The 56,881-nt window shown below is 70.4% G+C and carries 50 protein-coding genes, 1 tRNA gene and 1 pseudogene (2 of these 52 running past the window's edge); 33 read left to right on the top strand and 19 right to left on the bottom strand.

From position 1 onward, the window contains the following. Positions 1-485, top strand: partial view of an undecaprenyl-diphosphate phosphatase gene (locus ACWGJ5_RS30140; protein ID WP_453312793.1) — the 3' portion only. The gene continues 352 nt to the left of window position 1, outside the view; only the last 485 of its 837 coding nucleotides appear in the window; its start codon lies beyond the left edge, outside the window; it ends in the stop codon at positions 483-485. A 76-nt stretch (positions 486-561) separates the two neighbouring features. Here the strand turns inward: ACWGJ5_RS30140 and ACWGJ5_RS30135 are convergent, their stop codons facing one another. The 3 genes from ACWGJ5_RS30135 to ACWGJ5_RS30125 form a co-directional block, all read right to left on the bottom strand. Then, on the bottom strand, positions 562-3,216 hold the full coding sequence (locus ACWGJ5_RS30135) for a glycosyl hydrolase (protein ID WP_453312792.1): 2,655 nt from the start codon (positions 3,214-3,216) through the stop codon (positions 562-564). 253 nt (positions 3,217-3,469) lie between these two features. Next, on the bottom strand, positions 3,470-3,646 hold the full coding sequence (locus ACWGJ5_RS30130) for a hypothetical protein (protein WP_453312791.1): 177 nt from the start codon (positions 3,644-3,646) through the stop codon (positions 3,470-3,472). A 7-nt stretch (positions 3,647-3,653) separates the two neighbouring features. Continuing rightward, positions 3,654-3,911, bottom strand: coding sequence for a hypothetical protein (locus ACWGJ5_RS30125; protein WP_453312790.1), 258 nt, complete (start codon positions 3,909-3,911; stop codon positions 3,654-3,656). 487 nt (positions 3,912-4,398) lie between these two features. On the opposite strand from ACWGJ5_RS30125, the gene ACWGJ5_RS30120 reads away from it, so the two are divergent. The 16 genes and pseudogenes from ACWGJ5_RS30120 (at position 4,399) to ACWGJ5_RS30045 (ending at position 21,956) form a co-directional block, all read left to right on the top strand. Continuing rightward, positions 4,399-4,851, top strand: coding sequence for a hypothetical protein (locus ACWGJ5_RS30120; protein WP_453312789.1), 453 nt, complete (start codon positions 4,399-4,401; stop codon positions 4,849-4,851). Positions 4,852-4,860: 9 nt separating this feature from the next. Continuing rightward, positions 4,861-6,711 carry an alpha/beta hydrolase gene (locus ACWGJ5_RS30115; RefSeq protein ID WP_453312788.1) on the top strand — a complete coding sequence of 617 codons (1,851 nt, stop codon included), beginning with the start codon at positions 4,861-4,863 and terminating at the stop codon, positions 6,709-6,711. A 116-nt stretch (positions 6,712-6,827) separates the two neighbouring features. Next, positions 6,828-7,664, top strand: coding sequence for a hypothetical protein (locus ACWGJ5_RS30110; RefSeq protein ID WP_453312787.1), 837 nt, complete (start codon positions 6,828-6,830; stop codon positions 7,662-7,664). 167 nt (positions 7,665-7,831) lie between these two features. Next, the gene (locus tag ACWGJ5_RS30105; protein ID WP_453312786.1) at positions 7,832-8,122 is read left to right on the top strand and encodes a hypothetical protein; all 291 of its coding nucleotides are present in this window, start codon (positions 7,832-7,834) and stop codon (positions 8,120-8,122) included. 174 nt (positions 8,123-8,296) lie between these two features. After that, positions 8,297-8,458 (top strand): annotated as a pseudogene (locus tag ACWGJ5_RS30100) (LacI family transcriptional regulator); the annotation flags it as partial. A 317-nt stretch (positions 8,459-8,775) separates the two neighbouring features. After that, complete coding sequence (locus ACWGJ5_RS30095; RefSeq protein ID WP_384461769.1) at positions 8,776-9,108, top strand: hypothetical protein; 333 nt, start codon at positions 8,776-8,778, stop codon at positions 9,106-9,108. A gap of 56 nt (positions 9,109-9,164) precedes the next feature. Then, on the top strand, positions 9,165-9,476 hold the full coding sequence (locus ACWGJ5_RS30090; RefSeq protein WP_453312785.1) for a pore-forming ESAT-6 family protein: 312 nt from the start codon (positions 9,165-9,167) through the stop codon (positions 9,474-9,476). A 100-nt stretch (positions 9,477-9,576) separates the two neighbouring features. Further along, entirely contained in the window at positions 9,577-10,032 is a 456-nt protein-coding gene (locus tag ACWGJ5_RS30085; protein ID WP_453312784.1) for a hypothetical protein, read from the top strand. Positions 10,033-10,200: 168 nt separating this feature from the next. Then, positions 10,201-10,494, top strand: a complete 294-nt coding sequence (locus ACWGJ5_RS30080) for a hypothetical protein (RefSeq protein WP_453312783.1) — start codon at positions 10,201-10,203, stop codon at positions 10,492-10,494. A 13-nt stretch (positions 10,495-10,507) separates the two neighbouring features. Further along, a complete protein-coding gene (gene eccD, locus ACWGJ5_RS30075; RefSeq protein WP_453312782.1) occupies positions 10,508-11,863 on the top strand; it encodes a type VII secretion integral membrane protein EccD in 1,356 nt (451 codons plus the stop codon). Positions 11,864-11,873: 10 nt separating this feature from the next. Continuing rightward, complete coding sequence (locus ACWGJ5_RS30070) at positions 11,874-13,187, top strand: type VII secretion protein (RefSeq protein WP_453312781.1); 1,314 nt, start codon at positions 11,874-11,876, stop codon at positions 13,185-13,187. Then, positions 13,184-17,182, top strand: coding sequence for a type VII secretion protein EccCa (eccCa, locus tag ACWGJ5_RS30065; protein WP_453312780.1), 3,999 nt, complete (start codon positions 13,184-13,186; stop codon positions 17,180-17,182). Before ACWGJ5_RS30070 ends, eccCa begins: the two co-directional genes overlap by 4 nt. Before the next feature lie 150 nt (positions 17,183-17,332). Further along, entirely contained in the window at positions 17,333-17,734 is a 402-nt protein-coding gene (locus ACWGJ5_RS30060; protein ID WP_453312779.1) for a DUF6507 family protein, read from the top strand. 5 nt (positions 17,735-17,739) lie between these two features. Beyond that, positions 17,740-19,815, top strand: a complete 2,076-nt coding sequence (locus ACWGJ5_RS30055) for an EndoU domain-containing protein (protein WP_453312778.1) — start codon at positions 17,740-17,742, stop codon at positions 19,813-19,815. Positions 19,816-19,839: 24 nt separating this feature from the next. Further along, the gene (locus tag ACWGJ5_RS30050; RefSeq protein WP_453312777.1) at positions 19,840-20,256 is read left to right on the top strand and encodes a hypothetical protein; all 417 of its coding nucleotides are present in this window, start codon (positions 19,840-19,842) and stop codon (positions 20,254-20,256) included. Positions 20,257-20,519: 263 nt separating this feature from the next. After that, on the top strand, positions 20,520-21,956 hold the full coding sequence (locus ACWGJ5_RS30045) for a DUF6177 family protein (protein ID WP_453312776.1): 1,437 nt from the start codon (positions 20,520-20,522) through the stop codon (positions 21,954-21,956). Between the two features lie 194 nt (positions 21,957-22,150). On the opposite strand, the gene ACWGJ5_RS30040 is transcribed toward ACWGJ5_RS30045, so the two are convergent. From ACWGJ5_RS30040 to ACWGJ5_RS30030, 3 genes are all read right to left on the bottom strand, one after another. Next, positions 22,151-22,224 (bottom strand) — tRNA-Pro (locus ACWGJ5_RS30040). Positions 22,225-22,289: 65 nt separating this feature from the next. Next, complete coding sequence (locus tag ACWGJ5_RS30035; RefSeq protein ID WP_453312775.1) at positions 22,290-23,048, bottom strand: Pr6Pr family membrane protein; 759 nt, start codon at positions 23,046-23,048, stop codon at positions 22,290-22,292. A gap of 235 nt (positions 23,049-23,283) precedes the next feature. Next, positions 23,284-24,207: a metallophosphoesterase gene (locus tag ACWGJ5_RS30030; RefSeq protein WP_453312774.1), complete on the bottom strand. Its 924-nt coding sequence runs from the start codon at positions 24,205-24,207 to the stop codon at positions 23,284-23,286. Between the two features lie 118 nt (positions 24,208-24,325). Between ACWGJ5_RS30030 and ACWGJ5_RS30025 the strand changes: the two genes are divergently transcribed. Further along, a complete protein-coding gene (locus ACWGJ5_RS30025) occupies positions 24,326-24,793 on the top strand; it encodes a GatB/YqeY domain-containing protein (protein ID WP_453312773.1) in 468 nt (155 codons plus the stop codon). A 238-nt stretch (positions 24,794-25,031) separates the two neighbouring features. Here ACWGJ5_RS30025 and ACWGJ5_RS30020 read toward each other — a convergent pair whose 3' ends face one another. Then, on the bottom strand, positions 25,032-27,338 hold the full coding sequence (locus ACWGJ5_RS30020; protein ID WP_453312772.1) for a transglycosylase domain-containing protein: 2,307 nt from the start codon (positions 27,336-27,338) through the stop codon (positions 25,032-25,034). A 492-nt stretch (positions 27,339-27,830) separates the two neighbouring features. Here ACWGJ5_RS30020 and wblA point away from each other — a divergent pair, with 492 nt between their 5' ends. Further along, entirely contained in the window at positions 27,831-28,169 is a 339-nt protein-coding gene (gene wblA / locus ACWGJ5_RS30015) for a transcriptional regulator WblA (protein ID WP_063777071.1), read from the top strand. A 507-nt stretch (positions 28,170-28,676) separates the two neighbouring features. Here the strand turns inward: wblA and ACWGJ5_RS30010 are convergent. Both ACWGJ5_RS30010 and ACWGJ5_RS30005 read right to left on the bottom strand, forming a co-directional pair. Further along, positions 28,677-30,071 (bottom strand): ArsA family ATPase, encoded by a 1,395-nt coding sequence (locus ACWGJ5_RS30010; protein WP_453312771.1) that lies wholly within the window; start codon positions 30,069-30,071, stop codon positions 28,677-28,679. Then, positions 30,068-31,045, bottom strand: coding sequence for an ArsA-related P-loop ATPase (locus ACWGJ5_RS30005; RefSeq protein ID WP_453312770.1), 978 nt, complete (start codon positions 31,043-31,045; stop codon positions 30,068-30,070). Before ACWGJ5_RS30005 ends, ACWGJ5_RS30010 begins: the two co-directional genes overlap by 4 nt. A gap of 141 nt (positions 31,046-31,186) precedes the next feature. On the opposite strand from ACWGJ5_RS30005, the gene ACWGJ5_RS30000 reads away from it, so the two are divergent. The 4 genes from ACWGJ5_RS30000 (at position 31,187) to ACWGJ5_RS29985 (ending at position 33,607) form a co-directional block, all read left to right on the top strand. Continuing rightward, on the top strand, positions 31,187-31,348 hold the full coding sequence (locus ACWGJ5_RS30000; RefSeq protein WP_003975360.1) for a DUF4177 domain-containing protein: 162 nt from the start codon (positions 31,187-31,189) through the stop codon (positions 31,346-31,348). After that, positions 31,345-31,809 (top strand): RidA family protein, encoded by a 465-nt coding sequence (locus ACWGJ5_RS29995; RefSeq protein WP_453312769.1) that lies wholly within the window; start codon positions 31,345-31,347, stop codon positions 31,807-31,809. The genes ACWGJ5_RS30000 and ACWGJ5_RS29995 overlap by 4 nt, the downstream gene beginning before the upstream one ends. Positions 31,810-31,886: 77 nt before the next feature. Then, positions 31,887-32,780, top strand: coding sequence for an NUDIX hydrolase (locus tag ACWGJ5_RS29990; RefSeq protein ID WP_453312768.1), 894 nt, complete (start codon positions 31,887-31,889; stop codon positions 32,778-32,780). Continuing rightward, on the top strand, positions 32,777-33,607 hold the full coding sequence (locus tag ACWGJ5_RS29985) for an MBL fold metallo-hydrolase (RefSeq protein WP_453312767.1): 831 nt from the start codon (positions 32,777-32,779) through the stop codon (positions 33,605-33,607). The genes ACWGJ5_RS29990 and ACWGJ5_RS29985 overlap by 4 nt, the downstream gene beginning before the upstream one ends. Before the next feature lie 239 nt (positions 33,608-33,846). Here the strand turns inward: ACWGJ5_RS29985 and ACWGJ5_RS29980 are convergent, their stop codons facing one another. Together ACWGJ5_RS29980 and ACWGJ5_RS29975 are read right to left on the bottom strand one after the other, a co-directional pair. Continuing rightward, positions 33,847-34,671 carry a nucleotidyltransferase domain-containing protein gene (locus ACWGJ5_RS29980; RefSeq protein ID WP_453312766.1) on the bottom strand — a complete coding sequence of 275 codons (825 nt, stop codon included), beginning with the start codon at positions 34,669-34,671 and terminating at the stop codon, positions 33,847-33,849. Positions 34,672-34,822: 151 nt separating this feature from the next. Next, complete coding sequence (locus tag ACWGJ5_RS29975; protein ID WP_014674022.1) at positions 34,823-35,497, bottom strand: Crp/Fnr family transcriptional regulator; 675 nt, start codon at positions 35,495-35,497, stop codon at positions 34,823-34,825. A gap of 276 nt (positions 35,498-35,773) precedes the next feature. Between ACWGJ5_RS29975 and nth the strand changes: the two genes are divergently transcribed. Genes nth through ACWGJ5_RS29960 form a run of 3 tightly spaced genes read left to right on the top strand, consistent with a single transcriptional unit; the run spans position 35,774 to position 38,800 of the window. Then, positions 35,774-36,838, top strand: coding sequence for an endonuclease III (gene nth / locus ACWGJ5_RS29970; protein ID WP_453312765.1), 1,065 nt, complete (start codon positions 35,774-35,776; stop codon positions 36,836-36,838). Positions 36,839-36,892: 54 nt separating this feature from the next. Continuing rightward, positions 36,893-37,588, top strand: coding sequence for an NUDIX hydrolase (locus ACWGJ5_RS29965; RefSeq protein WP_453312764.1), 696 nt, complete (start codon positions 36,893-36,895; stop codon positions 37,586-37,588). A gap of 12 nt (positions 37,589-37,600) precedes the next feature. Next, the gene (locus ACWGJ5_RS29960) at positions 37,601-38,800 is read left to right on the top strand and encodes a MarP family serine protease (RefSeq protein WP_453312763.1); all 1,200 of its coding nucleotides are present in this window, start codon (positions 37,601-37,603) and stop codon (positions 38,798-38,800) included. 24 nt (positions 38,801-38,824) lie between these two features. Here the strand turns inward: ACWGJ5_RS29960 and ACWGJ5_RS29955 are convergent, their stop codons facing one another. The 6 genes from ACWGJ5_RS29955 to ACWGJ5_RS29930 all read right to left on the bottom strand — a co-directional run bounded on the left by ACWGJ5_RS29955 (position 38,825) and on the right by ACWGJ5_RS29930 (position 47,003). Then, the gene (locus ACWGJ5_RS29955) at positions 38,825-39,004 is read right to left on the bottom strand and encodes a hypothetical protein (protein WP_228624166.1); all 180 of its coding nucleotides are present in this window, start codon (positions 39,002-39,004) and stop codon (positions 38,825-38,827) included. Between the two features lie 170 nt (positions 39,005-39,174). Then, positions 39,175-40,095, bottom strand: coding sequence for an alpha/beta fold hydrolase (locus tag ACWGJ5_RS29950; protein WP_453312762.1), 921 nt, complete (start codon positions 40,093-40,095; stop codon positions 39,175-39,177). Then, positions 40,092-40,580, bottom strand: a complete 489-nt coding sequence (locus tag ACWGJ5_RS29945; protein WP_453312761.1) for a phage holin family protein — start codon at positions 40,578-40,580, stop codon at positions 40,092-40,094. Before ACWGJ5_RS29945 ends, ACWGJ5_RS29950 begins: the two co-directional genes overlap by 4 nt. Before the next feature lie 128 nt (positions 40,581-40,708). Continuing rightward, complete coding sequence (gene nhaA / locus ACWGJ5_RS29940) at positions 40,709-42,151, bottom strand: Na+/H+ antiporter NhaA (RefSeq protein ID WP_453312760.1); 1,443 nt, start codon at positions 42,149-42,151, stop codon at positions 40,709-40,711. A gap of 186 nt (positions 42,152-42,337) precedes the next feature. After that, positions 42,338-44,293 (bottom strand): acetate--CoA ligase, encoded by a 1,956-nt coding sequence (acs, locus tag ACWGJ5_RS29935; protein WP_453312759.1) that lies wholly within the window; start codon positions 44,291-44,293, stop codon positions 42,338-42,340. Between the two features lie 115 nt (positions 44,294-44,408). Beyond that, positions 44,409-47,003: a SulP family inorganic anion transporter gene (locus ACWGJ5_RS29930; RefSeq protein WP_453312758.1), complete on the bottom strand. Its 2,595-nt coding sequence runs from the start codon at positions 47,001-47,003 to the stop codon at positions 44,409-44,411. Between the two features lie 264 nt (positions 47,004-47,267). Here ACWGJ5_RS29930 and ACWGJ5_RS29925 point away from each other — a divergent pair, with 264 nt between their 5' ends. Then, positions 47,268-48,533 carry a hypothetical protein gene (locus ACWGJ5_RS29925; RefSeq protein WP_453312757.1) on the top strand — a complete coding sequence of 422 codons (1,266 nt, stop codon included), beginning with the start codon at positions 47,268-47,270 and terminating at the stop codon, positions 48,531-48,533. A gap of 139 nt (positions 48,534-48,672) precedes the next feature. Here ACWGJ5_RS29925 and ACWGJ5_RS29920 read toward each other — a convergent pair whose 3' ends face one another. Next, positions 48,673-49,671: an ATP-binding protein gene (locus tag ACWGJ5_RS29920; RefSeq protein ID WP_453312756.1), complete on the bottom strand. Its 999-nt coding sequence runs from the start codon at positions 49,669-49,671 to the stop codon at positions 48,673-48,675. 95 nt (positions 49,672-49,766) lie between these two features. On the opposite strand from ACWGJ5_RS29920, the gene ACWGJ5_RS29915 reads away from it, so the two are divergent. Beyond that, on the top strand, positions 49,767-50,591 hold the full coding sequence (locus ACWGJ5_RS29915) for an oxidoreductase (protein WP_453312755.1): 825 nt from the start codon (positions 49,767-49,769) through the stop codon (positions 50,589-50,591). 332 nt (positions 50,592-50,923) lie between these two features. Here ACWGJ5_RS29915 and ACWGJ5_RS29910 read toward each other — a convergent pair whose 3' ends face one another. Continuing rightward, positions 50,924-51,754: an HAD family hydrolase gene (locus ACWGJ5_RS29910; RefSeq protein ID WP_453312754.1), complete on the bottom strand. Its 831-nt coding sequence runs from the start codon at positions 51,752-51,754 to the stop codon at positions 50,924-50,926. Between the two features lie 593 nt (positions 51,755-52,347). Here ACWGJ5_RS29910 and ssd point away from each other — a divergent pair. From ssd to ACWGJ5_RS29885, 5 genes are all read left to right on the top strand, one after another. Further along, the gene (gene ssd, locus ACWGJ5_RS29905) at positions 52,348-53,454 is read left to right on the top strand and encodes a septum site-determining protein Ssd (RefSeq protein WP_453312753.1); all 1,107 of its coding nucleotides are present in this window, start codon (positions 52,348-52,350) and stop codon (positions 53,452-53,454) included. Further along, positions 53,451-54,641, top strand: coding sequence for a TadA family conjugal transfer-associated ATPase (locus ACWGJ5_RS29900; RefSeq protein ID WP_453312752.1), 1,191 nt, complete (start codon positions 53,451-53,453; stop codon positions 54,639-54,641). The genes ssd and ACWGJ5_RS29900 overlap by 4 nt, the downstream gene beginning before the upstream one ends. 114 nt (positions 54,642-54,755) lie before the next feature. After that, positions 54,756-55,631 (top strand): type II secretion system F family protein, encoded by an 876-nt coding sequence (locus tag ACWGJ5_RS29895; protein ID WP_453312802.1) that lies wholly within the window; start codon positions 54,756-54,758, stop codon positions 55,629-55,631. A gap of 293 nt (positions 55,632-55,924) precedes the next feature. After that, entirely contained in the window at positions 55,925-56,704 is a 780-nt protein-coding gene (locus tag ACWGJ5_RS29890; RefSeq protein WP_453312751.1) for a type II secretion system F family protein, read from the top strand. Between the two features lie 114 nt (positions 56,705-56,818). Next, positions 56,819-56,881: the 5' portion of a DUF4244 domain-containing protein gene (locus ACWGJ5_RS29885; protein ID WP_453312750.1), read on the top strand. 138 nt of this gene lie beyond the right edge of the window; the window shows 63 of its 201 coding nt (coding positions 1-63); the start codon lies at positions 56,819-56,821; the stop codon falls past the right edge of the window.

Below are 56,881 nucleotides of genomic sequence, written 5' to 3'. Positions count from 1 at the left end.
CGCTGGGCTCGCTGTGGGTGGTGGCCGGCTCGCTGATCGTCGGCTCGGGTGTGATGTGGGCGGCCGACCAGATGGGCCGGCACAAGCGCGGTGAGGACGACACGTCGTTCAAGGACGCGATGTGGGTCGGCTGCTCGCAGATCCTCGCCCTGCTCTTCCCCGGCTTCTCCCGCTCCGGCGCCACCATGTCCACCGCGCTCATCCTGGACCTGGACCGCGTCGCCGCCACCCGCCTGTCCTTCTTCCTCGGCATCCCGGCCCTGACCGGCGCGGGCCTGTACGAGCTGAAGGACGCCGTGGGTGCGGGAGTCGGCGCCGTCCCGCTCGCCGTGGGCACCGCCGTCTCCTTCGTGGTGGCGTACGGCTCCATCGCCTGGCTGCTGAAGTTCGTCGCCAAGCACTCCTTCAACGCCTTCGTGTTCTACCGCGTCGTCATCGGCGTGGGCCTGCTGGGCCTGCTGGCCACCGGGGTGCTGAACGCCTGACCTGCGGACGGCCGAGGCCCCCGGACCCTGAGCGGTCCGGGGGCCTCGGCGCTGCACCGGCGTTGCCGGTATCGCGCTACGGCGTCGGGGTCTTCCAGATGCCGCGGCCGTGCGTGGCCACGTACACCTGGCTGCCGTCCGGGCTCGGCGAGAGGTAGACCGCCGGCGCGGTGGGCAGGTTCGTGCCCAGGCGCGCCCAGTGGCCCGGCGAGGTGCTGGTGAACACGCCCAGGTCGGTGGCGACCACGAGGGTGCCGTTCTGGGTGATCAGCGCCGAGTTGGCCGGGGCGTCCGGGAAGGAGTCCGAGGCCGCGGGGTCACCGCTGGCGTCCGTCCAGGTCGCGCCGCCGTCGGTGGTCTTCCAGACGTGGCCGTAGCCGGCGCCGGGGCCCTCGTTCCAGTGCCGGGAGAAGCCGTTGATCACCGCGTAGACCGTCTTGCCGGAGGCGTCGGACGGGTCGATGGCCAGACCGGAGACGTAGCGGTTGGGGAAGGCGGCGGGCAGGCTCACCTGGTGCCAGGTACCGCCGTAGTTGGTGGCGATGCCCCGCCCGAAGGTCCCGTCGACCGCCGAGCAGGGTCCGCACCAGGCCGCCCATGTCACGTGGTTGCGGCTGGCGACCGCCGAGGCGGAGTGGCCGGCGCCCAGGTCGTACAGCTTCGTCCAGTCGGCGCCGGAGGTGCTGTGCCAGGTCCTGGTGTTGCCCCAGACGTACTGGCCGCCCGCGACCCACAGGCCGTTCGGGTCGGTCTCGTCCGCGCTGAACGGGGCGATGAAGCGGGCGCCCGGGTCGCCGGGTGCGATGTCGGTGATGACGTCCTCGGAGCCGTCGTCGCTCGCGGTGTAGCCGCAGTTGTTCGTGATCTGCAGCGCGAGGTCGACGTACTCGCCGACCGTCTGGCAGCCGTTGGCGGGGTTGACCAGCTGGTCGCCGCCGTCACCGCCGAACGGGGAGACCATCTCGCCGTCAGGGTTGAGCTGCTGCCCCTGGTAGGTGGCGCCCTTGGGCGCGAGCAGCGAGACGCCGTTGTCCTGCAGGCCGCCCCAGACGGCGTCGCCGCTGCCGTCGGTCATCCTCCCCGCGCGCACCGAGTAGTACTGCAGGTCGCGAAGGGTGCCGGACTCGTTGAGGTTGCGCCAGCCGGCGGTCGTCTGCGCGGTCGGGCGGGCGTAGGCACCGCCGTCGTTGCCGACGAACACCTCCGGCGTGCCGCCCTTCCACTGCGAGAAGGCGAGGGCGTGCTGGTCGGAGTGCATCACGTCGCCGTCGCAGGAGTTCGCGGCCGGGTCGTACGAGAAGCACTTCATGCCGAAGTTCCAGTACCGGCCGATCGCCTTCCAGGTGGCGCCGCCGTCCCGGGACTCGAACATCTCCTCGAGACCCAGGTAGACGTGGTTCGGGTCGTTCGGGTCGACCGCGACGACCTGGTCGTACCAGGCCTGGGAGCCGGGCTGGTAGCCGGAGCCGATCGCGTTGATCTTCATCGCGGAGCCGCTCGCCGACAGCGACGAGGGGGTCGCGATCTGCTGGAACGAGCCGCTGGCGTCGCCGCTCCGGCTGACGTACACGCCGGCGAGCACCGAGTACACGCCGGAACCGGACGTCTTGTCGAGGAGTTTGGGGGACTCCATCGAGACGTACAGCCTGCTGCCGTCGGCCGCGTAGGCGAAGGCGGCGTTGCCGATCTCGGCGGGGTTGATCGCGCCGGTCGGGTTGGACCGCTTCCAGGTGGTGCCGGCGTCGTCGGAGTAGTAGAAGCCGTTGTAGTCGGCGCCGCTGCGCCAGGCCACGTTCGCCAGCAGCTTCCTGCCGTCGCTGCCGGGCTGCACGGCGATGTCGTTGGCGATGTCCGCGTAGTGGCTGTTCACCCCGCAGCCCACGCCGCTGACGCCGATGCCCGCACAGGGGGCGAGGACCTTCGACCAGGGGGTGTCCTGCCCGGCCGACAGCGGGCGCCGGAAGACGCCGTGCGAGGAGGCCGCGAAGACGTAACCGGCGGCCTTGTCGAAGGTCAGGGTGTGGATGGAGCTGGAGTCCAGCTCGGTGCCGCCCACCTTGTCGCTCTCGCCGAAGGTGCCGGTGACCGGGTCCGCGAGGCGGTAGACGCCGCTGCCCAGGTAGTTGTCGGAGGCGGTGGTCGCCTCGCCGGTGGCCAGCCACAGCGCGCCGTCGGGCGCGACCGCGAGGGCGCCCACGGACAGGGCGGGCAGCCGGTCGGCGATCGGTGTCCAGGTCTTCCCGTCGTCGGCGGACCGGAACACACCGCCGCCCGCGGCACCCGCGTACACGACCCCCTGGTGCGTCGGGTCGGTGGCCAGGGCGGCGATACGACCGGCAGAATGCCCGGCGCCGCCACCGGAGTTGGAGGCGGACCGGTCGCGGTAGTGCAGCGCGTCCTCGTTGTACGGCGAGGTCGTGACCTCGCTCCAACTGCCGGACGTGACCGGCATGTTCTTGATGTGTGCCCACGCACCCGCGTACGCGCCCGGCGCGACCTGCCCGCCGGGCGAGAGCCTCGGCTCGTTGAACGAGTCGACGGACTCCATCAGTTCGTGGGACTCCTCGCCCGCCACGTCATGGCGGCCGGATCCCGAGTCGCTGTCCACCCCGTACGCGGCGACGGGCCCCGTCCCCGCTATCAGAAGTGCGGCGGCGACGACGGCGAACGCCGCCCGCCCACCGCCCTCCGCCCCGCGGCGCGGTCTGCGCCGTGCGGAATACACACGCATGGACTGTCTCCGGCTTCTTCGGCGTAAGTGGCAGCCGCCCCTACGGCCGCACTTGATCTCCTACTGCCGAGCGCCGGAACCGTACTCCCGTGCCCTGCCTCAACCCCAGGGGTTTACAGCGACTTTATAGGCTGACAAGCGTAACGATTGCCAAAAACCGCCTCGTTCGCCGCTGCACGCCTCGGAGCGACAGCACGCGCTCACCACTTGCAGCGCAGCGGACCGGTTGTCCGTTACCGACAGGGGCCCGGGCTCAGCTCAGCTCGGTGGTGAGCTGGACCAGGCAGGTGGCGTACTGGGTCAGCATGAACGCGCGGTAGGGCAGCCGGCTGCGGCGGCGGGGGGGGCGTCCGAGGAGGCCTGCGGTGACAGCGTCGGCCGAGCGAGGGCGGCGGCATCCGGCCAGCCCGCCTTGGTCCGGGCTGAACATGAGCCAGTCACACCCGCTGCCTGGCTCGGCGCTCCGGCGGGGCTCGGGCAGACGGATCCTCAACGACACCGGAAAACGTCTCGCCCCGGGGCTCGTTGACCGGGAAGACCGGGAAGACCGGGAAGACCGGGAAGACCGGGAAGACATGGCTGGTGCCGACGAAGGTCACCCCGCCGATCTCGACATCGACGTCCTGGACGATGCCGGTGCCGGCACGGGTGAACCTTCGACGCGACGGCGAGCACGAACCCAATCCCCCGCTCACCGGCCTGTGTTTCCCCGCACTGCCCTCCAGACCCCGTCAGCACTTCAGGCACCGCCGGAACCCCCGGGGCGTGGGCGGTGACGGCAGGGCGGCGACGCGGAGTGCACGATTCGGGGCGCATCTCCCAGTCCGGCGAGTGCGAAGGCAGGAGGAGGGCGCGGAAGCGGAAGTCATGGAATGGCTTGATCGCTTCGAGCCGGACCCGAGGAGGTCTGCCGCTGCCTACGTGGCCTGCGGCGCCGAGTCGTGGTCGTTGGCAGCTGGGGGATCCCGAGCACAATCTCCTCCCGGGTTTCTCCCAAACGACCGCCGGAAGCCCGCAGGGCCCCGAACCACTCTCTGAGTACGCAAACTCAGACGGGCTGGTGACCGAAACGGATGGGTCACTCGACGCAGCGTTACTACTGTGCTCTCGACCACGACAGCGTCGCGGTCGCGCGTTCACAACAACTCGGGGCCGTACAACGAGACACGGGGAGGGCCACGCATGGCGTGGGACGAGTGGGTGCAGCTCAAGACCGCCGCGGCAGAGCGGAGCACCGGTCGGATGCATATCGACCACTTGGCTGACCCGGTAGGTGGGGCAGGCGGTGTGTCCGGCGAACTCAGGTCCGACAAGGCCGCGTGGTCCAAGGCAGGTGGCGACGTCGGCGGTCTGCGGGACAACATCAGCAAGGCGCTGGCGAAACTGCAGGACGGTCAGAAGGGCCTCGGCAAGGATGCCGGGTGCCTGACCGCTGCTGCCCAGCGAGAGGTCCACACGTCCTGGGAGCGCTACGCCGGGAACGTCAGCGCGCGCTGCGAGAAGCTGTCCGGCCTGCTGGACAAGGTGGGTCACGATCAACTCAGGACGGACGAGGCCATCAGTGCCGAGATCGCGAAGCTGAAGACCGAGTACCAGGACACGCCGGCGGTCGGCGGTCAGTCCATGGGCCGGTGATCGGATCTCATGGACTACAAGACGCTGACGGCTTTGAAGCCATCCGAGTACTCGGATGCGGCGAACGGGTTCCGTGCGGTGAGCGACATGGCCGACGAGGCCAAGGAGCGCATCGGCATGCACGTGATCGCTGCCATGAAGCAGGCCAACGAGGGGGAGGCGGCGACTGCCGCTGACGGCCAGTTACAGGAGTTGGCGAGGAACTTCCATTACACGCAGGTCGAATGCGGCCTGATCAGCACGGCGCTCGACGGGTTCGCGTACGACATGGAGGCGGCCAAGAGGAATCTGGACGCTGCGGTCGAGGACGCGCACGCCAGGAACTTCACCGTGAACCCCGATGGCTCGGTCAGCTACCCGTCGGCCGGCGAGAAAGCCGACGGCAAAATCCCGGAAGGCGGCACCATGACCGGCCTGACGGGGGACCCGGCCGCGGATGCGATCGGCCGCCAGGCAGCCAGATTCAACCCCAATCCCAACGCCCGGTACGCCCAGGAGTGCGCCGACCGCATCGCCGACGCCCTCAAGGAGGCCACGCAGGCCGACGAGAAGTGGGCGCCGAAGCTGCGGGCGTTGAAGGCCGACGACGACCTGACCGTCTCCGACCGGGACTGGGTGGACGTCAAGAAGGACACCGCCGGTGTTCTCGAGGGGGCCGAGGACTACCTGCATTCGATCAATGAGCCGCCCAAGCACGGCACCCCCAAGGAAAACGCGCAGTGGTGGAAGAGCCTTACCGACCAGCAGCGGGCTGACTACGTGACCGTCCACCCTGACTCGATCGGGTGGATGGACGGCCTTCCCGCCACCGTGCGTGATGGGGCGAACCGAACCGTGCTTGCCGAGACCCGAGGCACCGCCCAGGTCGACCTGGACGCCTGGATGGCGAAGGAGCCCGACCGCTTCACCACCATTCACCAACTCAACCCCAATACGGGTGAGGAGGTGGACGTCCGGGTAACGACCCCTGAAAGCGAAGCCGCATGGCAGAAATGGGAAGCGAAGCGGAAGGAATTGGAGGGGCGGATCGACGGCATGGATGCGATCCAGAGGCGCTATGACAACTTCACTGGGGACGAGGGGGCTCGGCCTTACCTGCTAGGATTCGACAACAAGAATATCGGCCATGCGGTTGTATCCATCGGAAATCCGGACACTGCCGATAATGTAGTGACGTATGTTCCAGGAACCACAGCGAATCTGAGTGGTGTCGATGGCCTCATTTCAAGGGCCGAAGCGCTCCAGGGAAAGATGGCGCGAACGGACTTTACGCATTCGACCGCATCGATCCTTTGGCTCGGATACGATGCCCCGCAGAGTCTCGTGCCCGATGCGACTTACAACACCAGTTGGGCCGACAGCGCTCGCGAGCCGCTGAGCGACTTTCTGGCTGGTCTTGAAACAGCCCATCACGGGGGGCACGCGAATTCGACTCTCTTGGGTCACAGTTACGGCTCCCTTGTGGCTGGCGAGACCATGCGTGACCACCCGGACCTCCCCGTGGGCAAGGCGATCCTGGTCGGAAGCCCGGGCGCTGGGGTGAATCACGCCAAGGACCTGAATATTCCCGCAGACCACGTCTGGGCGGCAACCGCCAAGAACGACCTGGTGAATATGGCCCCGCCGCAGGCAGGAGCACTGGCCCCCTTGAATCCGAACGCATACAGGCGCCTCTTCGACGACCACTCGGCTATGTATGGGACCGACCCGACATCCGATGAGTTCGGTGGTCGTACCTTCAAAGTGGGCAATGGGCATCTTCCGGGCTGGCATTTGCAAGGTATGCCCGCTCACTCCCAGTACTGGGAGGGTGATTCCCTGGACAATATAGCGGAGGTCGTAACCGGAGGAAGTCCGTGAAGCTACGAAACCTGATGTCGATTGGTGCGCTACTGACCGCACTGGTTGCTGTTACGGCGTGCGAGGCACACGGAGGGGCGAAAGGAGACGGCGTCGCAACGCCGAAGCAGGTCGGGATGAACAAGCAGCAGGCGACCAAGCGCGCAGAGGAAATCATTCACCAGGCGGTGGACGGCATGTCACCGAAACCGAAGCTCGAGCAGATCGGTCCCACGCCGGTGGGAGCCTGTATTGCCCGGGACGACGGCGGCCCCGATGATCGGTTGCAGGTCAGTCTCGCGTACAAGCTGACTGGGGTGCCGGGCAGCAAAGCCAAGTCACTGGTACGGCAGGCCAGGGACGCATGGGTGAAACTGGGCTACAAATTCCAGTCGTCGGACGCGGACTGGTCCAAACCGTTCCCCCACGTGAACATGCGCACTGAACCTGATGACTTCTGGATGGACGCCATCACCGGCGTGGTGAACCGGGCCACAGGCGACGGGCTGGCCTCCATCGGAGTGACTTCACCGTGCTTCCCGCGCAGCGCCAGTGATCAGTCCACGGGCGACTCAACAGCCTTCCACCGCACGCAGGTCGACGAGCACGCCGAGCAACTGGCTCTCGCCCACTCCAGTCGGATCTACGACGCACTCCACGTACGACACGCCCCGGCCCAGGAGGGAGGCGGAATCAGCGCCTACCAGGACGCCGAGGGCGCCTATGTCCATCATGCCTGGTCGACCCAACCGCTCTCGGAGGAGGAGACGGCTCAGGCGCTGGCGCGTGTGCGAACCCACTTCGAGAGTGCTGGCTGGACCGTGCGTCACGTTCTGGCAGAAGCCGGCGTTCCCGCGCTCGTCGCACGCAACGTCGAGGACGAGAGCGTGGCCCAGGTCGCATCATCAGCCACTGGCGCTGTGCGCGTCGCAGTGACGACGCCGGTCGCATCAGGGCGGTCCGCCAGTATCTGAGTCACCGACGGGCGAGAAACGGCTCTTTCGGTACGGGCTCACGCGCACCCGCGCAGTACAGGACGATCCCGCCCGATGAGGCTTTCGGGGCGCATCGGAGGCATGTCAACAGGAGTGAGCACAGCGACTACTGGGACAAGGAGGCGGCGCCTGTTTCCACTGCCGACATGCCGGCGATCTTCGCAACCACGCCAGACGGCTTCGAGGTTGGCCTGGAGTTCGGGTACAAGGGCCAGGCCGGTTTCCACGTGACCTCCCCGTGCGTCGACGAGTCGAAGGTCACCGAAGCGCCCAGGAAGCCCCTGGACCCGAACTCTCCGGAATCCAAGGGACTCGCCTGCGTTCACTCCGATTTCTGGTCGGCGCACACCCCGGTCTCCTCAGCCCGGCCGACGGCATCGGCGGGCGATGGGCGATCCAGGAAAAACGAATTCCGGCGCGGCGTCATGCCACTGTGATCGCTGCCGAGCCCGGCTACATGGGAGGCAGAAGCCGCGATGAGAAGCTGGGCGCGGTCGAGTTCGGCCAGCGTCCGTCCTCTGCGTGACGGCCACAACAGGCGGATTCCAGGCGCGTGTGGGCTCGTCCCGGCGCGGCCCCGTGCCCACAGGAGGATCACCGGCTCCTCGCCGGCTACGCCGGCGGTCTCCGGTTGGTACCCGAAGAAGGCACCGCAGGAGGTCCGACCCGTGCCCATCCTCGGCGCGCCGTGGCCCGGCGTCCCGGCGCGAGGGCGGGGTGCCAGCGAACGGGCCGACGCCTGCTGGCTCCCGATAGCCAAGGGACTCACACCCCCCTGCGTGCTCAACAACCTCCCGCGTGCCCGCGCGGGTCGCCCTCCGGTAGCCCCACGGTTCCCGTAGGGGGTCGGCGATCCAACGCGCATCCAGGTACATCGACCGACTCGGCGACCGAGCTCGTTCCGTATGGCCGGATGGCCCTCAGCCTCGCCTATCGCATGCACCAGATCACGCCACTTCGGTCCCTTTCGCGTTGCGCCTGCAACTTGGGATGCGAGAGGATGTTCGACGGACTGTGGGTTCTGGCGTCGCGAGGTGAAGCAGCGGCGATTGAGCAGTCCCGGCACACAACACGCTTACGGGGTGGGTGGATGAAGTTCGACATGGGGTCGACGACCCTGTCGCAGCTCGGGAAGAGCACCGTCGGCTCAAGCGACGACCTGGGCACGCTGATCAGGCTGCTGATCCAGGCCGCCGAACCGTTGGAGGGGAAGTTCAACGGTGCCGGCAAGGCCGCGTTCGACACGTTCAAGGCGCATGCCGACGAGATCACGGCGGATCTGAACAGCTCGCTGGGCGCGATCCTCGGCGGCCAGTCCGGTATGGACACGGCGTTCGGCAGCGGTGACGTCGAGTTGGGCGACAACGCGCACCAGAACATGGGCGCTGCCAACTTCGACGCCGCCCGATTCGGCGCGCGGTAACCGGCCTCGAAGAGCAACTCATCGCTGCTGTCACCGTTTTCAAGGGGGACTCGAACATGACTCAGAACCAGGATCGCCGCTCGTACGACACCGGCGCCTCCGCCGACGTACAGACCAGTCTGTCAGGAATCATCGGCCAGTTGGAGCGCGTGCTGACCGACCGCGACCGGGCGGTCAAGGCTGCGATGGCCGACTTCCGGGCCGACGGTGTCTCGGACGAGTACCACGGCAAGGAGGTCCGCTGGCACAAGGCCGCAGGTGAGGTTCGCGAGATCATCCGTCTTGTCCGCAACACGCTGGAGCAGAACGACGGCACCGCTCAGGCCACCCTCGCCAAGGCGAAGGCAGCGGTCGACAACATCGGCTGACCGGCGGTTGGCGCTGTCCCTCTTTGCTCCCGTCGGCCGCTCGCCCGAACAGGGCATGCATCTGTAGCCTGCGCGACCATGGCTGACATGGTTCGAGCTGATGCTTACGTTGGACTTGCGTGACGAGTTGTCGGCGGGGGAACTCACGGAGCTGCGATGGCATTTGGGAGCGGGCCCCCAGCCGGAAACATTCCGCATCGTCACCGAATTTCCGGTCGTGGTAGAGGACGAACACGGAGAGTTCGTCATCGAGGATCATCCTGAGCCTCTTCTCAGCCAGTACGGTGATGGCTACAAGGTTGGGGGCGCACTTGTCTCCGTGCTGCTGCGCCGGCAGGACACGGGGCAGGAGGGCTGGGCGCCGACCAGCCGACAGGAAATCCATCCGGACGATTTCGAGCGCACTGGTGAACTTCTCAACTGGCTTGCGGCCAGGGCCGGCGAGCGGCACCGAGGCTCCGACGGCGACGTCCATCTGGGATGGATTCGGTTCCACGAAGAGCACCTGCCCGCGCCGTTGGTAGTGCGTGACGGCGCAGTCGTCTGGCCGTCATAGGTCCGGGACGACGGGGCGAGGTGGTCACGGAGGCAGGGCGCCGTGGCTGGGGCATCGTCGGCCTGCGCTGCTGACCGTTGCCCATCCCCGGCCTCGTTGCGTCCGGAATCCGCGCGGCGAGAAGATGTTCGACGAGCACCCGCGTGTCCAGCGAACCGGATTTGAGTGATGTCAGCCCAGGATTACGACAGCCAGCTTCTTGAGTCGGTCGCGGTGCGGCGTCGGCGGTTGCGTGATGCCGTGTTGTTCGGGGCGCAGCGGCAGCGGCGGACCGTGGACGAGCGGCTCGGGAAGGCGTTCGCGGGGGTGGTCATCGCCGCCGTGGTGTGTGCCGGGTGTGTGGGGTGGTCCTTCGTCGCTCACCGCGTGATCGGGAAGGCTCCGTACGGGACCCCAGTGCCCGTGTCCACGCCCTCCGGTCAGCCCACCGCTCCACCACAGCCTGCGAATTCGGCCCGATGATAGGTTCGAACGCGTGATATCCCGGGGGACTGTGAGCCGTACGGCACTGAGTCGAGTCACATTGGTCGGTGAGCGGCGTCGAGTGGATCTGGTGCTGCCGGCCCGGGAGCCGGTCGGACTGTTGTTGCCCGAGGTGATGCGGCTGCTCGACGACCGGGTGGCCGAGCATCCGCAGGCCCGGCACCTGGTGACGGCCGACGGAAGTGCTCTGGAGCCGGATGCCACGCTGGAGTCGGCGGGAGTGCCCGACGGTGCCGTACTCCGGCTGGTCCGGGTCGAGGACGCGCCGTCCGCTCCGGTGGTCCATGACGTGAGTGACGAGGCTGCCGGCGATCTGGATGTGCGGGCCTGGCGGTGGGATGCGCGGGCGCGGCGGATCACGGCTGCGGGCGCGGGTGCGGTCTGGGCGTCGGCCGTCGGCTTCATGGCGCGCCAGGGGTTCGAGGCCGAGACCGCGGGATGGTCGCTCCTGGTGACCGCGGCGGTGGCCGCGGTGGCCGGTGCGCTGCTGGGGCGGGCCGGACACAAGGGGCTTGCCGCCGCTCTGGTCGTGGTGAGCGCCACTGTGGGTGTGCAGGGCGCGTCGGCGCTTGCCGTGGCCCAGGGCTGGCCGGGAGCCGAGCGGTTGGCCGCCGTGCTCACGGTCCTGGTGATGGTGCTGTTGCTGCTCGGCTGGTTCTCCCCGTTCGGGCGGGGTGCGCTGGTCGGGGCAGGGGCACTGGCCGGGGCCGGGGCGTGCTGGGAGGTCGCGCTCGCGTTCCAGTCCGGCGGAGCCGGTACGGCACGTGCCGCGGCGCTGCTCGTCGTGGTGTGCGTCGTCGCGCTGGGCGTACTGCCCCGATGGGCGCTGGCGGCGTCGGGTCTGTCCGGGCTGGACGATCGGCGTTCCGCGGGCTCGTCCGTCGGTCGCTACCAGGTGGCCACCGCGTTGGCCGCCACGCATCGGGGGCTGGCGCTGGCGACGGTCATCACCGCGGTCTGCGGTGCCGTCGCCGGAGTGCTGGCGGTGCGTACCGTGACGGTGTGGACGGTGCTGCTGGCCGTCGCCGTGGTGTTCGTCCTCGCGCTGCGGGCCCGTGCCTACCCACTGGTGGCGGAGGTGGCCGTACTGCTCGCGGCATCCATGGTGGTGGCGCTGCGGCTGGCCTGGTTGTGGCGGGAGCACTCCGGAGCCCCGGCACCGCTCGCCGTTCTCGGCGTACTGGTCGTGCTGTCCCTGGGTGTGCTGGCCGTGCAGCCCGCCGAGCATGTCCGGGTACGGCTGCGCAAGGCCGGCGACGTGCTGGAGTCGGCCGGTGTGATCGCTCTCTTCCCGCTGGTCCTCGGGGTGTTCGGGGTGTACGGGCGGCTGCTGGGCACCTTCGCGTGAGGTGGCGGTGATGACGACTTCCGGCCATTGGCAGGACGACGCGCTGCGTGAGCTGACCGCGGGCTCCGCCGACGAACCGCGCGAGCAGCCTGCACCGGGAGACGCCCGGCCGCCCATGCCCGTGCGCCACCCGGACGAGGAGCGCCCCAACCCCGGTCGGCCGTCCCGCGAACAGCACACCACGGGTTCGGTCTCGCGCGGGGACGAGGAGTGGTCCGCCCCGCAGACCCCGGCTCAAGCATCCCCGGGCCCTGCGCCCGAGGTTCCGCCGGCGCCGTCGGCCCAGGCCCACCCCGGTACCGGCTCGCCCGCTCCCGGCGTCGAGGCAGTCCCGCAGACCCCGGTGACGCCACCGAACGCATCCCCCGCCGTACGGCCGCCCCGCCAGGCCCGGCTGCCCATGGCGACGCCCGAGTCGGTGCCGACGCTCGACCCGCGCCTCGCCATAGCGCTCGGTTCGCCCCAGCACGGTGACTCGCTGGTCCGGCGCTCGGGCCGGTCGCTGCGCAAGCTGACCTCGTCGGCCGCGCAGGAGGTCGCCGAGGAAAGCCGGCTGGGCAGCATGGTGCAGCAGCCGGTGACCACGGGCCGGGTGATCGCCGTGACCTCGATCCGCGGTGGCGTCGGCAAGACCACGACCGCGGCGCTGCTGTCGCGGACGTTCAGCCACTACCGGCACGACCCGGTGCTCGCCCTGGAGGCGGACGCCGCCCTGGGCACGCTGCCGGTGCGCATGGGTGCTCAGTCCGTACGCTGGTCGTGCGTCGAGCTGTCCCGGATCCTCACTCCCTCGATGCAACTGACCGACGTCACCGGGTACCTGGTGCCGGTCGCGGACGGCGGCTGGCTGCTGCCTGCCAGTCAGGGGCGGGTGGGCGCCCCGCTGGACGTTCCTACCTACCGCACCGTCACGCTCGCGCTGCGCCGCTACTTCGCCGTCACGGTCGTTGACTGCGAGACGCTGCCCGGCGAGGTGGCCCGCACCGCGATGGACACCGCGCACGCGCGGGTGGTCGTCGCCCCGCTCACCGCCGAGGGCGTGGGCGGCACCCGGGTCGTCCTGGACTGGCTCGGCCAATTGCCGCATGCGGCACTCGCATCCACCGTCGTGGTCCTCACCTCGAACACGCCTGACGCGCATCTCGATCTGAAGGCCGCCACGGCCCATCTGCGGGAAACCGGGGTCACCCTCGTGCATCTGCCCTACGACCGGCACCTGGCCGGTGGCGGACCGATCATGCCCGATCGGCTGGGTGAGGCCACGCGCCGCGCGGCCACCCAGCTCGCCGCCGAGGCACTACAGAGGGCGGTGCGGGTGCGTTGACACAGCAACAGGTCCATCGTCCCGCCCGCTCGACGCGTCCCCTGCTCCCGCCGGCGTCCCGCACGATCGAGCCTCCGCCGAACCTGCCCGAAGGCAAGACCGGCAGCCCGGCGACCGCTCTGCTGCCGATGGCCGGCGTCATGAGCTCGGTCGTGATGATGACGGTGATCCGCTCCAGCCAGTTCGCGGGCCTCGGCGCCGTCGTACTGGTCATCGCGCTGCTCGGTGCGGTTGCCCTGTTCCTGTCGCAGCGCGGCAAGGCCCAGCGACAGCGGCGCGTTCAGCGCGAGCGGTACCTGGAGTACCTGGAGGAACTGCGGGCTGAGTTGGGCGCGACCGAGCGCGAGCGCCGCCGCGTGGCCCGGGTTCTCCACCCCGCGCCCCCGGCCCTGTACGACGTCCTGCGTGATCCCGCCCGGCTGTGGGAGCGGCGCCGCACGGATGTGGACTTCCTTCACGTGCGGGTCGGAGTCGGTGACGTACCTGTGCAGGAGCTGACCATCGGCCAGCAGGCGGTCGGCGGCGTGCTCACTCCGCCGGACCCGTTCATGCTGAACGAGGCGCGCGCTCTGCAGGCCCGCTACACCACCGTGTCGGACCATCCGCTGACCGTGCTGCTGGACCGGGCCGGGAACGTCAGCATCGTCGGCGACCGCGCCGGGGTGCTGCGTGTCGCCCGGTCCCTGCTCGTGCAGGCGGCCGTGACCCACGCCCCGGACGATGTGGCTGTCGCGCTCGCCGTGCCCGGGGACCGTATCGAGGAGTGGGAGTGGGCGAAGTGGCTCCCGCACGTCCTCGACCCGCACAGCCATGACGGGGCCCTCGCCGCGCGCCGTATCGCCCCCGGCATGGCTCAGCTGGCTCTTGCGATCGGCACGGATCTGGGGCGGCGCGCCTCGTACGCGGCCGAGGTGCGCCGTGGGCTGTCCGACAGGAAGGCGCTCGCGCTGACCGACCGGCTGCTGGTCCTCAGCGACGCGTACGGGGAGAACGCCGTCGACCTTCCGCGTCCGGACTCCGCCGTCGCCCTGGACGACATGGGCGTCACGGTGTTGCACCTGCTCGCCGAGCAGGTCCACGAACCCGATCACGTCTCCGTACGGATCACCGTCGACGGCGACGAGGTCACGGTGGAGGATCTGCGCGGAGAGCAGGTCGTACGGTCGGACGGGGTCGTCGACCGCACCGGGGTCCCCGAGGCCGAGGGCCTCGCGCGGGCTCTCGCGCCGCTGCGGCTGTCCGCCGAGTCCGCCGCCGAGGGCACCCCCGTCTCCGGTCCGGTCGACTTCCCGCATCTGCTCGGCATCGACGACATGGCCGCCCTCGACCCGGCCCGGCAGTGGGCGCCGCGCGGGGAGCGGGACTTCCTGCGGGTGCCGATCGGCCTGGACGACCGGCACCAGCCGGTGCTGCTCGACCTGAAGGAGTCCTCGGAACTCGGCATGGGCCCGCACGGTCTGTGCGTCGGCGCGACCGGGTCCGGCAAGAGCGAGCTGCTGCGCACCCTCGTGCTCGCGCTGGTGACGACGCACGCGCCGGACGACCTGGCGATGGTCCTCGTCGACTACAAGGGCGGCGCCACCTTCGCCCCGTTCGCCGATTTGCCGCACGTGGCGGGGGTGATCACGAACCTGGAGAACCAGGCCGGACTGGTCGAGCGCGTCCACACCTCCCTCGCCGGTGAGATCAAACGCCGCCAGCAGGTCCTCAAGGACGCGGGCAACGTCGCCGACATCGGGCACTACCGCACCTTGCGCGCTGGGACTCGGCCCGACCTCGAACCGCTGCCCCATCTCTTCGTCGTCATCGACGAGTTCGGTGAACTGCTCACTGCCAAACCGGACTTCATTGATCTGTTCCTGTCCATTGGCCGTATCGGCCGCTCCATCGGCGTCCATCTGCTGCTGTCCAGCCAGCGCATCGAGGGTGGCAAGCTCAGGGGGCTGGAGACGTATCTTTCGTACCGGCTCGGGCTGCGGACCTTCTCGGCGGACGAGTCGCGTACGGTCCTGGAGACCACCGACGCCTTCCACCTTCCGCCCCTGCCCGGCTTCGGCTACCTGAAGGTCGACACCTCCACGTACACCCGCTTCAAGGCGGGCTTCGTCTCCGGTGCGTACCGCGGACCCGTCGTACACGAGAGCACCGCCGACGCCGAACCTCTCGCCTGGACGTACCCGGCGTTCAACGCCCCGGCACAGATGTCCACGCCAGAGGAGGACACCCCGGCGCCGCGTGAGCGCGAGACCGGACCGACGGTCCTGGGCGTCGCGGTCCACCGGCTCACCGACGCCGCCGAACCGGTACGCCGGATCTGGCTGCCACCGCTGCCCGAAGCCCTCACCCTCGACACGGCCGCCGGCCCGGTACAGGCATCCGGTCACGGCCTCCGACTCACCCACGCCGGCGGCCCGTTGCAGGTGCCGCTCGGCGTTCTCGACGATCCGGCCCGGCAGTGGCAGGGCCCATGGGTGCACGACCTGAACATTGCGGGCGGCCACACCGCCGTCATCGGCGGCCCGGCCTCCGGCAAGACGACCCTGCTCCGCACCCTGGCACTCTCTCTCGCCCTCACCCACACCCCGCGTGACGTCGCCGTGTACGGCCTGGACCTGGTCGGCGGCGGACTGAGCGCCTTGGCGGACCTGCCGCACGTCGGCGGCATCGCAACCCGCGCCGACCACGAGCGCGCCTCCCGCACCGTCGCCGAGGTGCGCGCCATGCTCGCCGAGCGCGAGCAGATCTTCCGCGAGCGGGGCATCGATTCGGTCGACCAGCTGCGGGCCTTGCGCGGACGAGGGGAACTTCCCCAGCTCGGCGCCACCGACGTGGTACTGCTCATCGACGGATTCGGCGCTCTGCGTGACGAGTTCGCCCACCTCGACGACGACATCGCCGACCTCCTCAAGCGCGGCAGCGGCTACGGCATCCACGTCATAGCGGGCATGCTCCGCTGGAACGACGTCCGCATCGCCACCCAGTCCCTGTTCGGCAGCCGCATCGAACTGCGCCTGAACGACCCGGCAGACTCCTCCGTCGACCGCAAGCTCTCCGAGACTCTCTCGGCGGACACCCCCGGCCGGGCCCTGACGGACGGCAAACTGTTCGCCCAGGCAGCACTCCCTCGCATCGACGCGCACGCCACGACGGACGGCCTCGGCCCGGCCCTGGAGCAGGCAGCGGCCACGCTGCGCGCCGCCTGGCACGGTGAGACCGCCGCGCCCGTGCGGGTGCTGCCGACCAGGCTGCCCGCGCAGCGCCTGCCCTCCACGGTGGCGGAACCACGCGCGATCCCGATCGGCGTCGACCAGGACACCCTCTCCCCGACCGTCCTGGACCTGTTCGGCGCCGACCAGCACCTGCTGGTCCTCGGTGACAACGAGTGCGGCAAGACGAACCTGCTCAAGCTCGTCTCCCGCTCCCTCATCGACCGCTACGACAAGGACGAGCTGGTCTTCGGTGTGTTCGACCCGCGGCGCGGCCTGCGGGGAGTGATCCCTGAGCCGTACCGGGGCGGCTACGCGCACAACGCCGCGCTCTCCCAGGCACTCGCCACCGGCATCGCGACCGAACTGGCAAAGCGCCTGCCGGAGGCCCCCGACCCCGACGCCCTGACCGATGAGCCGTCCTTTACTGGTCCGCGGATCGTGATCCTGGTAGACGACTACGACATCCTCACTGCGGCTGGGCGGCAGCCCCTTGCCCCGTTCCTGCCCTACATCTCCTCGGCCCGCGACATCGGCCTGCACTTCGTCGTCGCCCGCCGGGTCGCCGGAGCCTCACGAGCCCTGTACGAGCCGTTCCTGACGGCACTGCGTGAAACCGGAACCACAGCGCTGGTTATGACGGGCGACCGCACCGAAGGCCAGCTCCTCCCCGGCCTGTACGCCTCCACCCAGCCGCCAGGGCGCGGCACCCTGGTCCGCCGCGGCCGCCACCAGCTGATCCAGACCGCCCTCGCACCCGAGACCGAGACAACGCAGGCCCCGGCATGACCAATTGACGGGTTCGCCGTGCCTTTGGCCAGAAGCGTGTGGCTGCTGCAACAACCGATCTGATAGGGATGAATGTCCTGTTGTCAGTGGCGCGTGCGATGCTGAGCAGCGCTGATGGAACGTATCTGCAGTAGATACACGGGGGTTGACGTGACGGGGTGGGACATCAGTCCCAGCGGGGTGGAGTCCATTCTGTCGTTGGTGGGTCTTGCGGCCGACGACCTGAGCAAGGACATCAAGGGCTACGGGACGAGCGTCCAGGACGCGGCGGAGTCCGCGGGCACGATCAGCGGCCCGTACTGCGGTGGTCCGCCGGTGGGGCCGGTGGGTGCCGCGGTCGCGAACTTCGTGTCCGACACCGAGAACTCGATCAAATTCATGGCGGCCCGCATCAAGAAGACGATGGACGGGACGGTCAAGGCGACCGGTGCGTACATCGACGGTGACCTGGCGATGGCCGCCCGGGCCCAGGGTGAGGCGGCCAAGGCGCCTACCCCGGCCGAGCTTCGGGCCGTGGGCGAGCAGACGAAGCACCACGGGGGCGGGGCGTAGTGGACATGATCGAGCCGGGTGGGATACCCCAGTACACCGGCGACTTCGGCACGTTGTCCAAAGCAGTCACCGCGCTGCGTAAACACGCGATCGGCATCGGTAACGCCGGCCAGGACGTCCACTCACGCTTCCAGGCGACGGCCGCGTTCTACCAGGCGCCGGAGGCGGACCAGCTCTTCTCCTCCACCCAGCCGGTGATGGACACGGCGGACGAGTTCGCCGGTCACATCGAGTCCCTCGCCGACGCCCTGGACACCTTCGTCGGCGAAGCGAAGCCGTATGCGGACCGCTTGAAGCATCTGAAGGAGAAGGCGATCGCCTTCGTCGACAGCGTCGAAGGCGACGACGGCTGGACCAAGGACCAGCACAAGGTCGACGAGCACAACGCCCTCATGCATGGCGTGGCGGAAGCCGTCGTGGGTTTTCAGAAGGCGGAGCACAACGCGGCGGTCGAGATCGGTGCCATCAGCCCGGCGCTGTGCCGCCCCGTCGGCGACGAGGGCGGCACGTACGGCGTCAGCGTCAAAACGCTCGAGTCCATGCCCGACCTGCCGTGGGGTACTCCCGTTGCCCGCACCTACGACCGCTGGAGCCTGGACTGGTGGGGCCACGGCATCAAGAGCTGGGCGTGGGACGGCCTCGTCAAGGACAGCCTCTGGGGCGGCTTCGTCGGCCTGGGCACCTTCGAGGACAACCTCTTGGGCATCAACGGCTCCGACGCACAGCACCAGACCTGGGACGGCCTCAAACGCACCGTCGTCGGCGCCTACGCCTACGGCATGGACGCGGTCGGCGAGGGCGACCACCTCTCGGACTGGCAGCGCGGCAGCGAGGCGTACGCCAAGGAGTTCGGCAAGCAGTTCATCGCCTACGACGAGTGGCACAAGGACCCGGCTCGGGCCCACGCCGTCACCAGCTTCAATCTCCTCACCGTGTTGGGAGGCGCCGGCGGGGCGCTCGCCAAGCTGGGCAAGGCAGGCAGATTCGTGGAAGCCGCCAGCACGGTGTCCAAGGTCGGAGGTGCCCTGGATCCGATCTCCGGCGCCGCGAGGGCGGCGAGAGCCCTGTCCGATCTGCCGAAGGTCTCCGAGGTACTGACCAACGTCAGCGAACACCTGCGACTGCCGAAGACGAGGTTCCCCGACGGCGCCCTGGACGACCTCAGCAACCGCTACAGGGTCGACAAGGACGGCAACTTCATCGCCCTCAAACCCGACGGCACGCCCGACACCGGCGCGGTCAGGCACGAGCCTGCCGCGGCTGACCGCGTGTCTCCCGCCGGGCCAGGTGATCGAGAACTTGTTGGGGTTGGAGGCCGCGCGCCTGAAGCCACCTCCCACGGGAGTGGCCACGGCGCCCGGCCCGGGTCGTCCCGTGGCGCCGCTCACGCAGGAGGCGACGCCGGACACGGTGCACCCACCGCCTCCCACCAGCCCGGCCACGCGGGGCACGGCGGTTCGGGGACGGCAACGGCACCCACCACTCACCATGGTGCGAACGGCGGCGGCCACGGGTCCGGTCACGGGTCCGGGGGGCACCACGCCGCGGGCCACGGTGGTCACCACGGCCCCGCCAACTCCGGAACGGGGCACGGCGGCGGTGGAGATCCCCACTCCGGTCAGCAGCCGACGGGCCACGTCGAGCCGCCTGCTCCCAAGCCGAGCGGTCACATCCCCGAGCACACCTTCGAACACGTGCTCAAGGGAGAGCTGAAGTACGGCAAGGACGGCCAGCCCAGGGTCGTCGGATACCATTTTCGTCCAGGCGGTCGTGACCCCCGCGGCATAAAGGTCCCGAAGATCCTCAAGATTGATCACAAAACGGGACTGACGCAGGGCAACGTGTGGATGCGTGATCCGCGTACCGGCACCTGGGTGATGAAGCGGGCCAAGACGACCTTTTTCCCGCCGACGTGGACGGAGCGCGAGGTTCGGCGGGCGATGGTCAAGGCGTTCGAGAACAGCCAGGTGGTCGATCCCGAACTTCACATGTGGCGAGGCGAATACAAGGGGATCACCTTTGAAGGATATTTCGACCCTGTCACTGGTGACGCGAAGACCGTCTACCCGATCATGCCTTAGCAAGCAGCAGAAGGAGATCAGTACGTGATCCGCACTCAGTACTACGCTCAGGACGAATTCGGGGCACCGCGCTTCAACGGTCCTGCGGAACTCAAGGTTCTAGGGCACTGGGTGACCTCCGACATCCAGCTCTCCCCGCTTGCCATTCTGGAAGCGATTGACCTGGTGAGGCTGGCGCAGTCTGACCCCGGATTCACCCCGGAAGACCTGGATGGAAACGCCCACACCGCCACCATCAGCCCCCAGGGCATGGCGATCGAGAACCACTTCCTGGAGCACGTACAGGGCGAATTCCCGCTGGACAAGGCATTGGCGGTCCTGCTCGACTTCTGGGACTACTACCTGCTGGTGCACCCCGAAGATGTCGTGTCCTACTGGAACGAGTACGTAAAGGAGAACGGGCGGGACCCGCTCGCGGGGCTTCGAGACGTCACGGTGTGATTCACCCTTCATAGGATCCTGGGGATGCCTTCGGCAACCCCAGGTATCAGGAGCGTGTGCCCGGGCTCATAGCGTTGACGAATGATCCGACCGCCCCGGACTGATCGGCGTCGCCAATGTTCGAGGAAGTGGTATGTGCCCTATGACGGCAGTCGGCCCCGATCTGACAGACAGGCTCCGATCGCCGAGAACACCATATCCGCCAGACACTTGATCGAGGCAGCACCCGCCGTCCGGCAGGACCAAGCTTCAGAAAGCAGCACATGCCCCAGGACGTCATCGCCCTCACCCCGCAGATGCCGGACATCAAGACGCTGCTGGCCGCACTGCACGCCGGCGGCCCGGACCTGCGCGTGAACCGGGCAAGTGGAGGAGCCGTCGCCCAGTTGTGCACGGACGACGGAAAGCTCCTGGTCTCCGTGGAGGCCCCCCGCTACCTCCAAGTGCCCGGCGAGACGGAGCGGCTGCTGGGACCTGGCGTTCATACAGAGGGACCGGTGTGGTGGACCGAAGTGCGGGCGTCCACCGCCATCGCAGAAGCCAGGCTGCTCGCCGGCTCGGTCGCGGGACGGCTGACAACGCTGCTCGGCGGCACCACATGGCCGCCTGAAGCCGCCCACACCGACGTCGTGACCGTCCCGGCCACGGGTGAGGTGAAGGTCCCGCCCGCTGACGTGGACGTACTGACAGATGCGGATGTGCTGACCGACAAGAGCGTCATCGTCATCTACGACCGCCCGGTCGTTGCCGCCACTACTTGGCTGACCGAGGCGGTGCGCACCGTGGCACAGGGCCGACGGGAGCTGTATCTCGTCACGTCCCCCAATACCCGGCTGAGTCTGCCCACCCGCACCGTGCTGGAGCGCATGCCCGCACGCTGGGTCGTACGCCACCCCGAAAACGGCTACTACGACGGCCTCTCCGGAGCCGTACTGCGCTGGCACGACGGACGTTTCACCCCGGCTGCCGGCAACGGCCCCCGGATCGCGGACGCCTTCCAACCCCCGCTTGGCAAGGGCGGTGAACGGCAGTTGCTGGTGTCCATCCGCACCATCCATCCCGCTCAGGAGCACCTGATACTCGGTGGCGCTCTGGAGGATGTCTGGCAGACCCTCACAGGACTGCTGCCGGCCGGATGGGCCACCGCCGAGCCCGTCAACGTCCCTTGGTCGCCAAGGCAACTGACCGACCTGGCCCGCGGCCGCGCCCGCCAGGCCCAGCCCACCTGGGCTGTCGCCGTAGGAACTGCCGACCGCCCTGCGATCGCCACCTTGCGCATCGCTCACACGCAAGAGGGCGTAGAGGAGCACATCACCCTGGCTCTCGGCTACGCCGCCGACGAGCGAGCACCGATCGAGCTGCTGCCCCAGCTCGCCGAATCCCTTGCCGCCAGGCACAACCTCGCCACCATGATCAGTGAACTCCGTGCGGCGCGCGCGGACCTGACCACTCCGGCCCACTACGAACCGCCGTCGATCCCGGTCTCTCTTACTCTCGGCCCGGATGCCGTGGCCGACCTCGACATCAGCCATGCCCGCAACGCCCTGCCGGACTGCATCCCGACCCAACTCGGCCCGGCCGGTAGCCCCGCCCTGCACTACCCGCTCGGCGACGGCACCGACCCCGTCGCCTGGCAACGCCTGCGACGCATAAACGAACACCTGAAAGGTGGAAGCGGGGCAGCTGCCCAACCGTCCTGACCGTCGCCGCCCCGGCTCCGGGAGGATCTCGGGCGCCCCTCAGGGGAGTGTGCTGTTGGCCTCGCAGGGCGATCGGTGTCCCGTCTGGGAGAAGCAGACCAAGATCTTTCCCACGGCTTCTCCCAAACGATCAGCGGAGACGCAGGAGGGACCTGATCCACTGTGTGGATCAGGTCCCTCCTGGTACTACGGCGTCGGGGTGGCGGGATTTGAACCCACGACCTCTTCGTCCCGAACGAAGCGCGCTGCCAAGCTGCGCTACACCCCGATGTCGCTGCTCTCGCGGCGACGACGTTTACTTTAGCCCACTGGTGGCTGTAGACGAAATCCGGTTTAGACGCGGCGGCGGACCGGGGTCGGGCGGGTGTGGTCGAGGACCACGAGGAGGACGGCCAGGGCGTACATCGCGAGGCCCAGGAGGAGGGCGTTCGCCAGGGTGCTGCGGTAGCCGTGGGTGGCCGCGTCCAGGAAGGGATAGAGGTAGCGGGAGGGGTTCGTGGGGGCGAGGGAGGCCGCCCGGATCAGGTAGAAGGCCAGGTAGGCCAGGGGGTAGAGGAGCCAGGTGGCCGCCTGGCGGAGGTGCAGGCGGGCCGCGGGTGTCAGCAGCAGCCAGTCCAGCACGGCCGCCGCCGGTACCAGCGTGTGCAGGACCTGGAGCGTCGCCCACTGGCCGTGCCAGCGCAGCGGGGCCGTCGTCGCGCCGGTCATGGAGAACGGGGGCGTCGTGTGGGCCAGCAGCAGGTGGTAGGCGAGGGCCGAGATCACGGCGTAGAGGAGTGTGGCGCCTGTCACGGAGGAGGGGAGGGGGCGGCGGGCCCGCAGGGCCCGTGATGCCGACAGGAGCATGACGACGGCCAGCAGGATGCCCGCCTGGACGCTGAAGTAGCTCAGGATGCGGCCCGGGGTGGCGATCAGGAGCTCCAGGGCCACGCCCCCTGCCGCCGCCAGGGCGGTCAGGAAGCGGAAGAGCGCGACCGTGGGCCGGCGGACCGGCGCCACCACGGCCGTGGCCGGGACCGGGGAAGGCAGCAGCATGGGCGGGCCCGGGACTGCGGGCAGGTCCGGGATCTCCCTGGGTATCGGGGCGGTCATGCCCTCACGCTAGGAGCGGGGGAGGGGCGGGGCCATGTGGCGTAGTCCGGGTGGGTTACGGCCCCCGGGTGGATTCCGGGTAGCCGAGTGGGTCCCGGGCAGCCGAGTGGTACCTGGGTACCTGAGTGGCCTTACGACCGGCCCGGCTCCTCTGCCGGCCCGCTCCTCCACCGCCCCGGTTCCCCTACCGCCCCGGCTCCTCCACCGCCCCGGCTCCCCTATCGCCCCGGCTCCTCTACCGGCCCACCAGCGTCAGCAGTGTCGCCTCCGGCGGGCATGCGAAGCGGACCGGGGTGTAGCGGTTGGTGCCGCAGCCCGCCGAGACGTGGAGGTAGGAGGTGCGGCCCTCCGCCGTGTGGGTGGACAGGCCCTTCACCCGGTCCGTGTCCAGGTCGCAGTTGGTGACCAGCGCGCCGTAGAACGGGATGCACAGCTGGCCGCCGTGCGTGTGGCCGGCCAGGATCAGCGGGTAGCCGTCCGCCGCGTACGAGTCCAGCACCCGCAGGTACGGCGCGTGCACCACGCCCATCGAGAAGTCGTACGTCGCGGAGGGGCCGCCGGACACCCGGGCGTAGCGGTCGCGCTTGATGTGGGGGTCGTCGAGGCCCGTCAGCTCGATCGACGCGCCCTCGACCTTCAGAACACCCCGGGTGTTCGTCAGGTTCAGCCAGCCCGCCTCGTCGAAGCCGTCGCGCAGGTCCTCCCACGGGTTGTGGATGACGCCGACCGCCGGCGGGTTGCCGTTCAGGCCGTGCCGGCCGCTCGCCTTCTCCAGCAAGTAGCGGGCGGGGTTGCGGAGTTTGGGGCCGTAGTAGTCGTTGGAGCCGAAGACGTACGCGCCCGGGAACTCCATCAGGGGGCCCAGGGCGTCCATGACCTCGGGGACTCCTTCCGGGTCCGACAGGTTGTCGCCCGTGTTGATCACGAAGTCCGGGCGCAGGCCCGCCAGCGACCGCAGCCACCGCTGCTTCTTGCGCTGGCCGCTCACCATGTGGATGTCGGAGACCTGGAGCACGCGCAGCGGACGCATACCCGGCGGGAGGACCGGGACCGTCACCCGTCGCAGGCGGAAGGAGCGGGCCTCGAAGCCCGCCGCGTACGCCAGACCGGCGGCGCCTGCCGCCATGATTCCCAGGGGTACTCCGTATCGCGCGCGCATGCCTCCATCGTGTCAGACGCGCGGACATCGGCGAGACCAGCCGTCCCTTGCATCGGTGAGACCAGCGGCCCCTTAAATCGGCGGCCTTCGCGTCGGCACACCTGCGACAATCGGTCCCATGACCACCACGCTCAAGTCGAAGCTGCACGACGACCTCAACGCCGCGATCAAGGGGCGCGACGAGCTCCGCTCCTCGACGCTCCGGCTGACACTCGCCGCGATCACCAAGGAGGAGGTCGCGGGCAAGGAGAAGCGGGAGCTCTCCGACGACGAGGTTCTCAAGGTGATCACCCGCGAGGCGAAGAAGCGCCGGGAGGCCGCGGAGGCGTTCGCGCAGGGCGGTCGCGCCGAGCAGGCCGAGCGGGAGAAGGCGGAGGGCGAGGTGCTCGCCGATTACCTGCCCAAGCAGCTGTCCGACGAGGAGCTGGAGGCGATCGTCGCCCAGGCCGTGGAAGAGGCCAGGGCGGCCGGCGCCGAGGGGCCCCGGGCCATGGGTGCCGTCATGAAGATCGTGAACCCCAAGGTGGCCGGCCAGGCCGAGGGCGGCCGAGTGGCCGCCGCGGTGAAGAAGCTGCTCCAGGGCTGACCCCGGGCACCACGGGCAGGCACCCCCTGGGTGTTGTGGCCCGATATGCCCCGGGCGTCACGGCCCGATATGTACGGCGGCGGGGCCGCACCCTCGATCGAACCGAGGGATGCGGCCCCGCCGCCGTACTCACATCAGGCCGTACTCACATCAGGCCGTACTCACATCAGGCCGTACTCACATCAGGCCGTACTCACATCAGGCCGTACTCACATCAGGCCGTACTCCCATCAGGGGGTCATCCCCGCACGCCCCCGTTTCCGTTCCCCCTGATGCCGCCGTTCGTCTGTCCCTGGAGGAAGTTGCCCGGGAGGGAGAAGGTCGGTGTCGGGAAGGTGCCGCCGGTCACGCCACCCGTGGTGCCGCCGTCAACCGTGCCGCCGTCCGTCAGTCCGCCGATCAGTCCGCCGATCCCGCCCGTGCTGCCCCCGTTCTTCCCCCCGTGTCCTTTTCCCCGACCATCCCCCTTGTTGTCGTCGGGGATGTCGATCAGGTGGAAGTCCTCCACGGGCTTGCCGCTGAGCGCGCCGGTCATCATGTCGCGCCAGATCGGGCCGGGGACCTGGCCGCCGTAGACCTTCTCGTTGTAGACGCCGCCGATGGTGATGTTCTTCATCTGGCGCTTGTGGGCCGGGTCGCCGACCCAGACCGCGCCCGCCATGTTCGGGGTGTAGCCCACGAACCAGGCCGCGTAGCGCTCGTCCGTCGTACCCGTCTTGCCCGCGCTCGGGCGGTCGCCGAGGCCGGCCTGCTGACCCGTACCGTCCTCGACCACGCCCTTGAGGAGCGTGGTGACGGTGTCCGCGGTCTTCTCCGACATCGCGCGCGAGCAGGTCGACTTCGGCACCTGGAGGGACTTTTCCTCGGTACCGACCCTCTGGGTGATCGACTCTATGGCGACCGGGGTGCAGTACACACCCCGCGAGGCGAAGGTGGCGTACGCGTTCGCCATCGTCAGCGGGGACATCTCCTGGGTGCCGAGCGCGATGGAGGGGGCCTGGTCGATCGCCCGGCCGTCCGCGCGCTGCACGCCCATCTTCTTCGCCATCTCGGTGACGGGGCAGATGCCGATGTCGCTGATCAGCTGCACGTAGTAGGTGTTGACCGACTTGGCGGTCGCCTCCTTCATGCCCATCGGCCCGTGCTCCGACTCGTTCTCGTTCGTCAGCTTTTCGAGCTTGTTCGGGTCGTTGCGCCAGACCTTGCCGTCGCACGCCTGCACGGGGCTCGGGTACGTCATCTCGTACGGCGACGAGTACTGCTGTGTCGGGGGCTTGCCGCCCTCGATCGCGGCCGCCGCGACGATCGGCTTGAACGTCGAACCGGGCTGGTAGCCGGCGCCGCCGCCCATGTTCGAGTTGACCGAGAGGTTGATCTGCGTCTCGTTCGAGCCGAAGCCGTAGGGACGGGACTGCCCCATGGCGAGGATCTTGCCGGTGCCGGGCTCGACGATGGTCGCGGCGGTCGCCACGGCGTCGGACTGGTAGACGTGCTTCTTGACGGAGTCCTGCACCGATTGCTGCGCCTGCGGGTCGAGCGTCGTACGGATCGTCAGACCGCCCTGGTTCCACAGCTTGGCCCGGGTCTCCTTGGTCTTGCCGAAGACCGGGTCGTTCAGGACGACGTCGCGGACGTAGTCGCAGAAGAAGCCGGCGCCCCTGATCGCGGTGATGCAGCCGTTCTTGGGCTGGCTCGGGTGCAGTCCGAGCGGCGTCTGCTTGGCCTGGTCGGCCTCCTTCTGGGAGACGTCGCCGACCTCCGCCATCCGCTGCAGCACGGTGTTGCGCCGCTTGGTGGCCTCCGCCTCGTCGTTGACCGGGTCGTAGCGGCTCGGGGACTGCACGATGCCGGCCAGCAGCGCCGATTCCTGGAGGTTCAGGTCCTTGGCGTGCTTGGAGAAGTAGCGCTGGGAGGCGGCCTCGACGCCGTAGGCCTGCTCACCGAAGAAGGTGATGTTCAGGTAGTTCTCGAGGATCCTCTTCTTGCCGAGCTTCTCCTCGATCTGGATCGCGTACTTCAGCTCCTTGATCTTGCGACCGAGGGTCTGCTGAGTGGCCTCGGCGACCTTCGTCGGGTCGTTGCCGGCCTCCTCGATGAAGTAGTTCTTCACCAGCTGCTGGGTGAGCGTGGAGGCGCCCTGGGCGACGCCGCCTTCCTGTGCGTTCTTGTTCAGGGCGCGCAGGACGCCCTTGAGGTCGATCGCGCCGTGCTGGTAGAAGCGCGCGTCCTCGATCGCGACGATCGCCTTCTGCATGTACGGCGAGATGTCCTTGAGGTCCACCACCGTACGGTCGCGGGAGTAGACGGACGCGATCTGCTGGCCCTGGCTGTCCAGGATGGTCGTGCGCTGACTGAGCTGGGGACTCTTGAGGTTGGCCGGGATCTCGTCGAAGCTCTGGACCGAACCCTTGGCCGCGAGGCCCAGCGCGCCGGCAGCGGGCAGCGCGATGCCCGCCATCACGGCTCCGGCGAGCACACTGACACCGAGGAACTTGGCGGCCTGCTGCGTTGGCGACAGACCACCGCCCGAGCGCTTCTTTGGCATGGGGGCAGCCTAATCCGTACTGATGAGCGTTCCGAAAGAGCGACCGCATCACGGCACGGCAAAGGGCAACCCTACGTTTCCATTCGCCGGACACGCGCGCAGGCCTTGGCCTAAGCTGCTCTCAACTGTCACAGCAGTGCGGTCACGTATCAATACGTCCGGCGGCCCCGAATCGTTCCGGGCGTAGTCCGTTTTTTCACGCGGGGACGTGACCGGCTCCTGAGGGGGACGTGTCCGAATCCGCCTCGTGTGTCACCCGGTGCCCGTTGTGGCGCACCACAGCTGTCCCGGTTTGCCGGAATGGTCGCGTATGCCGTCAGCTCACTCCCGCGGGTGATCTGCCGTTAACCCATAGTCCGTTCGGGCCATTCAAGATTGGGCCCGAAGGGGGTGTTGCGCTGTGCCCACCTTCCGTAACGTCCTCAACTGGCGGCGGTGAATATGCCGCTGCCGCCGTGGGGGAGCCTCGATTCGGGAGAGGACGGCGCCGGTATGGGCTGGGTAACCGACTGGAGTGCGCAGGCTGCCTGCCGCACTACCGATCCGGATGAACTGTTCGTTCAGGGAGCAGCGCAGAACAGGGCCAAGGCGGTGTGCACCGGATGCCCGGTACGCACCGAATGCCTGGCCGACGCGCTGGACAACCGCGTCGAGTTCGGCGTGTGGGGAGGCATGACGGAGCGGGAGCGCCGCGCACTGTTGCGCCGCCGGCCCACCGTGACCTCCTGGCGCAGGCTGCTGGAGACCGCCCGCTCGGAATACGAGCGGGGGACGGGCATCGTGCCCCTCGACAACGACGAGGTGTACGAGAACTACGCGGCGGTGAGCTGAGGCAGCCCAGGGCGTTCCCTCCTGCACATCCCTGGGGCACAAGGCTCCGGTCCGATCCGGCATACGCCACGGGAAACTTCGGACGTGCCCCCACGGGAAACCTCGGGGGTGTGCGTCACGGGAGGCTTCGGGCGTGCGCCACGGAAAGCGGGGTCGGGCACGGGCCCGGGGTCGCCGAGCGGGTGCATGCCGCCCGGGGCACGGGAAGCGACACGGGAACGAGGGGGCGCGGGAAGCGCCGCCTACGCCTGGGGAAGCCGCGACCGGTCGTGCGGCCCGGCCCGAGGAACCGGTGGTCGGCCACGCGTCCACGCGTGAGCTGCCGACGCCGTTCCCGCGTACGCACACCCATGCCGTACGCACCTGTGACTCACGCTGTCCGCGCAGGCCTTGTCCCGCTGTCCGCGCATTCCTTGTGCACGTCGGCCGCGCGTGTGCCACGCACGTACGACCGTGTGCCACGCCCGGTGTCACGCGGACGACCCGCAGCCGCGGCCCCTGGCCGCGCTACGGCAGTTCCGTCCGCGCGGTCGCGCCCGCAGCCAGCCGGGTGCCGATGTCGCGCAGGCCGACGAGGTCGTGGACATCGCCGGGCAGCGCGGCTACTTCGACGACCGCCACCTCGGGGTGGCGGGCGGTGAAACGGTCACGCGTGCGCTGCTCGCGCGAGAGCAGCTGCATGCGATCGGCGTGCAGTCGCAGCAGACCCGCGGTGAGCCGGTCGACGGTGCGCTCCGTATCGGCGGGGGAGCCTTCCTCGGAAGCCGGGGCGTCGGTTGCGGCATCGGATGCGGGAGATCGCGAACTGCCGTATGGGTCGGGAGAGTTACGAAGTCCAGCTTTCCCGCCCCCCTGATCCACAATGCGGGGGTCCTCAAGATTTTCGGCGGCGGCGAGCGCCCGCTCGGCCGACAGCCGGCCGGCGCCGCTGCCATGGACCCGGTTCAGTACCAGGCCCACCAGCGGCATCCTCTCGGCGGCCAGCCGCTCCACGAAGTACGCCGCCTCGCGCAACGCGTCCCGCTCCGGGGCCGCGACCACCAGAAACGCCGTACCGGGCGCCTGGAGCAGCTTGTACGTGGCGTCCGCGCGCGTGCGGAACCCGCCGAAGGTGGTGTCCATCGCAGCCACGAACGTCTGCACGTCCTTCAGCAGCTGACCGCCCAGCAGCTTGCCGAGCGTGCCGGTCATCATCGACATGCCGACGTTGAGGAAGGCCATGCCCGCGCGTCCGCCCAGCTTGGCGGGAGCGGTGAGGAGGCGGATCAGGCGGCCGTCCAGGAAGGAGCCCAGCCGCTTCGGCGCGTCCAGGAAGTCCAGCGCCGAGCGGGACGGCGGGGTGTCGACGACGATCAGGTCCCACTCGTCCTTCGCGCGCAGCTGGCCCAGCTTTTCCATGGCCATGTACTCCTGCGTGCCCGCGAAGCCCGCCGAGAGCGACTGGTAGAAGGGGTTCGCCAGGATCGTGGCCGCCCGCTCGGGGTCCGCGTGCGCCTCCACGACCTCGTCGAAGGTGCGCTTCATGTCGAGCATCATGGCGTGCAGTTCGCCCTCGCCCTCGGTGCCCTTCACCCGGCGCGGGACGTTGTCGAGGGAGTCGATGCCCATCGACTGGGCCAGCCGACGGGCCGGGTCGATGGTCAGCACGACCACCTTGCGGCCCCGCTCGGCCGCCCGCAGGCCGAGGGCCGCCGCGGTCGTCGTCTTTCCGACCCCGCCCGAGCCGCAGCACACCACGATCCGGGTCCTCGGGTCGTCCAGCAGCGGGTCGACGTCCAGCAGGCGCGCGGGGGAGAGACCGTGGGCCTTCTCCCACCCGTCGGCCTTCTTCCGCCCTGCGGTCTTCGCCGGCCCAGCGGCCGTCTGCGCTGTGCCGGGTGCCTCGGCCGGGTCCGGACTCATGTCAACCCCTGCTTCCGCAGCTCGGTGGCGAGTTCGTACAGGCCTGCCAGGTCCATGCCCTCGGCGAGCAGCGGCAGTTCGCCCAGTGGCAGGCCCAGCTCGGCGAGGACCGCGCGCTGGTCCTGCTCCAGCGCGTACCGCTCGGCGTACTCCGCCGCCTGGTCCAGCAGCGGGTCCACCAGCTTCTCCGCGTTCCCGCCGCGCCGGGCCCCGCCCAGACCGGCCGACGACAACGCCTGCGCAACGGAGGAACGCCGCACGGTCCGTACGAGTTCCAGGTCGGTGGCGTCCAACACCTCCGGCCGGACCATGTTCACGATGACCCGGCCCACGGGCAGCCGTGCCGCGCGCAGTTCGGCGATGCCGTCGGCGGTCTCCTGGACCGGCATCTCCTCCAGCAGCGTCACCAGGTGCACCGCCGTCTCCGGCGACTTGAGCACCCGCATCACCGCCTGCGCCTGATTGTGTATGGGTCCGATCTTCGCCAGGCCCGCCACCTCGTCGTTGACGTTCAGGAAGCGGGTGATGCGGCCCGTCGGCGGGGCGTCCATGACGACGTAGTCGTACACGAACCGGCCGGAGCGGTCCTTGCGGCGCACGGCCTCGCACGCCTTGCCGGTGAGCAGCACGTCCCTGATGCCCGGCGCGATGGTGGTGGCGAAGTCGATCGCACCGAGCTTCTTCAGGGCCCGGCCCGCACCGCCCAGTTTGTAGAACATCTGGAGGTAGTCCAGAAGGGCCAGTTCGGCGTCTATGGCGAGGGCGTACACCTCGCCGCCCCCGGGCGCGACCGCGATCTTCCGCTCCTCGTACGGCAACGCCTCCGTCTCGAAGAGCTGGGCGATGCCCTGCCGGCCCTCGACCTCCACGAGAAGCGTCCGCTTCCCTTCGGTCGCGAGGGCCAGCGCCAGTGCGGCGGCGACCGTCGTCTTTCCGGTCCCGCCCTTGCCGCTGACGACCTGGAGCCTGCTCACGCCTTCGAGACTAACCAGTCCGCTCGACACTCACGCGGGAGGCTGTGGATAACGAAGGTCACACCGGCCGCCCCGTCTGTGGACGACGCCGCCGACGGTCGGCCGCCTGCCCCACCGGCCACAGCGGCTACAGTCGGCCCCATGACCAAGTGGGAATACGCAACCGTGCCGCTGCTCGTCCATGCCACGAAGCAGATTCTGGACACCTGGGGCGAGGACGGCTGGGAGCTCGTCCAGGTCGTGCCCGGGCCCAACAACCCCGAGCAGCTCGTGGCCTACCTGAAGCGGGAGAAGCAGGCATGAGCGCGGTCGAGGCCAAGCTGGCCGAACTGGGCCTGACCCTGCCGGAGGTCGTACCGCCGCTGGCCGCGTACCAGCCGGCCGTGCAGTCCGGTGTGTACGTCTACACCGCCGGCCAGCTGCCGATGGTCGAGGGCAAGCTGCCCGTCACGGGCAAGGTGGGCGCGGAGGTCACGGCGGAGGAGGCCAAGGACCTGGCCCGCACCTGTGCGCTGAACGCGCTGGCCGCCGTGAAGTCCGTGGTCGGCGACCTGGACCGCATCGCGCGCGTGGTGAAGGTCGTCGGGTTCGTCGCCTCCGCGTCCGACTTCACCGGCCAGCCCGGTGTCGTCAACGGCGCCAGCGAACTGCTCGGCGAGGTGCTCGGCGAGAAGGGCGTGCACGCCCGCAGCGCGGTCGGCGTCGCGGTGCTGCCGCTGGACGCCCCGGTGGAGGTCGAGATCCAGGTGGAGCTCGCCCAGTAACCCACCCGAACCGACCGGAACGCCTCTGACCTCGGGCACCTCTCGAACATTCGCCCTACACGGGATAGCCTCCGCCCATGGCGAACGGTCAGTGGTACCCCCCGGAGTGGCCGGACCGTATCCGTGCGCTCGCGGACGGCACCCTCACCCCGGTGTCCCCCCGGCGCGCGGCCACGGTGCTGCTCCTGAAGGACACACCGGACGGCCCCGCGGTCCACATGCTGCGCAGACGCGCTTCCATGGCCTTCGCCGGAGGCGCGTACGCCTATCCCGGGGGCGGTGTCGACCCGCGTGACGACGACCGTCTGGTGCGCTGGGCGGGCCCCACGCGCGCGTGGTGGGCGGAGCGGCTCGGCGTCGACGAGTCGGGCGCCCAGGCGATCGTCTGCGCGGCCGTACGGGAGACGTACGAGGAGGCCGGCGTGCTGCTCGCCGGACCCGACGCGGAGTCGGTCGTCGGCGACACCACCGGGGAGGACTGGGAGGCGGACCGGGCCGCGCTGGTCGCGCGCGAGCTGTCCTTCGCCGAGTTCCTTCACCGGCGCGGTCTGGTGCTGCGCTCGGACCTGCTGGGAGCATGGACCCGCTGGATCACCCCGGAGTTCGAGGCCCGCCGCTACGACACCTGGTTCTTCGTGGCCGTCCTGCCCGAGGGCCAGCGCACCCGGAACGCCTCCACGGAGGCCGACCGCACGGTGTGGATCCGTCCCGCGGAGGCCGCCGCCCGCTACGACAAGGGCGAGCTGCTGATGATGCCGCCCACCATCGCCACCCTGCGCCAGCTGACGCCGTACGCCACCGCCGCCGAGACGCTCGCGGCGGCCCCCGGGCGCGACATGACACCGGTGCTGGCCCGCGCCCGCCTCCAGAACGGCGAGATTGTCCTGTCCTGGCCGGGGCACGAGGAGTTCACCAAGCACATTCCGACGGCTCCGACGACGGCCGAGACGACGGGTGGAGGCCCCGCATGACCGACGCAAGCACGCTGCCGGGCCAGCCCCGCGGCCAAGTGCTGTCCGGCCCCGCCACCGAACGGGCCGTCAACGTCCTCGCCCCCAACGCCTCCGCGATGACCCTCGACGGCACCAACACCTGGATCGTCGCCGAGCCCGACTCCGATCTCGCCGTGGTGATCGACCCGGGCCCGCTGGACGACGCCCATCTGCGCAGCGTCGTCGACACCGCCGAGAAGGCCGGCAAGCGCATAGGCCTCACCCTGCTCACCCACGGCCACCCCGACCACGCCGAGGGCGCCGCCCGTTTCGCGGAACTCACCGGCACGCGCGTGCGTGCCCTCGATCCGGCGCTGCGCCTGGGCGACGAGGGCCTGGCCGCCGGGGACGTGATCACCGTCGGCGGCCTGGAGCTGAGGGTCGTACCGACGCCCGGGCACACCGCGGACTCGCTGAGCTTCCATCTCCCGGCCGACCGGGCCGTGCTGACCGGCGACACCATCCTCGGGCGCGGTACGACGGTCGTGGCGCACCCGGACGGCCGCCTGGGCGACTATCTGGACTCCCTGCGCCGGCTGCGGTCCCTGACCGTGGACGACGGCGTGCACACCGTCCTGCCGGGCCACGGGCCGGTCCTGGAGGACGCCCAGGGCGCCGTCGAGTTCTACCTCGCCCACCGCGCCCACCGGCTCGCCCAGGTGGAGACGGCGGTCGAGGACGGCTACCGCACCCCGGCCCAGGTCGTCGCCCACGTGTACGCCGACGTGGACCGCTCGCTGTGGCCGGCGGCGGAGCTGTCGGTACGGGCCCAGCTGGACTACCTGAGCGAGCACGGGCTGATCTAGCCGCCGAGCGCCCGGGTCGCGGATGCCGCACAGGCCGGTGATCCGTCCGTGGTAGCGGGGAGGTTGCCACCGGGCGGTCGTCGCGCAAGCGCGGTACACGCCGGGGACGAACCGGGCCACGTCCTCGTGCCCGGTGCCCGGACGGCGGGCGGCGGCCCTTCCGCCGCCGTCGGAGTCCTCCGGGTCCTCCGGGTCCTCCGGGTCCTCCGGGTCCTCCGGGTCCTCCGGGTCCTCCGGCGTCAGTCCTCCGGGCGCGGGGCCTTCACGCCGTGCACGCGCGTGTACTCGTCGGCGAGCCAGGGTCCGAGGTCGTCCACGTACGACCGCAGCGCCTCCGGATCGCCTGCGGGTTCCTGGCCGTACCGCGCCGCCGTCCGCAGCTGTGCGGCCCGCTCGGGGTAGTAGGTGCCGCACACCTCGGCCATCTCGCGCAGATCGCTGGTCCAGCCGTTCCAGCGGGGCATGACGAGCGTGAAGCCGGTGCGGACGAGATGCCGGGACATGAAGCGCACGAGGGGGCGCCGGGCCTCCTCGGTGTCCTCGGCGTCCGCGATCCGCTTCCGCCAGCGGGGCAGCCACAGCGCCAGGTCACCGTTGGTCTCGCGGGCGAGCAGGGAGTCGGGGCGGTAGCGCGGCAGGTACTCGGCGAGGTCCTCACCGAGCAACGGGGTGCACAGACAGGCGACGAACCAGGCCAAGTCGTACCGCTCCAGCTCGCTCAGCAGCCGGTCCCTGCCGTACAGCAGCGTGCCGGCGCCGTCGATCTGCGGGAACTCCTTGTCGACCGCCTCGCCGAGCGTCCGTACGGCGGCCCGGTCGGCGTCGGCCGGCTCGTCCCGGAGCGCGACCAGCAGGTCAAGGTCGCTGCGGCCCACGCGCGCGGTGCCGCGCGGGATCGATCCGTAGAGGTAGGCGCTGTGCAGCCGGGTGCCGAAGACCTCCAGCAGCCCGTCGCGCGCCGCGGCCACGACGGGGCGGAAGACGTCGGGCACGCGCGCGAGGGAGCCTTCTCGCGCGATGAAGCCCTGGTCGTCGAGCCCGGGCCGGCGGATGGTTTCAGCCATGGGGCAACTGTGCCGTCTGTGATGCGGCCGTGCGGCACATTTTCGGCGCGGCCGGCAGGCGGCCCGGGCAGCACCCCGCAGCCCCCGCGCAACGACAGCGGGGCCCGGCTCGCGAGAAGCGGACCCCGAGGTCGTACGGCCTGGACCGGCGTCAGCGCGAGCGCTTGGCCAGCCTCTCCACGTCCAGCAGGATGACCGCCCGCGCCTCCAGGCGGAGCCACCCGCGTTGGGCGAAGTCCGCCAGGGCCTTGTTCACGGTCTCGCGCGAGGCGCCGACAAGCTGGGCCAGCTCCTCCTGGGTGAGGTCGTGGACGACGTGGATGCCCTCCTCGGACTGCACGCCGAAGCGGCGGGAGAGGTCCAGCAGGGCGCGCGCCACGCGGCCGGGGACGTCGGAGAACACCAGGTCGGACATGGCGTCGTTGGTCTTGCGCAGACGGCGGGCGACGGCGCGCAGCAGGGCGCCGGCCACCTCGGGGCGGGCGTTCAGCCAGGGCTGGAGGTCGCCGTGGCCGAGACCGAGCAGCTTGACCTCGGTCAGCGCGGTCGCGGTCGCCGTACGCGGGCCCGGGTCGAAGAGCGACAGTTCGCCGATCAGCTCGCCGGGGCCGACGACGGCGAGCATGTTCTCGCGGCCGTCGGGGGAGGTGCGGTGCAGCTTGACCTTGCCCTCGGTGACGACGTACAGCCGGTCGCCCGGGTCGCCCTCGTGGAACAGGGAGTCGCCGCGTGCGAGGGTCACCTCACTCATGGAGGCGCGAAGCTCCGCGGCCTGCTCGTCGTCGAGAGCCGCGAAGAGCGGGTTGCGCCGCAGAACGTCGTCCACTGAGTTCTCTCCTTGTCGACCTGCTCAGGGGATCTTGCTCCCCCGAGTGCCAGGGGACCGTGTTCCCCATTTTGCCGGACGGTCCAAACAGTGTGATCTGTCACAAGGATGCCGCACAGGTGTCCCGAGGTAAGCGTCAGGGGTCCAATCGGGGGCCGATCCACCGGGTCCGGGGCGGATGTCGGTGCCGGGCTCTAGGCTGGCCGGGTGTCCAAATCGCCGGTGAGAGCACAGGCCAAGGGGGCTTAGCGGGTGGTTGTACGTCGCGATTCCGCTGTGGGCGAACAGGGCTCCGGCGGTAGTAGGAAAACCGGAAAAACGGCAAAAAAGGCTGCGCCGGCCAAGAAGGCGGCACCTGGCAAGGAGGCGGTCTCGGCCAAGAAAGCCACGCCGGCGAAGAAGGCGACCTCGGTGAAGAAGGCCGCCGCGGCCAAGAAGGCGACCTCGGTGAAGAAGGCCGCCGCGGCCAAGAAGGTCGCCCCCGCCAAGAAGGTCGTGGCGGCGGGTAAGGCCGTGGCCGTGAAGAAGGCGGCGCCCGTCAAGAAGGTCGCCGTGAAGCCGCCGACGGACGAGTCCCGGACCGCCCTGGTCCGCCGCGCCCGCCGCATCAACCGCGAGCTCGCCGAGGTGTACCCGTACGCCCACCCCGAGCTGGACTTCGACAACCCCTTCCAACTGCTGGTCGCCACGGTGCTGTCGGCCCAGACCACCGACCTGCGCGTCAACCAGACGACCCCGGCGCTCTTCGCGAAGTACCCGACCCCCGAGGACCTGGCCGCCGCCAACCCGGAGGAGGTCGAGGAGATCCTGCGCCCCTGCGGGTTCTTCCGGATGAAGACCAAGTCGGTCATGGGGCTCTCCAAGGCCCTCGCGGAGGAGTTCGGCGGCGAGGTGCCCGGCAGGCTGGAGGACCTGGTCAAGCTGCCCGGCGTGGGCCGCAAGACCGCCTTCGTCGTGCTCGGCAACGCCTTCGGGCGGCCGGGAATCACCGTGGACACGCACTTCCAGCGGCTCGTGCGCCGCTGGCGGTGGACCGAGGAGAGCGACCCGGACAAGATCGAGGCGGCCGTCGGCGCGCTGTTCCCGAAGACCGAGTGGACCGACCTGTCGCACCATGTGATCTGGCACGGCCGCCGTATCTGCCACGCCCGCAAGCCCGCGTGCGGCGCCTGCCCGATCGCCCCGCTCTGCCCGGCCTACGGCGAGGGCGAGACCGACCCGGAGAAGGCGAGGAAGCTCCTGAAGTACGAGAAGGGCGGCTTCCCCGGCCAGCGCCTGAAGCCCCCGCAGGCCTACCTCGACGCGGGCGGCAGGCCGGCCCCGCCACTGGGGGCCGCGTGACGGAACGATCTCGGGGCCCTCGGGCGTTGGACAGGAAGAGCGACGGGGGTGGCGATGGCGAGGGCCAGTGAGACGCGGGGCGGCGCGGTGACACTCAGCAAGGAGGGGCTGCCCCAGTGGCTGGCGCCCGTGGTGCGGGCCGTCGAGACGATCGAGCCGCTCCAGCTGAGCCGCTTCCTGCCGCCGGAGAACGGCTCGGGCCGCAAGTCGGCCGTGCTGATCCTGTTCGGCGAGGGCGAGCGCGGCCCGGAGCTGCTGCTGATGGAGCGCGCCGGCTCCCTGCGCTCGCACGCCGGGCAGCCGTCCTTCCCCGGCGGCGCGCTCGACCCCGAGGACGGCGATCCGCACACCGACGGGCCGCTCAGGGCCGCGCTGCGCGAGGCGGAGGAGGAGACCGGCCTGGACCCCTCCGGCGTCCAGCTCTTCGGTGTGCTGCCCGCGCTGTACATCCCGGTCAGCGGTTTCGTCGTCACGCCCGTGCTCGGCTGGTGGCGCGAGCCCAGCCCGGTCGGTGTCGTCGATCCGAACGAGACGGCGCGGGTCTTCACGGTCCCCGTGGCGGATCTCACGGACCCCGCCAACCGCGCCACCACCGTTCACCCCAGCGGCCACCGAGGCCCCGCATTCCTGGTCGAATCGGCCCTGGTGTGGGGTTTCACGGCCGGGGTGATCGACCGCCTGCTGCATTTCGCGGGCTGGGAGCGCCCCTGGGACAGGGAGAAGAAGGTCCCACTCGACTGGCGGTCATGACAGGGTGATCCCGTGAACGTGCTGGACATCCTGTTGCTGGTCGCGGCCGTGTGGTTCGCGGTCGTGGGCTACCGCCAGGGCTTCGTCGTCGGCATCCTGTCGGTGATCGGGTTCCTGGGCGGCGGCCTCGTCGCCGTATACACGCTGCCCGTGATCTGGGACGCCGTGACCGACAACGCGGACGTCGGCACGACCGCCGCCGTGGTCGCCGTGGTCGTCGTCATCGTCTGTGCCTCCGTCGGCCAGGCCTTGACCACCCACCTGGGCAACAAACTGCGCCGGTACATCACCTGGTCCCCGGCCCGCGCCCTGGACGCCACCGGCGGCGCCCTGGTCAACGTCGTGGCCATGCTGCTGGTGGCCTGGCTGATCGGATCCGCCCTGGCCGGCACCACCCTGCCGACCCTCGGCAGGGAGGTTCGCGGCTCCAAGGTGCTGCTCGGCGTCTCCCGGGCGCTGCCCGCACAGGCCGACACCTGGTTCGCGGACTTCTCCTCCGTCCTGGCGCAGAACGGCTTCCCGCAGGTCTTCAGCCCGTTCGCCAACGAGCCGATCAAGGACGTCCAGCCGCCCGACCCGGCCCTCGCGAACAGCCCGGTCGCCGTGCGCGCCCAGCGCTCGATCGTCAAGGTCACCGGCACCGCCCAGAGCTGCGGCAAGGTCCTGGAGGGCACGGGCTTCGTCTTCGCCAACCGCCGGGTCATGACCAACGCGCACGTCGTCGGCGGCGTCGACGCGCCCACCGTGCAGATAGGCGGCGAGGGCCGCAAGTACGACGCCAAGGTGGTCCTGTACGACTGGAAGCGCGACATCGCCGTGCTCGACGTTCCCGACCTGAAGGCGAGCGCCCTGCGGTTCTCCGGGCAGGACGCGGCCGGGGGCGACGGCGCGATCGTCGCGGGCTTTCCGGAGAACGGTTCGTACGACGTGCGCGCCGCGCGCGTGCGCGGGCGCATCACGGCCAACGGCCCGGACATCTACCACCGCGGCACCGTCCGCCGCGACGTCTACTCGCTGTACACGATCGTCCGCCAGGGCAACTCGGGCGGCCCGCTGCTCACCCCGGACGGCCGTGTCTACGGCGTGGTGTTCGCCAAGTCCCTCGACGACGCCCAGACCGGCTACGCCCTCACGGCGGACGAGATCCAGCCCGACATCCAGCGGGGACGTACGGCGAACGAGCAGGTGGGTACCGACAGCTGCGCGCTGTGAGCCCCGGTCGGCCGGGGGCGCCGTTCAGCCGCGCGGATGACGCAGACGCATCGAGACCCAGCGGGCCCTGCGGCGCAGGATGCGCGGGATTCCCACGCGGAGGTCTCCTTCCGCGAGTTGCGGGTTGCCTCGCTGAGGCGTGCCCACACCGGCGGCGGAGCGGCGGTTGCGGGGTGCGTCACTGTAGTCGTGCGTCCAGCCCATACCCCGACGTGTGCCCCTGCCCGAAGGTCGATAACCGCCTGAGCGCCGCTCAATTGGCCTATGCGGCAGGCATGTGGCCGTTCGAGGGACAACTGTTCATGAACCGGATACTCCGCGCATCGAACCGTCACCGCACTGTCACCGGTCTCCATCACCGATACGGGTGATCCTCACCGGTCCGGCTCGGGATCCTTCAGCCAGTTGATGAGCTCCGTGGAGAAGGCGGCGGGATCCTCCTCGTGCGGGAAGTGGCCGAGGCCGTCGAACAGGCGCCAGCGGTACGGCGCTTCGACGTACTCGCCCGATCCGGCAGCGCTGCGGGTGCGCGTCACCGCGTCCAGCGAGCCGTGCAGATGGAGCGTGGGCACCCGCACCGGCCGCTTCATCCTGCGGTTGAACTGGATGCCGTCCGGGCGGGCCAGCGAGCGCACCAGCCAGCGGTACGGCTCGATCGAGCAGTGCGCCGTCGACGGGATGCACATGGCCCGCCGGTAGGTATCCACCGCCTCGTCCTCCGGCGGCCGCGGCCCGGACCACTCCCGGATCAGCCGGCCCACCAACTCGGCGCCGTCGGCGGTGAGTTGGCGCTCGGGAAGCCACGGCCGCTGGAAGCCCCAGATGTAGGAGTTGGCGGTCGCCTGCCGGGCGTCCCGCAGCATGGCCGCGCGCCAGCGCCGTGGATGCGGCATCGAGACGACCGCGAGCCGCCGTACGAGCTTGGGCCGCATCGCCGCCGCCGTCCATGCCAGATAGCCGCCCAGGTCGTGGCCGACCAGCGCCGCGTCAGGTTCGCCGAGCGAGCGGATCACGCCGGTGACGTCGAGCGCGAGGTTGGCCGGGTCGTACCCGCGGGGCGTGCGGTCGCTGCCGCCGACGCCCCGCAGGTCCATCGCCACCGCCCGGTAGCCCGCGTCCGCGAGCGCGACCAGCTGGTGCCGCCAGGTCCACCAGAACTGCGGGAAGCCGTGCAGCAGCAGCACCAGGGGGCCGTCGCCGAGCTCGGCGATGTGGAAGCGGGCGCCGTTGGCGGCGACGTCCCTGTGCGTCCAGGGACCTTCGATCCGTACGACCGAGGGGGCGGGGTCCGTCATGACGACGAGCGTGCCACAGTCTCGATGGCCGCGGGCGCCCGGTCCTCGGGCAGCTCCGCGCGGGGGTGCGGCTTGGCGTTCTGCAGCACGCCCGCCGTCTCCTTCATCGAGGCGGCCACCTTCTGCGGGCCCTGGGCCTTCTTGGCCTTCTTCGCGAACACCAGGCCGATCAGTGCGAGGAGGCCGGCGAGGACCACGTTCGCCGCGAAGGACAGCACGAAGCAGATCGCCAGGTTCCAGCCGCTCCAGGTCCGGATGCCGTAGGCGAGGGCGAAGTTGAGCATCGGGAGCGAGAAGACGAGCAGCACCAGGGCCGCCGTGAACGCGCCGCCGCTGACCGCGCCGCGCTTGACGTCCTGCTTCATCTGGGCCTTGGCCAGGGCGATCTCGTCGTGCACCAGCGCCGACAATTCGGTCGTCGCCGAGGCGAACAGCTGGCCGATGCTGCGTTCGGCGCCGACCGGGCTGCCGTCGGGTGCGCTCATCGCGTTCTCCCTTACGAGGTGTCTCGTGCCGCGGGCGTGCCGTGCCGTCGTACCACTGTCGTACTGCCGTCGTACGCGGCCGGCGGGCCCGCTCGTGTGGCCGTCTAGTTTTGTACCGTCTCGTCAGATCATGCCGGACGGTCATCCTCCTCGCCTGCCCCGCCCGGCACTTCCTGAAGCCCGTGGCGCGCCGCGGCGGCCTTCTCGGCGGCCATCCGCCGGTGTTCGGCGGCCTTGCGTTCGTGGATCTCGGCCATGCGCAGGTGGTAGGCCGGCTCGTCCTGCTCGTAGGCGTCCGGGATGCCGTCGAGGTCCTCGTCGCGCTCCTCCTCCTCGCACAGCCTGCGGTACCGGGCGTTGCGCATCTTCAGCAGGACCGTCGCGCACAGCGCCGCGAGGAGCGATCCGGTGAGGACGGCCGCCTTGACCTCGTCGGTGAGGACGGCGTTGCCGGCGAAGGCGAGTTCGCCGATGAGCAGGGAGACGGTGAAGCCGATGCCGGAGAGGGCGGCCACCGCGAAGACGTCGGCCCAGGCGAGGTCCTCGCTGAGGGAGGCGCGGGTGAAGCGGACGGTCAGCCAGGTGCCGCCGAAGATGCCGAGCGTCTTGCCGACGACCAGCCCGAGCACCACGCCGAGCGTCTCCGGCCTGGTGAACACATCCCCGAGTGCCCCGCCGGAGACCGTCACCCCGGCGCTGAACAGCGCGAACATCGGTACGGCGAGCCCGGCGGACAGGGGCCGCACCAGGTGCTCGATGTGCTCGCCGGGCGAGTGCTGCTCACCCTCCCGGGTGGTGCAGCGCAGCATCAGGCCCATCGCCACACCGGCGATGGTGGCGTGCACGCCGCTGTTGTACATCAGCGCCCAGATCACCACGGCGAGCGGCACGTACACGTACCAGCCGCGTACGCCCTTGCGCAGCAGCAGCCAGAAGACGGCCAGTCCGGCGGCGGCTCCGCCGAGCGCGGCGAAGTTCAGCCGGTCGGTGAAGAAGATCGCGATGATCAGGATCGCGAAGAGGTCGTCGACCACGGCGAGGGTGAGCAGGAAGGCGCGCAGGGAGCTGGGCAGGGAGGTGCCGATGACCGCGAGGACGGCGAGCGCGAAGGCGATGTCGGTGGCGGTGGGCACCGCCCAGCCCTGCGTCGAGGCGTGCCCGGTGAGGGTGGTGAGGGTGTAGACGAGCGCGGGTACGGCCATGCCGCACACCGCGGCCACTACGGGCAGCACGGCCGCCCTGGGGTCGCGCAGGTCCCCGGCGACCAGCTCGCGCTTGAGCTCGATGCCGGCGACGAAGAAGAACACCGCGAGGAGCCCGTCGGCGGCCCAGTGCGCCACGGAGAGGTTCAGGCCGAGCGCGCCGGGGCCGAGGTGGAAGTGGCTGACGGACTCGTAGCTGTGGTGCAGGACGGGGACGTTTGCCCAGATCAGCGCCGCCACGGCGGCGAGCAGCAGCAGAACGCCGCCGACGGTCTCGGTCCGCAGCGCGTCCGCGACGAACGTCCGCTCCGGCAGGGAGAGACGTCCGAGTGCCTTCCTGGGGGCTTTACGGGTGCTGAGCGCGGCCACGGCGGGGACCTCCGGGTCGTACGACGATGATCACGCCGTCGCACGGGTCGTCGACGGCGTCGCCGACCAGACTTCCCGGCACACCCTGAGGCTGCCACTTTACCGGATTTTGACGCCAGACGTTAGTGAGGCGAACGAAAAGAGGGCGCCCGGTGACGACACCGGGCGCCCTTTCCGCCGTTCCGCCTAGTCCTCGCTGGGCGCCGCGGGCAGCTTCGCCTGGATGAGGTCCATGACCGTGCTGTCGGTCAGCGTGGTGACGTCACCGAGCTGGCGGTTCTCGGCCACGTCCCGCAGCAGACGGCGCATGATCTTGCCGGAGCGGGTCTTGGGCAGCTCGGCCACCGGCAGGATCCGCTTGGGCTTGGCGATCGGCCCGAGCGTGGTGCCCACGTGGTCGCGCAGCTCACCGACGAGCGCCTCGGTCTCCGCGGCCGTACCGCGCAGGATCACGAACGCGACGATCGCCTGGCCGGTGGTCTCGTCGGTGGCACCGACGACGGCCGCCTCGGCGACCGACGGGTGGGAGACGAGCGCCGACTCCACCTCGGTGGTCGAGATGTTGTGCCCGGACACGAGCATCACGTCGTCCACCCGGCCCAGCAGCCAGATGTCGCCGTCGTCGTCCCTCTTCGCGCCGTCACCGGCGAAGTACTTGCCCTCGAAGCGGGACCAGTAGGTGTCGATGAACCGCTGGTCGTCGCCCCAGATGGTGCGCAGCATCGACGGCCAGGGCTCGGTCAGCACCAGGTAGCCACCGCCGCCGTCGGGCACCTCGTTCGCCTCGTCGTCGACGACGGTCGCGCTGATGCCGGGCAGCGGCATCTGCGCGGAGCCGGGCTTGGCCGCGGTGACGCCGGGCAGCGGCGAGATCATCATTGCGCCGGTCTCGGTCTGCCACCAGGTGTCCACCACGGGCGTCCGATCCGCGCCGATGTTCTTGCGGTACCAGATCCAGGCCTCGGGGTTGATGGGCTCGCCCACCGAGCCGAGGACGCGCAGGGAGGACAGGTCGAACTTGGCGGGGATGTCGTCGCCCCACTTCATGAACGTCCGGATCGCCGTCGGCGCGGTGTAGAGGATCGTGACCTTGTACTTCTGCACGATCTCCCAGAACCGGCCCTGGTGCGGGGTGTCCGGCGTGCCCTCGTACATGACCTGCGTCGCGCCGTTGGCCAGCGGGCCGTACACGATGTACGAGTGCCCGGTGACCCAGCCGACGTCGGCCGTGCACCAGTACACGTCCGTCTCCGGCTTGAGGTCGAAGACCGCCCAGTGGGTGTACGCGCACTGGGTGAGGTAGCCGCCGGTGGTGTGCAGGATGCCCTTCGGCTTCCCGGTCGTGCCGGAGGTGTAGAGGATGAACAGCGGATGCTCCGCCTCGAACGCCTCCGGGGTGTGCTCGGCCGACTGCCGCTCGACCAGCTCGTGCCACCACACGTCCCGGCCGTCGGTCCACGCCACGTCCTGGCCGGTACGGCGCACCACGAGCACGTGCTCGACGTTGTCGACCTTGCCGATCGCCTCGTCCACGGCGGGCTTCAGCGCGGACGGCTTGCCGCGACGGTAGCCGCCGTCGGTGGTGATGACGACCTTGGCGTCCGCGTCCTTGATGCGGGTCGCGAGCGCGTCCGCCGAGAAGCCGCCGAAGACGACCGAGTGCGCGGCGCCGATCCGGGCCGAGGCCAGCATCGCGATCGCGGTCTCCGGGATCATCGGCATGTAGATGGCGACCCGGTCGCCCTTGCGAACGCCCAGCTCCAGCAGAGCGTTGGCCGCCTTGGAGACCTCGTCCTTCAGCTCGGCGTAGGTGATCGAGCGGCTGTCGCCGGGCTCGCCCTCGAAGTGGATGGCGACACGGTCCCCGTGCCCTGACTCCACGTGCCGGTCCACGCAGTTGTAGGCGACGTTCAGCTCGCCGTCCTTGAACCACTGCGCGAACGGCGGGTTCGACCAGTCCAGCGTCTCGGTCGGTTCCTTGGCCCAGGTCAGCCGACGGGCCTGCTCGGCCCAGAAGCCGAGCCTGTCAGCCTTGGCCTGTGCATACGCCTCCGCGGTGACGTTGGCATGCGCGGCCAGGTCGGCGGGGGGCGCGAACCTGCGTTCTTCCTTGAGCAGGTTGGCCAGGCTTTCGTTGCTCACGACATCTCCCTCTCGAAGGGTGTCCGTTGTGTCCCAGGCCACAGCTCATCAGACGCGGGGGTCCGATGACAAGAGTCCACGGCCAAATTGGTTTAGACCTCTCTGAGGTGATCGTTCACAGCGGACCGCGCGGCTCCTCCGCCGCGCTCCCGTTCTCTCTCACGTCCTCGAACACCGTCCCGGTTCGACCGAGCAGGTAGGCCTGCGCCTCGCCCACGTGGAAGTACATCCCGTGCAGCTCCAGCGCCCCGGCCGCCAGCGCCCGCGCGACCGGGGCGTGCACCCGCAGGTGTTCCAGCTGCTGGACCACGTTGGTCAGGCACAGTTGCTCCACCGCGTCGGTGGGCGTCCGCCCGGCCACCCGGGGCCGGGTGCACCGGTCGTCGGCCATCCGTGCCAGGCTCGGCAGGCCGTGCCTGAGCCACCGCCTCAGCGGTGTCGCCGCACCCCCGGGCCCGGCGGTCAGCAGCGCCTGCATCGCCCCGCACCCGGAGTGCCCGCACACCGTGATGGACCTCACCTTCAGTACCTCCACGGCGTACTCGACGGCGGCCGCCACCGACTCGTCGCCGTGCTCCTCGCCCGGCATCGGCACCAGGTTGCCGACGTTGCGGACGACGAACAGGTCGCCGGGACCACTGGCGGTGATCATCGACGTGACGAGCCGGGAGTCGGCGCAGGTGAGGAAGAGCTGCGCGGGCCGCTGGCCCTCCCGGGCGAGCCGCGCCAGCTCGTCCCGCACCAGCGGTGCGGTGTTGCGCTGGAACGAGCCGACCCCACGGACCAGTTCGTGCCGGGCCTCCCGCCCGGCCAGGGCGCCGACGGCCTCCGGGAAGCAGGCCCGGTGACTGCGCCAGGGCGTCCAGGGCCGGCACCGGCAGGCGGCGGACTGGGTCGGCCCGGTGGAAGTGGATGGGCTCGGTTCGGTGGATGGGGTTGGCTCGGTGGTCCGGGTCGGTTCGGTGGGCGGGGCTTGCTCGGCCGTCGGGCTCGGTCTGGTGGGCGAGGTTTGCCCGGCGGTCTGGTTCGGTCCGGTGGGTGGGATTTGGCTGGCGGTTGGGCCCGGCCCGGCGTATGGGGTTGGCTCGGCGGTCTGGGTCGGTTTGGTGGGCGCGGTTTGCTTGGCGGTTGGGCGCGGCCCGGCGGTTGGGCTCGGCCCGGTGGTCGGGGTCGGCCCGCCGGTCCGGATTCCGCCGCGTCGGCCCGACAGCTCGGCCGTACCGCCGCGCGCGGTGTGGGAGCTGCGCCAGTCCTGCAGCGACTCGTACGCCGCGTGGTCCATGAACGAACCGTGCAACTCCACGACGGCATGGGAGCCTTGGGGTACGAGATGCAGGGACCGGCTTAGCCGGGGCACCGCCAGGAACGTCAACTGACCTCGGATTCTTACGTAATGGACTCCTTCCTTCTCGTCATGGGTGATGCGGGTGCGGGTGAGGCGGCGCAGGGCGACGGCGACCGCCACGGCGACCCCGAGGAGCACGCCCTGCAGGACACCGAGGAGCACCACGCCGAGTGTGGTCGCGGCGTAGACCGGCACTTCGCGGTGGCGCGTCACCGTGCGGATGTGGTGCAGGGACACCATCTGGATACCGACGGCCATGACCAGGGCGGCGAGGGAGGCGAGCGGGATCTCCTCCAGAGCCGGGACCATCAGCAGCGCGGCGACTACTACGAGAACGCCGTGCAGCATCGTGGAGTTCCGGCTCACGGCACCCGAGTTCACATTGACGGTACTGCGCACGGCCACCCCGGCCACCGGCAGTCCGCCCAGCGCCCCGGAGACCATGTTGGCGGCGCCCTGGCCCAGCAGCTCCCGGTCCAGGTCGGAGCGGCCGACGCGGGGGAGCCCGCCGGGCCGGGCCGCGACCAGCTTGTCCACGGCCACCGCGCCGAGCAGCGACTGCACGCTGCAGACCAGGGTGGTGGTGAGCACGGCGGCGGCCAGGCCCGGCGCTGGGCCCTCGGGGAGCCCGGCCAGGGCGTGGCTGTGCCAGGACGGCAGGTCGACTCTGGGCAGGTCCAGACCGGTGAGGGCCGCCGTGGCGGTGGCGCCGGTGACGGCGACGAGGGCGGCCGGCACGCGTCGCAGCATCCGGCCGGTGCGGCCGGGCAGGCGGGGCCAGGCCAGCAGCAGGGCGAGCGTCAGCGCGCTCATCGAGACGGCGGCCGGATGCAGGTGGGCCAACTGGGCGGGCAATGCGCGCACGTTGGTGAGGACGGAGCTGTCGGGGCTGCCGCCGAGGACGATGTGCAGCTGGGCGACGGCGATGGTGATGCCGATCCCGGCGAGCATGCCGTGCACCACCGCCGGGCTGACCGCGAGCGCGCCGCGGGCCACCCGTAGGCAGCCGAGGCCGAGTTGGGCGAGTCCGGCGAGAACGGTGATGCCGCAGGTCGCCCGCCAGCCGAAGCGGTGGATCAGGTCGGCGGTGACCACGGTGAGTCCGGCGGCCGGGCCGCTGACCTGGAGCGGGCAGCCGCCGAGCCGGCCGGCGACGAGTCCGCCCACGGCGGCGGCGACGAGGCCGGCCTGGAGCGGGGCACTGGTGGCCAGGGCGATGCCGAGGGACAGGGGCAGGGCGATCAGGAAGACCGCGACGGCCGCCGACAGGTCGGCGCCCGCCACGGGGAAGCGGGTCCGGCTGCCCGGCGGCGGGCCGTGCGGCGGGTGTGGGTGCTGGGTGTGCGGGGGTGCGCAGGCTGACATGGTCCCGTCTCCTCCTGGGCGGCGGGATGGAGCAACGCTTGGCAAAGGAACCGTAATGCCACGTAAAGGCCATGCATGGCTTTTCGGAGCAAATGGATCAGTTGATCCCTCGCATGAGTGAACTGATCATTTGATCGGCTTGTCGTACTAATTCCTTCTCTGTCCCGTGCAACCTTGGCCGCACTGTCGGTTCAAGCCCGGCACATCACCGGATAACGGCCCTAGTCGGCGTTTGCCTGAGAGAAGGAAGAAGGTGGGCGGAACATGGCCGCCACCCACAGGATCGCCGTCGGCGCCATGGTCGCCGCGGCCTGTGCCTCGTCGCTCGCCGCTTGCGCGACCGGCTCCCACGGTTCGAAGGAAGGAGCGCCCGGCCCGCAGAAGGCGGCCCCGGCGCCGCAGAGCGTGCTCCGGCTGATCGGTGACGGATCCACCGCGTACACCGGCTCTCAGCCTTATCTGCCCAGACCCGAGCGGCTGAAGCCTGGTCAGAAGCCCCCGCAGTTCGTCGTGTTCTCCTGGGACGGTGCGGGCGAGGACAGTCAGAAGCTGTTCTCGCACTTCCGCAAGGTCGCCAAGGAGAACCACGCGACCATGACGTACTTCCTCAGCGGTGTGTACATGCTGCCGAAGGAGAAGCGTGAGCTGTACAAGCCGCCACAGCACGAGCCGGGCAGCTCCGACATCGGTTTCAACGACGAGAAGGGCATCGCCGACACCGTCAAGCAGGCACGGCTGGCGTGGCTGGAGGGCAATGAGATCGGCACGCACTTCAACGGCCACTTCTGCGGGCCCAACGGCGGGGTCGGTACCTGGTCGGTGGACGAGTGGAAGAGCGAGATCGCCCAGGCCAAGCAGTTCGTGAAGACCTGGAAGACCAACACCGGCATGAAGAAGTCGGCCCCGCTGCCCTTCGACTACGACAAGGAGCTGATCGGCGCCCGCACCCCCTGCCTGGAGGGCCAGAAGAACTTCATGCAGGCGGCCCGCCAGCTGGGCTTCCGCTATGACTCCAGCGGGGTCGACAACCAGGTCTGGCCCAAGATGAAGGAGGGCCTGTGGGACCTGTCGATGCAGCTGGTGCCCTTCCCCGGCCACACCTATGAGCAGCTGACCATGGACTACAACTTCATGGTCAACCAGTCCGGCACCGAGACCCAGGGCGACCCGGACAAGTTCGACTACTGGGGCGACCAGATGCGCGACGGCTTGATCAAGGGTTTCTACCGGGCCTACGACGGCAACCGCGCCCCGCTGATCATCGGCAACCACTTCGAGTCCTGGAACGGCGGCACCTACATGCGCGCCGTCGAGGACACGGTGAGGGAGGTGTGCAACAAGCCGGACGTGCGATGTGTCTCCTTCCATCAGCTGGTCGACTGGCTGGACGCCCAGGACCCGAAGACCCTGGAGAGGCTGCGCACTCTGGAGGTGGGCAAGGCGCCCAGGCAGGGCTGGGCGGCCTTCCTCTCCGGCCGTCCGGCCCCGGCGCCCAAGGGCGTGCCCGGGGCGCCTGCGTTCAAGCAGTAGGCGTCACTCGCGGGCCTGTAGGTGTCACTCGCGGGCCGTAGGTGTCACCTGAAGTTGTAGGTGTCACTCGCATGCCGTAGGCGTCACCTGAAGCCGTATGTGTCGCCCGAAGCCGAAGCGTCACCCGAAGCCGAAGGTGTCACACGGCAGTTGTGACCTCCGCGCCGAGGCTTTCGCCGAGCACGAAGGCGGGGTCGATCTGCGCCGCCAGGTCGGCCCCGGTGCGCTCGTTGCCCCACGCCTCGGCGTTCTTCAGATGGAAGTGCACCATCTGGCGGGTGTAGCGCTCCCAGTCCCGCAGCTCGTAGGTGGCGTCGGCGCCGGCCCGCAGGGTGTGCAGGGCGCGGGCGTTGGCATCCTCCAGCAGATCGAACCGGGGCGGTCGGCCCTTCTCCATGGCGCGCACCCAGTCCGAGCGGCCGACGGTCACGAGCAGGTCGTCCCCGACCTCCGCGCGCAGGAAGTCGATGTCGTCCTGTTCCTGGATCTTGTTGCCGACGACCTTCAGCGCTACGCCGAAGTCGCGGGCGTATTCCTTGTACTGGCGATAGACGGAGACCCCCTTCCGGGTCGGCTCGGCGACGAGGAACGTCATGTCGAAGCGGGTGAACATGCCGGAGGCGAAGGAGTCCGAACCGGCGGTCATGTCGACCACCACGTACTCGTCGGGGCCGTCGACGAGGTGGTTCAGGAACAGCTCCACCGCTCCCGTCTTGGAGTGGTAGCAGGCGACCCCCAGGTCGGCGTCCGTGAAGGGGCCGGTGACCATCAAACGGACGGCGCCACCGTCGAGTTCCACCGGTCGCGCGCAGGCGTCGTAGACCGGATTCGGCTCGCGCACCCGGACCAGCCTCGAGCCCTCGCCGGGCGGGGTCGTCTTGATCATCGTGGCGGCGGAGGCGATGCGTGGGTTGCTGCCGCGCAGATAGTCCTTGATTACCGGCAGTCGTTCGCCCATGGCGGGCAGCGCGGCGGCCTCCGCCTCGTCGAGGCCGAGTGCGGGCCCGAGGTGCTGGTTGATGTCCGCGTCGATGGCGACCACCGGGGCGCCGGCCGCCACGAGGTGGCGGATGAAGAGGGAGGAGAGCGTGGTCTTGCCGCTGCCGCCCTTCCCGACGAAAGCAATTTTCATGTTCACCAAGGGTAGTCGGTTGGTAGCTGTATGTGTCATACGGAAGTGAAGAAGACCACTCCTTCGAGGGGTCTGCCGACGGGGTGCGTAGTGTCGTACTCATGAGTACGACAGGCGCGAACGCCGACCCGCTCGCGGCCCTGGGCTCGCTGCCCGGCGTGGCCGACTCCGTGGAATCCGTGCGCAAGGCCGTGGACCGGGTCTACGGGCACCGGATCATGCGGCGCCGCAGCGCCGAGATCACCTCCGAGGCGGCCCTGCGCGCTGCCCGCGGCTCGGCGGCGCTGTCCGGGGCCGACTGGGCCCTGGAGGAGGTGCGGCGCCGTACCGACTTCGGCGGTGACGCCGGGGCGCGGGCCATGGGCGCGGCCCTCAGGCTGTCGGCGGAGGCGGGGCAGCTGCTGTCCATCTGGCGGCAGTCGCCCCTGAGGGTGCTGGCCCGGCTGCACCTGGTGGCCGCGGCCAGCAAGGACGAGGAGGTCGGCAGGCCGCGCCAGGCCGGCGAGACGGTGGACGAACCGCTGATCGAGCTGCCGCTGCCGGACGCCCAGGAGGTCTCCGGCCGACTGGAGGGGCTCGCGGACCTGATCATCGCCGGGTCGTCCGCACCCGCGCTGGTCACGGCCGCCGTGGTGCACGGCGAGCTGCTTGCGCTACGGCCCTTCGTGTCCCACAACGGCCTGATCGCGCGCGCGGCCGAGCGGATCGTGCTGATCGGCAGCGGCCTGGACCCGAAGGCGATCTGCCCGGCCGAGGTCGGCCACGCCGAACTGGGCCGCGCCTCCTATCTGGCGGCCCTGGAGGGATACGTCTCCGGCACCCCCGAGGGCATGGCGGCCTGGATCGCGCACTGCGGCCGGGCGGTCGAACTGGGTGCGCGCGAGTCGACGGCGGTGTGCGAGGCGCTGCAGCGCGGCGCGGCCTGAGAAGGAGTCCCTGAAACGGGTTGCGGCGGTACGAGTCCTCGTACCGCCGCTGGCATGCCCGCCGGGTTACCAAGCGTCCTCGATATGTGCCCATCAGGTCGGGGACTTTGCCCGTCACCTGGTGCTGCTGGCCCGTAATCGACGGGTCGACGTCGCGTGGGTGCCCGGTGTTCATACGGGGTCCGTGGGCCAAGTGCGTAGTTGTAGGTGATCCTCTCGGATGTCCTTTGGTCTCGCGGGCCTACGTTCTTTGTACCGCGAGCCCCAAGGAAGCGGAACCCCAGCCCGCACTTCTTTACTTTCGGTACGAAAAAGGGCGGAACGGGCGCCGGTCAGGTAGTGCTCCGGCGCCGGCTGGCGTACCAGACGAGGCCGGCGGTCGCGGCCGCCGCTCCTATGGCCGCCGCCGCGACCAGTGCCGGGCGGGGCGGGACGGAGAACGAGGGCAGCCGCTTCTTCAACGGGACCGGCCGGCGGAACTCCAGAACCGGCCACCCGCGCGCGAGTGCCTCGCGGCGCAGGGCACGGTCCGGGTTCACCGCGTGCGGGTGCCCGACCTCCTGGAGCATGGGCAGATCGGTCGCCGAGTCGCTGTAGGCGTAGCAGCGGTCGAGGTCGTAGCCCTCGGACACGGCCAGCTCCCGGACCGCCTCGGCCTTGGTCGGGCCGTAGGCGTAGTACTCCACCTCCCCGGTGAAGCAGCCGTCATCGCCGACGACCATGCGCGTGGCCACCACCCGGTCCGCGCCGAGCAGTTCGCCGACGGGCTCGACCACCTCGGCGCCCGAGGTCGACACGATCACCACGTCCCGGCCGGCCGAGTGGTGCTCCTCGATGAGGGAGGCGGCCTCGTCGTAGATGATCGGGTCGATCAGGTCGTGCAGGGTCTCGGCGACGATCTCCCGCACCTGCTGCACGTTCCAGCCGCGGCACAGGGTGGACAGGTACTCGCGCATGCGCTCCATCTGGTCGTGATCCAGGCCGCCGGCCAGGAAGACGAACTGGGCATATGCAGTGCGCAGCGCGGCCCTGCGGTTGATCAGCCCGCCTTGGTAGAAGGACTTGCTGAAGGTGAGCGTGCTCGACTTCGCAATGACCGTCTTGTCCAGGTCAAAGAAGGCTGCTGCGCGAGGCAAGGAGTGGTTTTCCACGCCCCTGAGCATAGGCGCCCACCATTCGGCGTAAGGTGGGGCGTGTGGGTTTGCCTGAGAGGGCTCTCGGGTACACCATGGAAGTCACGGATCGTTCGCGACCGTGCTAACCCGGTCCGACTCCTCCCCCCCCGAGTCGGCCGTGGGGACGACCCCCGCTCTCCCCCCCGGCGGGGGTCGTCGCATGTCCGGACGGGTTTTTTCGCCTTCCTCCCCTTTTCTCACGCGACCGTGGATCGGTACGGCGCTGCCGCGACCGCCGCTTCAGCACACCCATGATCCGTTACTCACGGTAATCATCATGCTGCTCTGTGGAAGTCGCACAGGGATCGGTACAGAGGTCACCGGTATGGGTGACGGGGATATTCACAGCCCCCGAGTTGTCCACAGTTTTCGACCAAGATCCACATGATTTCGCGGATCGCTGCACCGTGATTCCAGCGCGCTCGGCCACGGCGAGTTCATGGCCGGTTCCGATTGCCGGAGCGCCTATGGCCGGTTTCTGTCGGCCGTTCATATGGGGGGCCGCTTGCCGGTTCTTCACACCTTTGGGAATCGCGTGGCCGCAGGGGCTGCGCGGCCCACGCAGCGAAGGGGGAACACCCGTGACCGCAGCCGTCACCCACGACCCGCCGCCCGGCTCCCCGGACCGGCCCGCCAGGCCGCTCATCGTCACCGAGGACGCGGAACTCCTGGACGACCTGCTGCGCCTGTGCGCGGCCGCCGGCGCCACACCCGAGGTCCACCACGGCGTTCCCGAACACGGCGACGGCTGGGAGGCGGCCCCGCTGGTGCTAGTCGGCGACGACGCAGCCCGCCGGATCAGCGGGGCCACGCGCCGGCGCGGAGTGGTGCTGGTCGGCCGTGACCAGGACGACCCGGGGGTGTGGAAACGCGCCGTCGAGATCGGCGCCGACCACGTCCTGATGCTTCCCGACGGTGAGCAGTGGCTGGTCGACCGCATCGCCGACGTCGCCGAAGGAGTCGGCCGCCCGGCCCTCACCGTCGGGGTGATCGGCGGCCGGGGCGGGGCCGGCGCCTCCACGCTCGCGTGCGCGCTCGCCGTCACCTCCGCGCGCGAGGGACTGCGCACCCTCCTCGTGGACGCCGATCCGCTCGGCGGCGGACTCGACGTACTCCTCGGCGGCGAGAGCGTCGACGGACTGCGCTGGCCCGCCTTCGCCGCCTCCCGCGGCCGGGTCGGAGGCGGCGCCCTGGAGGAGTCGCTGCCCGAGCTGCACTCCCTTCGGGTGCTGAGCTGGGACCGCGGGGACTGCGTCGCCGTCCCGCCGCAGGCGGTGCGCGCGGTGCTCGCCGCGGCCCGCCGGCGCGGCGGCACGGTCGTGGTGGACCTGCCCCGCCGCCTCGACGACGGGGTCGCCGAAGTCCTCGCCCAGCTCGACCTGGCACTGCTCGTCGTCCCCGCCGAACTGCGCGCGGTCGCGGCCGCCGGGCGGGTCGCCTCCGCCGTCGGCATGGTCGTGCGCGACCTGCGCGTGGCGGTACGCGGGCCGTACGCACCGGGCCTGGACGACCAGGAGGTGGCCCGGTTGCTCCGCCTGCCGCTGGCCGGCGAGGTACCGGTCGACCCGCCGCTGCTGCGACCGCGGGGCGGCGCGAAGGCCCCGGGCGCGACCGGACGCGGCCCGCTCGCCCGCTTCTGTACGAACTTCTGGGAGCGCGCGCTGGTCGAGGCCGGAGGCGCACGATGACCCTCACCGGACTCGACATCGCGGACGGCGCGGCCCTGCTCGACGGCGTCCGGCGCCGGCTGGCCGAGAGCGGCGCCGAACCCACCCCCGCGCGCGTGGCCCAGGCCCTGCGCGAACAGGGCCGGGTGCTCGGTGACGCCGAAGTCCTCGGCGCGGCCCGGCAGCTGAGGTCCGAACTCGTCGGCGTCGGCCCACTGGAGCCGTTGCTCGCCGACCCGGACGTCACCGACGTCCTGGTGTCCGCCCCCGACCGGGTCTGGGTGGACCGAGGCGGCGGGCTGGAGCTGACCCCGGTGACCTTCCCCGACGCGGCGGCCGTACGACGCCTCGCGCAGCGGCTGGCTGCGGTGGCCGGACGCCGGCTGGACGACGCCCGGCCGTGGGCGGACGCCCGGCTGCCCGACGGCACCCGGCTGCACGCGGTGCTGCCCCCGGTCGCCGTCGGCTGCACCTGCCTGGCCCTGCGGGTCGTACGGCCCCGGGCGTTCACGCTGGAGGAACTGGTCGAGGCCGGCACGGTGCCGCCCGGCGGCGACCGCATCCTGCGGGCGCTGCTCACGGCCCGGCTGTCCTTCCTCGTCAGCGGCGGCACCGGAAGCGGCAAGACGACCCTGCTCAGCGCCCTGCTGGGGCTGGTGGGGGCGGGCGAGCGGATCGTGCTCGCCGAGGACTCGGCCGAACTGCGCCCGGACCACCCGCATGTCGTCCGGCTGGAGACCCGGCCCGCCAACCAGGAAGGCGCGGGCCTGGTCACCCTGGAGGACCTCGTCCGGCAGGCGCTGCGGATGCGGCCCGACCGGCTGGTCGTCGGGGAGGTCCGCGGCGCCGAGGTCGTGCATCTGCTGGCGGCCCTCAACACGGGCCACGAAGGCGGCTGTTGCACCGTCCACGCCAACGCCGCCGGAGAGGTCCCGGCCCGCCTGGAGGCGCTGGCCACGGCTGCCGGACTCGACCGGGCCGCACTGCACAGCCAGCTCTCGGCCGCGCTCTCCGTGGTCGTCCATCTCGTACGGGCCCGGTCCGGGCGGCGCCGGATCGCCGAGGTGCACGTGCTGGAGCGGGACGCCACGGGGCTGGTCCGCACGGTGCCGGCCCTGCGCTGGGGCGAGCGGGCGTTCGTACGGGAGCGGGGCTGGGAGCGGCTGCGCCAACTGCTCGGTGTGGCGGACGAGTTCGAGGCGGAGTGAGAAAGGCCCGCGAGAGACCGGCTGCGAGAGCAACCAAGAGACCAACCGAGAGAGCAACCGAGAGGGCGAGTGAGAGAGGTGACGGAAGTGATCGGCGGGATCGGTGAGACGTCCATGGGCGCGGCGCTGATCTGTCTCGGCGCGCTGGTCTGGCTGCTGAGCGGACGGCACTACGGAGTGCGGCGGGCGCGGCTGCTGCTCGCGGGCGGCGGAGTGGTGACGAACGGCCCACCCTCCTGGGACCAGGCCCTCGAAGAACTACGAAGGCTGCGTGGTCGGTTGGGGGCCGAGTGGTGGGCGCTCGCGGCCGGCCTGCTGCTCGGACTGCTGGGAGCCTCGGTGATTCCGGTCGTCGCGGGGGCGGCCGGGGTGCCGGTGCTGCGCCGGGTGCGGCTGGCCCGGCAGGCCCGGCGGGTCCGGGAGCGGCGGGCGGACGCGGTGATCGCCCTGTGCGGGGCGCTCGCCGGGGAGGTGCGCGCCGGACGACAGCCGGGAGAGGCGCTGCTGCGCGCGGCGCGGGACTCCGGCGGGCTCGGCGAGGCGCAGGCGGCCGTGGTCGCGGCGGCGCGGTTCGGCGGGGACGTGCCGGGCGCGCTCACCGCGGCGGCCCGGCAGCCGGGCGCCGAGGGCCTGCTCGGGCTCGCCGCGTGCTGGCGGGTGGCCGTGGACCAGGGTGCTGGGCTCGCGGCGGGCCTGGACCGGCTGGAGGCGGCCCTCCGCGCCGAGCGCGACCAGCGCGCCGACCTGCGCGCCCAGTTGGCGGGTGCCCGGGCGACCACGGTGCTGCTCGCCGTGCTCCCCGTCCTCGGCCTGGTCCTCGGGTCCGCCATGGGCGCGGCGCCGCTCCACATCCTGCTCCACACGGGCGTCGGCCTCGGCTGCCTGGCGATCGGGTCCGCCTTCGAGGCGGCCGGGATGTGGTGGGCCGTGCGGATCGTGCGGGGTGCGGGAGAGAGGGCGGGAGCGAGGGCGAGGGCGGAGGCGGGGTGAGGGTGAGCGGGGCGGTGTTCGGGGGCGGGCGCGCGAGGGATGCGCCGGCCAGAGCATTCGGGGTCCAGAGCATTCGGGGTGAGAGCGAGCTGCGGTGCGTGGGCCGGGACGTTCGGGAGCTGATGGCGGGCCGGTAGGTGCGGGGCGGTGGTGGGAGGCGGGAAATGCGGGACCTGGAGGCCGGAGGGACCTGCGGGCAAGGGCGTGCGGAGCTGGGAGCGATCAGCTGGGGAGCGGAGTGGTGTGTGCGTGACGGGGCCGGTCGGCTGGGGCGTGTGGGGAGAGCGGACGGTATGAGCGGGGAAGTTGTCCACAGGTTGGGGACGGCCGGGGGTGTTGTGCTGGCCCTCGGCTGGGTGGGTCGGCGGTTGGATCTGCTCCGGAGGCGGCGTCGGGCGAGGCGGCGGGTGGCCGAGCTGCTCGGTCTGGAAGTGCCCGTGCCCAGGCGGCGGTTCGCGTCGGCGGACGCGGTGCGGCGGTGGCTGCCGTTGGCCGGGGCGGTGTGCGGTGCCTGGGTCCTGGTCGGTGGTGTGACCGGTGCCGTACTGGGGCTGGGTGCCGGGGTCGTGCTGCGGTGGTGGCGGAGCCGGGAGTCGGCCCCCGGCCGGGCGGAGCCGGTCGACACGGCCGCCGCCGCACGCCAACTCCCGCTGGCCGCCGATCTGCTGGCCGCCTGCATCGCGGCCGGCGCCGGACCGGTGATCGCCGCACAGGCGGTGGGGGAGGCGCTCGACGGGCCGGTCGGGGAGGCGCTGGCGCGGGGTGCGGCCGAGGTGCGGCTCGGCGGTGAACCGGCCCAGGCCTGGCGGCGGTTGGCCGAGCTGCCCGGCGCCGGAGCGCTGGCGCGGCTGCTGGAGCGGGCAGACGAGTCCGGGCTCCCGGCGGCCGGCCCGGCCGCCCGCCTCGCCTCCGACGCACGCGCGCAGTGGGCCCGCACCGCCACGGCCCGGGCCCGGCGCGCGGCCGTACTGATCTCCGCGCCGGTGGGTCTGTGCTTCCTGCCCGCCTTCATCGCGGTCGGCGTGCTGCCCGTGGTGATCGGACTCGCGGGCGGCGTGATGGGAGGCAGGTGAGGCCTACGAGAGCGAACGAGCCCACGCGGCCGACGGGCCGAGCAATCGCGGAGAACGCGGACTACGCGGAGAACGCGGAGAACCACGAAAGACCTGAATCCCACGGGGGTTGGAATGCACAGGAAGATCAAGGAAGCGGCGGTACGGCTGCGCCGGAAGGGGCGCGGGGACGCCGGA

It is taken from the genome of Streptomyces sp. NPDC054783 (genome assembly GCF_053611725.1).
This window is presented reverse-complemented; position numbering and strand designations above follow the sequence as displayed.

Bases quoted from the DNA above. Each gene is read 5' to 3' on its own strand.
- ACWGJ5_RS30135 (WP_453312792.1), bottom strand. From the start codon at position 3,216: ATGCGTGTGTATTCCGCACGGCGCAGACCGCGCCGCGGGGCGGAGGGC.
- ACWGJ5_RS30130 (WP_453312791.1), bottom strand. From the start codon at position 3,646: ATGTTCAGCCCGGACCAAGGCGGGCTGGCCGGATGCCGCCGCCCTCGC.
- ACWGJ5_RS30120 (WP_453312789.1), top strand. From the start codon at position 4,399: ATGGCGTGGGACGAGTGGGTGCAGCTCAAGACCGCCGCGGCAGAGCGG.
- ACWGJ5_RS30115 (WP_453312788.1), top strand. From the start codon at position 4,861: ATGGACTACAAGACGCTGACGGCTTTGAAGCCATCCGAGTACTCGGAT.
- ACWGJ5_RS30110 (WP_453312787.1), top strand. From the start codon at position 6,828: ATGAACAAGCAGCAGGCGACCAAGCGCGCAGAGGAAATCATTCACCAG.
- ACWGJ5_RS30105 (WP_453312786.1), top strand. From the start codon at position 7,832: ATGCCGGCGATCTTCGCAACCACGCCAGACGGCTTCGAGGTTGGCCTG.
- ACWGJ5_RS30095 (WP_384461769.1), top strand. From the start codon at position 8,776: ATGAAGTTCGACATGGGGTCGACGACCCTGTCGCAGCTCGGGAAGAGC.
- ACWGJ5_RS30090 (WP_453312785.1), top strand. From the start codon at position 9,165: ATGACTCAGAACCAGGATCGCCGCTCGTACGACACCGGCGCCTCCGCC.
- ACWGJ5_RS30085 (WP_453312784.1), top strand. From the start codon at position 9,577: ATGCTTACGTTGGACTTGCGTGACGAGTTGTCGGCGGGGGAACTCACG.
- ACWGJ5_RS30080 (WP_453312783.1), top strand. From the start codon at position 10,201: ATGTCAGCCCAGGATTACGACAGCCAGCTTCTTGAGTCGGTCGCGGTG.
- ACWGJ5_RS30070 (WP_453312781.1), top strand. From the start codon at position 11,874: ATGACGACTTCCGGCCATTGGCAGGACGACGCGCTGCGTGAGCTGACC.
- ACWGJ5_RS30055 (WP_453312778.1), top strand. From the start codon at position 17,740: ATGATCGAGCCGGGTGGGATACCCCAGTACACCGGCGACTTCGGCACG.
- ACWGJ5_RS30045 (WP_453312776.1), top strand. From the start codon at position 20,520: ATGCCCCAGGACGTCATCGCCCTCACCCCGCAGATGCCGGACATCAAG.
- ACWGJ5_RS30035 (WP_453312775.1), bottom strand. From the start codon at position 23,048: ATGACCGCCCCGATACCCAGGGAGATCCCGGACCTGCCCGCAGTCCCG.
- ACWGJ5_RS30030 (WP_453312774.1), bottom strand. From the start codon at position 24,207: ATGCGCGCGCGATACGGAGTACCCCTGGGAATCATGGCGGCAGGCGCC.
- ACWGJ5_RS30025 (WP_453312773.1), top strand. From the start codon at position 24,326: ATGACCACCACGCTCAAGTCGAAGCTGCACGACGACCTCAACGCCGCG.
- ACWGJ5_RS30020 (WP_453312772.1), bottom strand. From the start codon at position 27,338: ATGCCAAAGAAGCGCTCGGGCGGTGGTCTGTCGCCAACGCAGCAGGCC.
- wblA (WP_063777071.1), top strand. From the start codon at position 27,831: ATGGGCTGGGTAACCGACTGGAGTGCGCAGGCTGCCTGCCGCACTACC.
- ACWGJ5_RS30010 (WP_453312771.1), bottom strand. From the start codon at position 30,071: ATGAGTCCGGACCCGGCCGAGGCACCCGGCACAGCGCAGACGGCCGCT.
- ACWGJ5_RS30000 (WP_003975360.1), top strand. From the start codon at position 31,187: ATGACCAAGTGGGAATACGCAACCGTGCCGCTGCTCGTCCATGCCACG.
- ACWGJ5_RS29995 (WP_453312769.1), top strand. From the start codon at position 31,345: ATGAGCGCGGTCGAGGCCAAGCTGGCCGAACTGGGCCTGACCCTGCCG.
- ACWGJ5_RS29990 (WP_453312768.1), top strand. From the start codon at position 31,887: ATGGCGAACGGTCAGTGGTACCCCCCGGAGTGGCCGGACCGTATCCGT.
- ACWGJ5_RS29985 (WP_453312767.1), top strand. From the start codon at position 32,777: ATGACCGACGCAAGCACGCTGCCGGGCCAGCCCCGCGGCCAAGTGCTG.
- ACWGJ5_RS29980 (WP_453312766.1), bottom strand. From the start codon at position 34,671: ATGGCTGAAACCATCCGCCGGCCCGGGCTCGACGACCAGGGCTTCATC.
- ACWGJ5_RS29965 (WP_453312764.1), top strand. From the start codon at position 36,893: ATGGCGAGGGCCAGTGAGACGCGGGGCGGCGCGGTGACACTCAGCAAG.
- ACWGJ5_RS29955 (WP_228624166.1), bottom strand. From the start codon at position 39,004: ATGGGCTGGACGCACGACTACAGTGACGCACCCCGCAACCGCCGCTCC.
- ACWGJ5_RS29950 (WP_453312762.1), bottom strand. From the start codon at position 40,095: ATGACGGACCCCGCCCCCTCGGTCGTACGGATCGAAGGTCCCTGGACG.
- ACWGJ5_RS29945 (WP_453312761.1), bottom strand. From the start codon at position 40,580: ATGAGCGCACCCGACGGCAGCCCGGTCGGCGCCGAACGCAGCATCGGC.
- ACWGJ5_RS29930 (WP_453312758.1), bottom strand. From the start codon at position 47,003: ATGTCAGCCTGCGCACCCCCGCACACCCAGCACCCACACCCGCCGCAC.
- ACWGJ5_RS29925 (WP_453312757.1), top strand. From the start codon at position 47,268: ATGGCCGCCACCCACAGGATCGCCGTCGGCGCCATGGTCGCCGCGGCC.
- ACWGJ5_RS29915 (WP_453312755.1), top strand. From the start codon at position 49,767: ATGAGTACGACAGGCGCGAACGCCGACCCGCTCGCGGCCCTGGGCTCG.
- ACWGJ5_RS29910 (WP_453312754.1), bottom strand. From the start codon at position 51,754: ATGCTCAGGGGCGTGGAAAACCACTCCTTGCCTCGCGCAGCAGCCTTC.
- ACWGJ5_RS29900 (WP_453312752.1), top strand. From the start codon at position 53,451: ATGACCCTCACCGGACTCGACATCGCGGACGGCGCGGCCCTGCTCGAC.
- ACWGJ5_RS29895 (WP_453312802.1), top strand. From the start codon at position 54,756: ATGGGCGCGGCGCTGATCTGTCTCGGCGCGCTGGTCTGGCTGCTGAGC.
- ACWGJ5_RS29890 (WP_453312751.1), top strand. From the start codon at position 55,925: ATGAGCGGGGAAGTTGTCCACAGGTTGGGGACGGCCGGGGGTGTTGTG.